This is a genomic window from Laspinema sp. D2d, assembly GCF_025370755.1.
Lineage (GTDB): Bacteria > Cyanobacteriota > Cyanobacteriia > Cyanobacteriales > Laspinemataceae > Laspinema.
In genome coordinates this window covers 57,672-115,342 of sequence record NZ_JAMXFC010000010.1, presented here as the reverse complement: position 1 = coordinate 115,342, position 57,671 = coordinate 57,672, and the positions used below count along the sequence as shown (strand labels likewise).

Annotated in this window: 36 protein-coding genes (2 of these 36 cut by a window edge); 18 read left to right on the top strand and 18 right to left on the bottom strand. The window is 48.0% G+C overall.

Translation table 11 applies throughout. From position 1 onward, the window contains the following. Window positions 1-438: the 5' portion of a hypothetical protein gene (locus tag NG796_RS09495; protein ID WP_261206199.1), read on the bottom strand. The gene continues 273 nt to the left of window position 1, outside the view; only the first 438 of its 711 coding nucleotides appear in the window; it begins with the start codon at window positions 436-438; its stop codon lies beyond the left edge, outside the window. Between the two features lie 370 nt (window positions 439-808). Between NG796_RS09495 and NG796_RS09490 the strand changes: the two genes are divergently transcribed. Further along, window positions 809-1,468, top strand: a complete 660-nt coding sequence (locus NG796_RS09490) for a MotA/TolQ/ExbB proton channel family protein (RefSeq protein WP_261206197.1) — start codon at window positions 809-811, stop codon at window positions 1,466-1,468. After that, the gene (locus tag NG796_RS09485; RefSeq protein ID WP_261206193.1) at window positions 1,452-1,856 is read left to right on the top strand and encodes an ExbD/TolR family protein; all 405 of its coding nucleotides are present in this window, start codon (window positions 1,452-1,454) and stop codon (window positions 1,854-1,856) included. Before NG796_RS09490 ends, NG796_RS09485 begins: the two co-directional genes overlap by 17 nt. Window positions 1,857-2,106: 250 nt before the next feature. On the opposite strand, the gene NG796_RS09480 is transcribed toward NG796_RS09485, so the two are convergent. Continuing rightward, on the bottom strand, window positions 2,107-2,421 hold the full coding sequence (locus tag NG796_RS09480; RefSeq protein ID WP_261206191.1) for an RNA recognition motif domain-containing protein: 315 nt from the start codon (window positions 2,419-2,421) through the stop codon (window positions 2,107-2,109). Between the two features lie 870 nt (window positions 2,422-3,291). On the opposite strand from NG796_RS09480, the gene NG796_RS09475 reads away from it, so the two are divergent. The 3 genes from NG796_RS09475 (at window position 3,292) to NG796_RS09465 (ending at window position 7,154) form a co-directional block, all read left to right on the top strand. After that, on the top strand, window positions 3,292-3,753 hold the full coding sequence (locus NG796_RS09475; protein WP_261206190.1) for an ABA4-like family protein: 462 nt from the start codon (window positions 3,292-3,294) through the stop codon (window positions 3,751-3,753). A gap of 185 nt (window positions 3,754-3,938) precedes the next feature. Beyond that, window positions 3,939-5,957 carry an amylo-alpha-1,6-glucosidase gene (locus NG796_RS09470; protein WP_261206189.1) on the top strand — a complete coding sequence of 673 codons (2,019 nt, stop codon included), beginning with the start codon at window positions 3,939-3,941 and terminating at the stop codon, window positions 5,955-5,957. 264 nt (window positions 5,958-6,221) lie between these two features. After that, window positions 6,222-7,154 (top strand): hypothetical protein, encoded by a 933-nt coding sequence (locus NG796_RS09465; RefSeq protein ID WP_261206188.1) that lies wholly within the window; start codon window positions 6,222-6,224, stop codon window positions 7,152-7,154. Window positions 7,155-7,286: 132 nt separating this feature from the next. On the opposite strand, the gene NG796_RS09460 is transcribed toward NG796_RS09465, so the two are convergent. Beyond that, entirely contained in the window at window positions 7,287-7,796 is a 510-nt protein-coding gene (locus tag NG796_RS09460; protein ID WP_261206187.1) for a rhodanese-like domain-containing protein, read from the bottom strand. A 260-nt stretch (window positions 7,797-8,056) separates the two neighbouring features. Here NG796_RS09460 and rsmA point away from each other — a divergent pair, with 260 nt between their 5' ends. The 3 genes from rsmA to NG796_RS09445 all read left to right on the top strand — a co-directional run bounded on the left by rsmA (window position 8,057) and on the right by NG796_RS09445 (window position 10,260). Then, window positions 8,057-8,896 (top strand): 16S rRNA (adenine(1518)-N(6)/adenine(1519)-N(6))-dimethyltransferase RsmA, encoded by an 840-nt coding sequence (gene rsmA, locus NG796_RS09455; RefSeq protein ID WP_261206185.1) that lies wholly within the window; start codon window positions 8,057-8,059, stop codon window positions 8,894-8,896. A 10-nt stretch (window positions 8,897-8,906) separates the two neighbouring features. Next, on the top strand, window positions 8,907-9,860 hold the full coding sequence (gene ispE, locus NG796_RS09450; protein WP_261206183.1) for a 4-(cytidine 5'-diphospho)-2-C-methyl-D-erythritol kinase: 954 nt from the start codon (window positions 8,907-8,909) through the stop codon (window positions 9,858-9,860). A 70-nt stretch (window positions 9,861-9,930) separates the two neighbouring features. Then, window positions 9,931-10,260 (top strand): DUF3082 domain-containing protein, encoded by a 330-nt coding sequence (locus NG796_RS09445; protein WP_261206181.1) that lies wholly within the window; start codon window positions 9,931-9,933, stop codon window positions 10,258-10,260. A 144-nt stretch (window positions 10,261-10,404) separates the two neighbouring features. On the opposite strand, the gene NG796_RS09440 is transcribed toward NG796_RS09445, so the two are convergent. After that, a complete protein-coding gene (locus tag NG796_RS09440; RefSeq protein WP_261206179.1) occupies window positions 10,405-11,205 on the bottom strand; it encodes a TIGR03943 family putative permease subunit in 801 nt (266 codons plus the stop codon). A gap of 474 nt (window positions 11,206-11,679) precedes the next feature. Next, the gene (locus NG796_RS09435) at window positions 11,680-12,765 is read right to left on the bottom strand and encodes a permease (protein WP_261206276.1); all 1,086 of its coding nucleotides are present in this window, start codon (window positions 12,763-12,765) and stop codon (window positions 11,680-11,682) included. 675 nt (window positions 12,766-13,440) lie between these two features. On the opposite strand from NG796_RS09435, the gene NG796_RS09430 reads away from it, so the two are divergent. Further along, window positions 13,441-14,541, top strand: a complete 1,101-nt coding sequence (locus NG796_RS09430; RefSeq protein ID WP_261206177.1) for a GGDEF domain-containing protein — start codon at window positions 13,441-13,443, stop codon at window positions 14,539-14,541. Window positions 14,542-14,946: 405 nt separating this feature from the next. Next, window positions 14,947-16,329: an ATP-binding protein gene (locus NG796_RS09425; RefSeq protein ID WP_261206175.1), complete on the top strand. Its 1,383-nt coding sequence runs from the start codon at window positions 14,947-14,949 to the stop codon at window positions 16,327-16,329. 23 nt (window positions 16,330-16,352) lie between these two features. Here the strand turns inward: NG796_RS09425 and NG796_RS09420 are convergent, their stop codons facing one another. Both NG796_RS09420 and NG796_RS09415 read right to left on the bottom strand, forming a co-directional pair. After that, window positions 16,353-18,221 (bottom strand): protein kinase domain-containing protein, encoded by a 1,869-nt coding sequence (locus NG796_RS09420; RefSeq protein ID WP_261206174.1) that lies wholly within the window; start codon window positions 18,219-18,221, stop codon window positions 16,353-16,355. A 163-nt stretch (window positions 18,222-18,384) separates the two neighbouring features. Next, entirely contained in the window at window positions 18,385-18,516 is a 132-nt protein-coding gene (locus tag NG796_RS09415; protein WP_261206173.1) for a hypothetical protein, read from the bottom strand. Between the two features lie 362 nt (window positions 18,517-18,878). On the opposite strand from NG796_RS09415, the gene NG796_RS09410 reads away from it, so the two are divergent. From NG796_RS09410 to NG796_RS09400, 3 genes are all read left to right on the top strand, one after another. After that, window positions 18,879-23,111, top strand: coding sequence for an NACHT domain-containing protein (locus NG796_RS09410; RefSeq protein WP_261206172.1), 4,233 nt, complete (start codon window positions 18,879-18,881; stop codon window positions 23,109-23,111). A gap of 394 nt (window positions 23,112-23,505) precedes the next feature. Beyond that, the gene (locus NG796_RS09405; protein WP_261206171.1) at window positions 23,506-24,969 is read left to right on the top strand and encodes a serine/threonine-protein kinase; all 1,464 of its coding nucleotides are present in this window, start codon (window positions 23,506-23,508) and stop codon (window positions 24,967-24,969) included. Window positions 24,970-25,158: 189 nt separating this feature from the next. After that, the gene (locus NG796_RS09400; protein ID WP_261206169.1) at window positions 25,159-26,448 is read left to right on the top strand and encodes an FAD-dependent oxidoreductase; all 1,290 of its coding nucleotides are present in this window, start codon (window positions 25,159-25,161) and stop codon (window positions 26,446-26,448) included. Window positions 26,449-26,582: 134 nt separating this feature from the next. Here the strand turns inward: NG796_RS09400 and NG796_RS09395 are convergent, their stop codons facing one another. From NG796_RS09395 to NG796_RS09355, 9 genes are all read right to left on the bottom strand, one after another. Then, complete coding sequence (locus NG796_RS09395; protein WP_261206167.1) at window positions 26,583-27,932, bottom strand: GTPase family protein; 1,350 nt, start codon at window positions 27,930-27,932, stop codon at window positions 26,583-26,585. 198 nt (window positions 27,933-28,130) lie between these two features. Then, entirely contained in the window at window positions 28,131-29,651 is a 1,521-nt protein-coding gene (locus NG796_RS09390; RefSeq protein WP_261206165.1) for a diguanylate cyclase domain-containing protein, read from the bottom strand. A 1,027-nt stretch (window positions 29,652-30,678) separates the two neighbouring features. Beyond that, window positions 30,679-35,868, bottom strand: coding sequence for a PAS domain S-box protein (locus tag NG796_RS09385; protein ID WP_261206163.1), 5,190 nt, complete (start codon window positions 35,866-35,868; stop codon window positions 30,679-30,681). Window positions 35,869-36,079: 211 nt separating this feature from the next. After that, a complete protein-coding gene (locus NG796_RS09380; protein WP_261206161.1) occupies window positions 36,080-37,321 on the bottom strand; it encodes an energy transducer TonB in 1,242 nt (413 codons plus the stop codon). A 134-nt stretch (window positions 37,322-37,455) separates the two neighbouring features. Further along, the gene (locus tag NG796_RS09375) at window positions 37,456-37,869 is read right to left on the bottom strand and encodes a type II toxin-antitoxin system VapC family toxin (RefSeq protein WP_261206159.1); all 414 of its coding nucleotides are present in this window, start codon (window positions 37,867-37,869) and stop codon (window positions 37,456-37,458) included. A gap of 4 nt (window positions 37,870-37,873) precedes the next feature. Next, window positions 37,874-38,143, bottom strand: a complete 270-nt coding sequence (locus tag NG796_RS09370; RefSeq protein WP_261206151.1) for a hypothetical protein — start codon at window positions 38,141-38,143, stop codon at window positions 37,874-37,876. A gap of 222 nt (window positions 38,144-38,365) precedes the next feature. After that, a complete protein-coding gene (locus NG796_RS09365) occupies window positions 38,366-40,129 on the bottom strand; it encodes a bifunctional serine/threonine-protein kinase/formylglycine-generating enzyme family protein (RefSeq protein ID WP_261206149.1) in 1,764 nt (587 codons plus the stop codon). Between the two features lie 51 nt (window positions 40,130-40,180). Further along, a complete protein-coding gene (locus tag NG796_RS09360; protein WP_261206137.1) occupies window positions 40,181-40,777 on the bottom strand; it encodes a Uma2 family endonuclease in 597 nt (198 codons plus the stop codon). A gap of 104 nt (window positions 40,778-40,881) precedes the next feature. After that, window positions 40,882-43,092 carry a phosphoketolase gene (locus NG796_RS09355; protein ID WP_261206135.1) on the bottom strand — a complete coding sequence of 737 codons (2,211 nt, stop codon included), beginning with the start codon at window positions 43,090-43,092 and terminating at the stop codon, window positions 40,882-40,884. 95 nt (window positions 43,093-43,187) lie between these two features. Here NG796_RS09355 and NG796_RS09350 point away from each other — a divergent pair, with 95 nt between their 5' ends. The 5 genes from NG796_RS09350 to NG796_RS09330 all read left to right on the top strand — a co-directional run bounded on the left by NG796_RS09350 (window position 43,188) and on the right by NG796_RS09330 (window position 54,359). Further along, window positions 43,188-43,427 carry a cytochrome P450 gene (locus NG796_RS09350; RefSeq protein WP_261206133.1) on the top strand — a complete coding sequence of 80 codons (240 nt, stop codon included), beginning with the start codon at window positions 43,188-43,190 and terminating at the stop codon, window positions 43,425-43,427. A gap of 230 nt (window positions 43,428-43,657) precedes the next feature. Next, window positions 43,658-47,365 carry a DVUA0089 family protein gene (locus NG796_RS09345; protein WP_261206117.1) on the top strand — a complete coding sequence of 1,236 codons (3,708 nt, stop codon included), beginning with the start codon at window positions 43,658-43,660 and terminating at the stop codon, window positions 47,363-47,365. A gap of 5 nt (window positions 47,366-47,370) precedes the next feature. After that, entirely contained in the window at window positions 47,371-50,007 is a 2,637-nt protein-coding gene (locus tag NG796_RS09340; RefSeq protein ID WP_261206107.1) for a CHAT domain-containing protein, read from the top strand. Window positions 50,008-50,056: 49 nt separating this feature from the next. Next, window positions 50,057-50,938, top strand: a complete 882-nt coding sequence (locus NG796_RS09335) for a DUF928 domain-containing protein (RefSeq protein ID WP_261206100.1) — start codon at window positions 50,057-50,059, stop codon at window positions 50,936-50,938. Window positions 50,939-51,032: 94 nt separating this feature from the next. Further along, the gene (locus NG796_RS09330) at window positions 51,033-54,359 is read left to right on the top strand and encodes a CHASE2 domain-containing protein (protein WP_261206098.1); all 3,327 of its coding nucleotides are present in this window, start codon (window positions 51,033-51,035) and stop codon (window positions 54,357-54,359) included. 44 nt (window positions 54,360-54,403) lie between these two features. On the opposite strand, the gene NG796_RS09325 is transcribed toward NG796_RS09330, so the two are convergent. Both NG796_RS09325 and leuS read right to left on the bottom strand, forming a co-directional pair. Then, window positions 54,404-55,453, bottom strand: a complete 1,050-nt coding sequence (locus tag NG796_RS09325; RefSeq protein ID WP_261206085.1) for a M23 family metallopeptidase — start codon at window positions 55,451-55,453, stop codon at window positions 54,404-54,406. Between the two features lie 192 nt (window positions 55,454-55,645). Then, a protein-coding gene (gene leuS / locus NG796_RS09320; RefSeq protein WP_261206084.1) for a leucine--tRNA ligase crosses the window boundary here: on the bottom strand, window positions 55,646-57,671 show its 3' portion. Its footprint extends 539 nt past the window's final position; the window shows 2,026 of its 2,565 coding nt (coding positions 540-2,565); its start codon lies beyond the right edge, outside the window; it ends in the stop codon at window positions 55,646-55,648.

Below are 57,671 nucleotides of genomic sequence, written 5' to 3'. Positions count from 1 at the left end.
CACTTGTTCGCGATCGCGTAAATGAACGTCAGGATTTCCCACTTCTTCAAGGCGATCGTTGATATCAATGACGCGAATGATATCATTAAATCGTTCTACTTCATGCAACAATCCCGGGAGAGATTGGCCCACGTGTTTTTTTACCCAGAAAAACTGCACCAACTTTGTGAGAAATAATCCCAAAACCAGTTGGGTACTCAGGAACAACCACTCGAAAGGAAAGGTGAGATTTAAAAGGGCGATCGCCACGGGGTAGGTTAAGCCAACTGCAAAGGCGAACAGAAAGGGTAAATAGCGGATTAACCCCGGTGAATCGGGTCCAGGATCTAAACTGAGGAGGGTTGGGATAGAAAAGTGGTTAACCGCTTCAATATCCAGACCACTCAAGCGCTTAAGTTCAGTTTTGGGGATGGGTAACTCTTTGAGGTCCGGGCGCACGGTAGAATCTCCCTATCTTGTTGATAGTTTAGGATGATGGATCTGCCATGAGGCGATCGCCTGTTTTATTCTGGCATAGACCCAAGGGTTTGAGCAGGCTTCGGGAGAAGCACTTTTGAGGGTCTATCGCAATAACTGGGGTAAAGTTGCAATAATTTTAAACGGGGAAATAAGCAGGAGAGACCTTGCAATACCTTCAAACTCGGGTCCCTGAGATCATAGGAATCCGGGTCAATTTCTTTTTCTTCAATTTTACAAACCCTCTTGACAAACTCTCCTCATTTGATCTAGGCTTTTTGAGAAAATTTATCAAATAAGAGCAGCAGGACCCGCCCGGGTCTCTGTTGTGGGTTCGAGGAACGTAAACTACATGGGTAATTTCGGTAAGATAATGGCTGCGGGCGGGATAGTCTCAGTACCGCTCCTGATTGCTTCAATCCTTGCATTAGCGCTGATTGCAGAACGCCTATTTTTCTGGTTTCGGCTAAATCGCCGCCAGGGGAGAATGGTCCGCGAAGTCTTGCAACTCTATCGCCAAGACCCGGATCTCGCGATGAAAAAGCTCCAACTCAATGCAGATTTACCAGTCGCCCGAATCTTTTTAGAGGCATTGGCGCTAGATGACCCCAATCCGGAAGAGTTTCGACTGGCCCTAGAAAGTGCTGCCCAGGCGGAAATTCCCCTGCTCAAGCGCTTCAATACCGTGTTTGAAACCATTATTAATGTCGCCCCTTTATTGGGGTTATTAGGGACAATTTTAGGCTTGATGCAATCATTTGGAGCCCTCAGACTCGGGGATGTGGGGGGTAGCAATACCACTGGGGTAACGGGGGGGATTAGTGAGGCCCTTGTTTCTACAGTCATGGGATTAGTGGTGGCAATTTTTACCCTGCTGTTTGCTAATACATTTCGCAGTTTTTATGTCCGACAGATTGCGTTAATTCAAGAAGTCGGGGGTCAGCTTGAGTTACTCTATCGTCATCGCTATGAAAGAGACAGAGGAGAACAAAAGTATGCGTCTACCCGATGAACCGGAAACTCAAGCTCAGATTAATATTGTCCCGATGATTGACGTCATTTTTAGTATTTTGGCGTTTTTTATCATTTCTTCAATGTTTTTATCGAAATCTGAAGGATTGCCAGTGAATTTGCCCCAAGCCTCTACGGCAGCGGTGCAAACGGAAACGGTGAAACTGACGGTTTCTATTGATGCTGAAGGAATGTTGATGCTGGATGAAAAGACGATCGCCTTGGAGGATTTAGAGCAAGCGGTACGCGATCGCATGAAGGCTGAACCTGTTTCCGTGGTGGTGTTAAAAGCCGATAAAGCCGTTGAACATGGACAGGTGGTGGAAGTCATGGATCGGGTGCGTCGCATTGAAGGGGCAAAATTGGCGATCGCTGCTGAAAAGCCCTAATTCATCCCACTTTTTTCGGGGCTGATTTCTGATTTTTACCGATAGGGGACTGGGTTACTCCCCAGAAATCAGCCGCGACAATTTTTTAATCTCAAATTATTGAGAATTATTAGCAATTTTCAAGAGATGACTTAGAAGCTTGGTTATATATCTCACAAATATAAGAAATGCTGAGGCACTTCATCAAGTGCCTCAGCGCTTTCATAGAGAATTCAAAGGGTTGAATTGTTGTATTCTGCGATCGCCAAGATTAGTAACGATTAGAGGAGAAATTGCTGTTTCGACGACCACCACCGCCTCCACCACCGAAGGAACTCCGGTTTTCCCGGGGTTTGGCTTTGTTAACCTTCATATCGCGACCCATCCATTCGGCACCATCCAGTGCTTCAATTGCCGCAGCTTCTTCACTCTCACTCTTCATTTCCACAAAAGCAAAGCCGCGAGGACGGCCTGTTTCCCGGTCTGTGGGAAGGTGAACTCGCTGAACCGAACCATATTCGGCAAAAACAGAAGTTAAATCTTCTGGGGTTACTTCGTAAGAAAGGTTGCCTACATAAATAGACATGGGATGTCTCCAAAATTCACGAGTTGTAGAGTTTGAGATTTCGGAGAGAAGCTGCCAATACGAAAAGGGAAATACCTACTCAATACCAGAAACAAATGCTACTACCGAATTCACTCTCGACAGACATATTAGCACGCTTTGGTCAAAATGGGAACCCCTAAAACGGCTTTTTACAAAAATTAACATTCTCCCCGAACCTATCAGTGGCGATGATGAGAGTTTACGGTCACAAGCCTTCTTCCACAAGGGGTACAGCCGGATCAATGTTTGGTTTATCCTCAACTTTAAGACTGGGCTGCACCCAGAAAAAACGGTGTTCTTCGCTGTTGGCCTGGGCGTGATTCAAAAGTTGTAACTAAGAATACAAAATGTCTGGTAGGTAATCCTATCCTCGGCGATCGCCCCGGGATCAAAGGAGTGACCTATTCTCCAGAGGCTTAGGTCAAAGGGTGGCTTGTGAGAACGAGGAAACTGGAGGATTCTCTGTTGAACCCAGAACGGTTTTTATCCCGAGAAAATTCCCTGAAAAAAAAATAGAGACGCAATCTCAATCGCGTCTCTAGGCCATTCACCGAAGTTCAACCCCCCGCCGCAAAAGCGACCATGACCAAAGCAGAAAGGGCTAAACCGGGGGAAAGTAACAGCACCAGCATTAATAAATCATGAACAGTCATTAGAGTTCTCCTGGGATTGGATAGGAACCGTTAAGCGGTGGTTTTCGCTAATCTTAGCACGGGTTGCTAGAATGTACCGGACTCTGGGCCCGAGGCCACCCCATAGGGATTACTTCTGCAAAATTCTCGCACTGGATTTTGTGCGGGAGTGGTTTTATTGTAACCTTTTGTTAAATTGACAGCAAAACAGCAACCCATGAACCTCGAACTCTTGTTTAATGCCGGTAACCTCTTTGTCTTGCCCTTCTGGTTCTTGATGATTGTCTTACCCAATTGGGGAGTCAGCCGCAAGGTGATGGAATCCTATCTGCCCTTTGTTCCCCTAGCCCTTTTGTATATTTATCTGTTTTTCGGACAAGTGGACGCAGAAACAGCCCAATCCATGTCTAATCCCACCCTGGCAGATATTGCCCGGTTTTTTGGCAATGAAGGGGCTGCTGCTACGGGGTGGGTTCATTATTTAGTCATGGATTTGTTTGTAGGTCGCTGGATCTATTGGCAAGGACAGCAGACCGGGGTTTGGACGACTCACTCTCTGCTGTTATGCTTGTTTGCAGGTCCAATGGGATTGTTATCTCATTTGGTCACTGCAGGAGTCACAGAAAAGTTTTTCCCCAAACCTGACTCTGTATCTAGCCCCGTTTCTGCGGAAGGATGAAAAGAGGGGACTCTTGCAGAATAATTTTCTCACATTTGTGTAGAAAACAGAGGATTAAATAACAAAAATTGGGGGAAATAATCCGGGGTTTTGGGGCAGGAGCTTAAGACTGCCCCTAAGACATCCGGGGTCATAGTTCAGTCTTGAAATCAACATCATTTAATCTAAATAAATGGAAGAAAATTATGCGTAAAATTGAACTGGGTCGAGAACTTTGTGGCGATTTGGTAACATCTGAATCTCGCGAATGGCTGGTCACGAATGGGACAGGCAGCTATGCCTCGGGTACGGTGGCTGGACTGTTAACACGCCGCTATCATGGGTTACTAATGGCTGCACTTGCTCCGCCGTTGGGTCATACCCTGTTGTTTTCTAAGTTAGATGAAGTCGCGAGTTATGGTGGCGATCGCTATCCGCTATTTACTAACCGATGGGCCGATGGAACCGTAGAACCCGAAGGATATCGGGTACTCGAACGGTTTCATTTAGAGGGTTCTATTCCGGTGTGGAGTTATGGGTTTGGAGATGCGTTGTTAGAAAAACGGATTTGGATGCAGCAAGGGGAAAATACCACTTACATTTATTATACCCTGCGTCGGTCTAGTTTGCCCATTACTTTAACAATAAAAGGGTTTGCAACCTATCGCGATCGCCATCATACGACCCAGGGAAATAGCCGGTTGATGCAGGTGGAGTCAGTGAGTTCGGGTCTGTGTATTACAGCATTTCCCGGGGCAGTTCCGCTCTATTTGTATGCCGTTGGAGGCGCAGTCAGTCCGGCGCATCAGTGGCATTATGGGTTTGATTTGGCGGTAGAAAAGAGTCGGGGTGGGGACTGCGTGGAAGATTTACTGCAAGTAGCAACCGTTCAGGGCGAGTTACAACCGGGACAATCGTTGGCGATCTCAGTGAGTACCGACTCCCATGCCAGTTTAGGGGTAGAACGTGCTTTACAGTCTCGTCGGCAGTGGGATCAACAGTTAATTAAACGGGCCCTGAAAGGGAAAGGATTGAAAGGGAAACCGGGGAAAGTATATCAATTGTCCCGAAAATCCCCAGAGTGGGTGCGTGAGCTTGTGTTAGCTGCCGATCGCTTTATTGTCGATCGCCCTTACCCAAACCATCCCGATGGCAAAACAATTATTGCCGGATATCCTTGGTTTGGGGATTGGGGACGGGACATGGCGATCGCCCTGCCCGGTTTAACCCTCTGTACTGGACGTCCGCACATTGGAAAATTGATTCTCCAAACCTTTGCCCAGTATGTGAATCAAGGAATGTTACCCAATCGGTTTCCCGATCAGGGAGAAACCCCGGATTATAATACGGTGGATGCGACTCTGTGGTATTTTCAGGCGATCCGGGCTTACTATCAGGCGACAAAAGATAAAAAGCTGTTAAAACAATTATGGCCAGTGTTGCGAGAGATTATAAACTGGCATCAACAAGGTACAAGATATCACATTCAGATGGATCAAGCCGATGGATTGCTTTATGCCGGGGAACCGGGAGTGCAACTGACTTGGATGGATGCGAAAGTAGGGGACTGGGTGGTGACTCCGCGCCAAGGTAAGCCGGTGGAGGTGAATGCATTGTGGTATAATGCCTTGCGAACTATGACGGTGTTTGCGCGGAAGTTAGGAAAGCCCGAGGGGGAATATCAGAAGTTAGGCGATCGCACCCGGGCTGGATTTGAGCGGTTTTGGAATGAAGCGTTAGGCTATTGTTACGATGTGATTGATACGCCGGATGGAGATGATCCTTCCTTGCGCCCGAATCAGATTTTTGCTGTATCTTTACCGGATAGTCCGTTACCGGGGAACCAACAACGAGCGGTAGTTGAGGTTTGTGGGCGATCGCTTCTCACTTCCTACGGCTTGAGGAGTCTGGCGGCGACAGATCCCAACTATATCGGACATTACGGGGGAACCCTCCTAGAACGGGATGGGGCTTACCATCAGGGAACGGTTTGGGGATGGCTGATTGGACCTTATATTTCAGCTTATCTGCGGGTTACAAAGGATCGTAAAACTGCGGCTACATTTCTTGACTCTCTTGCCAATCATTTGTTAGAGGCTTGTCTGGGTAATCTCAGTGAGATTTTTGATGGGGATGCGCCGATGAAGCCGACGGGGGCTTTTGCTCAAGCTTGGACGGTGGCGGAAGTGCTGCGAGTGGTTGCAGAATTAAAGATTGAACAGTAAGCGATAGTGCGATCGCCATTCCCTGCGGCTGAAGTAGCAAGGGGAAAAAGAACGGGACGGGTTCGAGCGATCGGCGTCATTGTTGTGAGACTTTATACGGTGTTGAAAGCTCAACCCTGCTGAAATGACGAGATTTCCTGAGCGTTTTGTGCGGTTCCAACCTGTTCTCGATTCTAAATATCAGCCAAAAGGAGGCAGCCTAGCAGGGCGATCGCATTTATCATAGGGACAAGTTTACCAATTTTTTCTAAAAGGGTTAGCATCATGTCAGTTCAAAAAATAGCCGTTGCCGTCATTCATGGCATGGGGTCGGGAGATCCGGATGTGGATGAAGGGAAGTTAGAACAACCGGAATATTTTAGTCAGTTATCCCGCCAAATTATCGAAACATTTGCCCAGAAGTTGGGGATTTCCCCAGAAGAAGCGGAACAGCGATTAGTCTTTGAATATATTTATTGGGCACCGCTGCTGCAACCGGAACAACAAGAGTTATGGGAAAAAGTGAAGGGAGACAATTTGCGGTTTGAATGGTTGCGGTTTTTTTTCATCAATGTGTTAGGAGATACAATCGCCTATCAAGTCACCTCGGAACGCGATCGGCGTCTGTATGATCTGATTCACGCTAGGGTTGCAGAAAGTCTGCGAAATTTAGCGGAAAAAGCCGGTCCCACCGCCCCTCTCTGCACCATTGCTCATAGTCTAGGCACTGTGATTGCCAGCAATTACTTTTATGATCTTCAGGAATTTACTCGGACTCGGGGGAGTAAAGTGCTGATGCCTGAATCAGTCACCAATGAGATGGGAAATACCCCGTTAGAACGGGGGGAAACTCTGACTTTATTTTATAGTCTCGGCAGTCCGATCGCCCTGTGGAGTTTGCATCAAAAGTTTGATCGTCCCATCCAGGTTCCGGCGAAGCAGTTATCAGCTTATCATCCGGATTTAGTCGGGGAATGGGTTAATTTTTATGACCCGAATGATATTATTTCTTATCCGCTCAAGTCCCTCAGTCCAGAATATGATCAGGTGGTCACGACCGATTGGCCGGTGAATGTGGGGAATTTATTAACCAGTTGGAATCCCCTCTCTCATGTTGCCTATTGGAGTGATGACTTTATTACAGGGGCAATTAGTGAAGCGTTAGCAAGTACCTGGAAAGTCGTTAATTTGGACTCTTTAACGGCGATCGCTCAATAGGCTGAAAAGTACCATAAAAATGCCTGAGTAGAGACGCGATTGATCGCGCCTCTACTATCTGGAAGCAGGGCCAGCCTAGAATCGAAATTTAGGCTTAATTCCCCAATTTATCCTAGACTTGAGAAGTGAACTCTAGCGATGTTGCTGAGATTTTTTAGCTTCCAAATCGCCTTGCTTGGCGACACGAGCTGCCACATTACTTTCACTTTTCTTCACAGAACTAGGACCGGAAGGACCTTCCACGGAAATAATCCCTTCGGTGGGACCGCCGATCGCTTTCCAAGCCGGTAAACCGCCTTTAATTTCAGCAACATTGATGAAACCACCGCTACGCAGTTCAGTAGCAGCTTGTTTGGTTTGCTCGTCGCTGTCTCCATACAGGTAGATATCCCGCTTGTATTCTAAGCTGGAACTGACGGTCTCGGCGAGGTTCTCCATAGGCATGGTGATTGCGCCGGTGATGCGTTCGTAGTTGAAAGATTCGCGATCGCGCACATCAATAATGGTTAAACCGGGTTCTCCCCATTCCAGACGCGACTTAAGTTCTCCGGGGGTAACCTGGGGTTTTAAATCCGGTGGCGTCGGGGTAATATTCGGTAGACTTTCTTTGACTTGTTTGATGTTGTCTGCTAAATTTGCCATGATAATTGTATATCCTTATGGTGTTTTACACGATAGGTAAACTTTAGTAATTTTTACTCTAGCTTTCCTCTCCCTTAAGGTAGAACGTTTTTAATTTCTTTCTTTGTGGGGGGATGAAAGTCGGTCTCCCCAGCAAATCCGCAAAAATTCCTCCTGAAGAAATAAGCTCAAATCTTCCTTGAGAAAGAGGGCAATTTTCCGCTCCAAAACCCGGTAAAATAAAAAAGCTCAACTTTCCACCGAACCCACCCCTGATAAAAATGCCATCGCCTTATCCTCGTAAACAATTTGCTCAACACTGGCTGCAAAGCGATAAAGCCCTCAATGAAATTGTCAAAGCGGCGGCATTATCTCCCGGCGATCGCATCCTAGAGATTGGCCCAGGGACCGGCATCCTCACCCGGCAGTTACTGCCCCTAGCTGAATCTCTAGTGGCTGTAGAAATTGACCGAAATTTGTCCCAAAAACTTGCCAAAAAATTGGGAGATATCCCCAATTTCTTACTCTTATGTTCCGACTTTTTGGACCTGGATTTAGAGTCCGTCTTAACCCAAACTCCGGAACTGTTTCACCATCCCAATAAAGTCGTTGCCAATATTCCCTATAATATCACCGGACCCATTCTGGAAAAACTCCTGGGCACGATTTCCCAACCGCCGCGAATGTCGTATGAGTCCATTGTCCTACTCATTCAAAAAGAAGTAGCTGAACGGATCAATGCTGAACCGGGATCCCGCACTTATGGGGCATTATCCGTGCGGGTGCAGTATGTCGCGGAGTGCGAATATATCTGTACCGTTCCCGCGAAAGCCTTCTACCCCGCACCTAAAGTCGATTCCGCCGTGATCCGGTTGTCGCCGCGACCCTTAGCGATTCCTGCCGATCGCCCCCGATGGTTAGAGACATTAGTAAAAGTTGGGTTTTCCAGCAAGCGCAAAATGTTACGAAATAATTTAAAAGGACTGATTGATCGCGATCAACTGACCCAGTTTCTGGAACAATTAAACATTAACCCCCAAGTGCGTGCCGAAGACCTCAGCGTATCGCAGTGGGTAGCTTTAAGTAACCTTTTAACCCTAGAACCTTCCGTCACCCCTTAAAATATCCCTCATGCGCTCTTATTCCTTGTTTGCACCGGCTAAAATCAATCTATATCTGGAAATTATCGGCGATCGCCCGGATGGGTATCACGAATTATCAATGGTCCTGCAAAGCATTGACTTAGGCGATCGCCTGGAGATTCGCGCCAATGGCACCGAGGAATTTCGGATCCACTGCCAACATCCCGAGGTCCCCTGCGATCGCACCAACCTCGCCTACCGCGCCGCTGAACTGCTCAAAACCAACTATCCAGAAGCTTTTGAGCAATATGGTGGTGCTGATATTTTTATCGATAAACAGATACCCGTCGCTGCCGGATTAGCCGGGGGGTCCAGCAATGCTGCCGCCGTGTTGGTGGGGCTAGAAATGCTCTGGGACCTGGGCTTAACCCAACCGGAATTACAAGATTTAGCCAGTCAACTGGGTTCAGATATTCCCTTTTGTATCACCGGGGGGACCGCCTTGGCAACGGGACGGGGAAACGAACTCGAACCCCTGCCGGATTTAGAAGGATTGTATGTGATTCTGGCAAAATATCGCAGTCTAGGGGTTTCTACCGCTTGGGCGTATCAAACCTATCGCCAGCAATTTGGCAGTACCTACGTTCGAGAATCCACCGATTTAGCAGCGAGACAACAGCGCGTCCATTCGGGACCCATTGTGAAGGCGATCGCTCTTCGGGATGAGATGAAAGTGGTAGAATGTCTGCACAATGACTTAGAAAAAGTTGTGTTGCCGGAATATCCTCAAGTGTTAAAACTGCGGCAAACCTTTGAACAATTTGATGTTTTAGGAACCCTGATGTCTGGTTCCGGACCCACTGTATTTGCCCTCACCGACTCCCGGGAAAAAGCGGAACAAATCCGCGCACAAGTTCAAAACACCCTAGGAAATCCGGACCTAGATTTTTGGATTGCTCAATTCATTAATACCGGGATTCAGTTAGCCCCAGGGGTCCATTAGGGGGATTTGGTTCTCTCGATATCCAAATCCAAACGTTAAAATTTAAACAGTCAATTTACAAGAGAAACTCATGACTAATCCTACACCGACTCAACCCAACCCGCTTTCAGTGACCCATGAAGAACCCGTTCAACCCACCTTGATGCGCTGCTTTATGGGTTCCTTGATTTCTGGAGGGTTTGCTTATGCCTGTATGATGCTCACCAGTGCGATCGCCTCCACCTTTGCCAACAAACCCATTCACTCCGATAATCCGATCGCTGTTAATATTTCCGCAGCAGTTCGGACCTTAGTCACGGGAGTGAGTACCCTGGCAACCTTTGTTTTTGGCTTTGCTGCGTTGGGTTTATTTTGTCTGGGACTGCAACTTTTGTTTCAAAAATTCACAAAAAAATCCTAAATTCTACATTGTGGGAAAGAAATTGGCGGATGCACTCCTGTGACTCCCTGTACTTCATTATTCCAGCAGCCGCTATATATAATAAAATGGAGGCTAAAAACCGGGTTTAACTGACCCGGTTTTTAATTCAAGGAAACCCATCCCTTAATATTCATAAGGATTTCGGGGTTCGGGAATTTCTTCAATAGAATTCGCCACTATCGTCAATTGACGGCGATTTTCCAAAGTTTCCGTTGTCATTTTCCCTTTGATTTCTAACCAAGTATCAGGCGGATAAGCAGTGCGACTTTGGGATAATTTCACCGGCAGCCCCACGGGATAGGCATCTGCCGCACAACAGGTAATCACAAAGCGAGAGATTAAAAAGTATTCCTCGGGCAAGTCCGGGAGATGAATGACAAACCCTTGCACATTGACCTGTTGTCCGGTGTAAGCATCGGGTTCAGGATATACCGTTAACGTGCGCACCCAGTCAATCAGCGATCGCTCCTCGGGTTTTCTGGCGGTGCGAAACGCTTGGGGTTGGGATTGGGTGACGGGTAAAAAATCATTGACATTCCGCATCATTGCCTTATCGCTGGCAAAGACACGGGGACTGATTAGGAACCCGAGGAGTGCCGTGAGTAAGAGCAACATCGCACTCCATCCCGGAGGAAACAGGGTAATATGCTGCGTCGCGGGGGTTCCAGTGCTCGTCCCTCGATTCCGGACCCGTCGCGATCGCCATTGTTGATAGACCAATTGTGCTGCTTTATAGCAGGCCAGCAGAATCAAGAATACCCCAGTCCCGTTGGTGAGGGCAAAGAAATTGGGGTGAATGAGGATATTCAATTCCCCACTCACCCAATATTTGAGGAGTAAGACACCCCAAGCTAAGACGGCGAGGACTTCGATCCAGGGTCCCAAGCTTGAAAATCGGAAAATTTTGGGGAGTTGAACAGCCATATTAGAGATGAAGGTTTCCAGTTGCAAGAGGAACAGGATAGGCGAGGGAAGGATAGGAGCTTACAAGAGTAGGTTTTTCACACATAACTGCACTTCCGGTCCCCTCCCCTTGGCAAGGGGAGGGTTAGGGTGGGGTTCTTCTTCTTGGGCGATTGCCACATAACGCACTCTTTGAGATTATCGCGCCTGTATGGAACACAGGGTGCCAACCTCTTTGTTCGTAACGAGCGATCGCCAATCCCACCGCCGACACCCCTCCAGCCAGTCATTCTTCCTGACGTGGCTTTGCCACGTCAGGAGGACCCCACCCTAACCCTCCCCTTGCCAAGGGGAGGGGACCGGAGATGCAGTGAATAGTAAGGCAAATCACCATAAACATCAAAAACCTACCGTTGTAAGGGGAGAGGAGAGGGAATGGAGGCGGAGATTTCCACCTCTTTTTAAGCCTGTTTCCCCCTTTATTCTAAATTTCTCCTAGCTAAATTTCAAGTTATAAGCCAGGGTGAGTAAAAAGGTTAACTGCCCGGAAATTAAGAACAAGTAAACCAGGGGTTTTGCTTTAAAAATCGACATCATCAGTCCGATACTTTTGATGTCAATCATCGGTCCAAAGACTAAAAAGGCTAATAGGGAGCCGGTGGTAAACGTGGAGGCAAAGGAGAGGGCAAAAAAGGCATCCACGGTGGAACAAATTGAGACGACAGCGCCGAGGACCAGCATGGCAATAATGGAAGTGATGGGGCCTTGTCCTAAGCTGAGAATTAGGTCCCGAGGGGCGGCAACTTGAATGATAGCGGCGATCGCACTGCCGAAGACAAGGACCCCGCCAAGTTCCCGCAGTTCAGCCATGACATTCTCGACAAACAAGCGTAGGCGCTGGGAAAACAGGCGATCGCCGGGTAGGACCGCCCCTGCACCCCCCAAATTTCCGGCTTTCGATGCCAATAACACCGTTTCCATTGTGGTGGCATCGAGGCGCTGGGGACTGCCTGGAGTGCCTAATAAAAACGTTCCTGACTGCAACAGGGGAGAGATATTTTCCGAATCCGAGGACAAATCCGGGGATGTGCGGGTCCCGGAGAATTTTGCGCCGGAGGATTGAGCGATCGCCCGGGCTACCATTGGTTGGACGAAGGGGGTTAAATCTTTTTGAAAACTAAAAATTGACCCAATAATCGTGGCGATCGCCAGGGAAAAAACCACCCGCAACACCACCAGTTCAGGTTGGTCCCGAAATGCCGTCCAAGTGGACCAAATCACAATCGGATTCACCGTGGGAGCCGCCAGTAAAAACCCAATTGCCACCGAGGGAGAGGCCCCCTGCATCAGTAATCTTCGCGCTACGGGGACATTTCCACACTCGCAGACAGGAAACAGAAACCCGATGGAACTCCCGATTAACGCCCCGAGGACCGGGTTGCGCGGGATGGAAGAAATGAGTTTTGTTTCATCGACGAACAACAACAGTGCACTAGAAAACAACACCCCGAGGAGCAAAAAGGGTAGAGCCTCTACAAGCAGACTCATAAACAGGGTAAAGGCGTTGTGTACTTGATTCATCATGCGGTTCGGCTTATTTTTCGCAGTGAGGAGCTTCGATATCAATTAACCCGGGGGGGAAGTCCCCTGATCAGTCCAAATTGTTTACAGGGTGGGGTCGCCATTTGCTGTCAATCCTCCCAGGCAAGGAACGGCAATGAATCCAGAAGAAACTTTGGATGCCTTTGAGATTGAAGCCAAGTGCAAACCATCCTCACTATATTACAGGGTGCGAGGGAAAACCTGGGGCTGATCCTCAGTCCCTGTTTTCTAGGGTACAGTCCCCCCGGGCGATCGACTTTTCCGGGACCACCCCGGGCGATCGCCGGGGTAATGGATGATTGAAACCGGGGTTAAACTATTTAATTTTTAACAAAACATTAAATAAAATTTAATTTAATTTTATCCAATTCATGAATGATTCAAAAAAATTTACTTCCCAATCAGTATCAGCCTCAGTAATTGTATCAAAACATTAAAAAATCTGTGGGATTGCCCAGAAATCTCCTAAATCGGTTTACGATATGCTTATTCAAAATTTTCCCCTTTTGTACCCGATCGCCGGGTATTATTGACCGGAAATCCACGGGCAGACCCTAGTCAATCCCGGTGAACCCTGGCGACTCAACAATCCCCAGGGCTAACTCACCCCTGAAATAGGCCATAATGCTAAACCTTCTAAAGGATGGAGAAGATATGAAAGTTTATACATCAAGTTCAATGGATCTGGGGAATGCTTCTATCTTGAATCAGTCTCCCCCCGATTCATCTTTCTTACTTTCCGATCGGGTCTGTATGAAAACCTTGCATTTAGAGTCAACGCTATCCGCACTCTCCCTTTATGATTATCAGGTGAATGTAGGGGTGATGGGGCGGGAGGTAGCAGAAACTTTTAATGCAAATCCGGTGTTGCCTGGGGTGATTTTGCTGGCAGAAGGTGAACTGTTAGGGATGATTTCTCGGGGGAGATTTTTTGAGCAGCTTTCTCGACCTTACGGGTTAGAATTATTTTTTAAACGGCCAATTCAGGTTTTATATCGGTTCACTCAAATCGAATATTTACGGTTTAAAAGTTCCGTGACCATTGTTGCAGCAGTCCAGGGGGTTTTATCGCGATCGCCGGATTTACTTTATGAACCGATTGTGGTAGAAATCAACCCGGGAACTTATCGCTTGTTGGACGTACATCAATTATTACTCGCCCATGCCCACATTCATGAATTAGCCACAGAATTACTTCAAAACCTGTATCAACAACTAGAAGTCGCCAATCAAGAGTTACACCGACAGGCAACTTTAGATGGATTAACCCAAGTCGCAAACCGGCGAATGTTTGATCGCTATTTATCTCAACAATGGGATCGGCTAACTGAGGAGAACAAACCCCTATCTTTGCTGTTATGTGATATTGATTTTTTTAAGGGGTATAATGACGCTTACGGACACCAAGCAGGCGATCACTGTTTGCAAGAAGTGGCACGAGTTTTAAAGGACTGTGGCAGTCGTCGGGAGGATTTAGTAGCGCGATATGGCGGGGAGGAATTTGCGGTAATTTTGCCCAATACCTTCGCCGATGGGGCGATCGCCGTTGCTGATCGCATTCGTAAGGCCCTCGCCACCCTCCATCTCCCCCATCGGAACTCTCCAGTCTGCGATTGGATTACCCTCAGTATAGGTATTGCTACAGTCATCCCTACAAAACATGACTCCTTAGAACATCTCATTGCCTCCTCAGATCAGGCCCTCTATCGGGCCAAGCAAAGGGGTCGTGACTGCTCAATTTGTCACGAAAATTAACAGATTCGCCAGCTTAAACCCCACCTCGTCGGTCTGGGGACGAGTCGGAATCCGGGGATTTACCAGTCTCTCCGGTTTAAATAGGTATTCCTCAATTCATCCCCTTCCTTTGTTTCATCGGGCTATCACACCGACCCCGAGAAATTGGGTATAATAGAGTGAGGGCTAACCCCGTATTTTAAAAACTTTTGGCGTCAGTATAACCCCTTAGACCCAGGAGGTTTTGGTTTTTAATTCTTGACCGCTCTTGTTGATACCCTAGGTTAATCCCAGGTTAATTTTAATTTAAACTTTTTTAAGGAATTAACCTATAGGAGAGATTTATTGTAAAATAATGAAAGTCTGTAAAATAAATAACTTTTAAATTCTCCATGCTCCCCATTGCCCATCCCGAGGAACCCCGTAATGCTTGCAACATCTGTGGAAAATTTAGAACAATTCCTTCCAGTTACCCCAGACCGACTAGCTGGTAAACTTACATTAGACTCCACCCTTGCGGATCTAACCCTGTTTGATTTTGAAATAGAAGTGACCTGTCCCGGATCCGACCTAGCCAAAGCTTTAGCCGAAAACCCACTACTTCCCGGGGCTATTTTAACCGACTCGGGTAAGTTTGTTGGCACGATTTCTCGGCGTAAATTTTTGGAGCATTTGAGCCGTCCTTATGGGTTAGAATTATTCTCCAGAAGACCCTTAAAAGCCTTACATAACTTTACAAAAATAGAACCTCTCACCTTTCCTAGCTATCTACCCATTGGCATGGCGGCAAGGCAATCTTTAAGCCGATCGCCCGAGTTTCTCTATGAACCGATTGTGATTGAGATGGAACCGGATGTCTATCGTCTCTTAGACGTTCATCAGTTACTCATCGCCCAATCCCAAATCTATGAACTCACCACCCAGATGCTGCAAGAGCAAACCCGTTCTCATACCATTCAAACGGAAAAAATGGCATCGTTAGGGCGGATGGTGGCGGGAATTGCCCATGAAATTAAAAATCCCGTGAATTGTATTTCTGGAAATATGGGATTTTTAGCCAACTACTGTCAAGATTTGCTAGAACTGGTGTCAGTGTATGAGGAAGAAGTAGAGACACCTTCGGCAAAAGTTGTCGAAACCATCGAGAATATTGATTTAGAGTTTTTACGGAAAGATTTACCCAAGCTGGTGCAATCTTTGGTAGTCAGTTCAGACCGACTTACAAAAATTGTTGGGGGGTTACAAAACTTTTCCCATTTGGATGAAACGTCACGTAAACCAGCGGATTTACATGAATGTTTGGATAGTACCCTGTTGATTTTAAACAATCAAATTAAGTATGATATTGAACTGGTCAAAAATTATGGAGACTTGCCCTTAGTGGACTGCTATTCGGGGCAGTTGAGTCAAGTCTTTATGAATTTGCTGGGAAATGCCATTGATGCCATATTAGAACGGAAAGAGCAAGAATCCCGAAATTTGAATAAAAATCCAACTTGGAAACCCCAGTTGGCGATCGCCACGGAACTAATCAACCGCGAAGACCAATCAGCGGTAATTATCCGAATTGCCGATAATGGGATTGGAATTCCCGCTCAAATTCAACAGCGAATTTTTGAGACTTTTTTCACTACAAAACCTGTGGGGAAAGGGACGGGATTAGGATTAGCGATTAGTCATGAAATTGTCCGAGATAAGCATAAGGGTCAACTCAATCTCAACTCCCAAGAGGGAATAGGCACTGAATTTGAAATCATCTTGCCCTTAGACCGAAAAACTGATAGGGAGTTAACTAGCAATGAGGAATAAAAACCGTTTGAATCTGCTGAAGATTATCCCCGCAACTGCCAAATTTTCACCGTGGTATCCTCAGTTCCACTGACGAGGGTATTGCCATCGGGAGTAAAAGCGACGGCATAGACGACCCCCGATCGCCCCCAGCAAGTGCGCTTTTCCTGGCCTGTTTTTACATCCCATAGCACAATGGATGTATCATCACTGCCGGAAGCGAGGGTTGCGCCATCGGGGGAAAAAGCTACGGAATTGACCCCGGTGGAATGTCCGGTAAGCGTGCCAATTTGCTGTCCCGAGGGCAGTTCCCACAACAAAATCATGCGATTCGCACAACCACTGGCGAGGAAGCGACCACAGGGAGAAATCGCGATCGCATTCACGGCCCCTGATCGTCCCCATCCCGTCTGTTTATCCTCCTGAGTCGTGGCATCCCAGAACACAATGGAAGTATCCTCACTTCCGGAGACTAATGTGCGGCGATCAGGAGAAAAAGCTACCGAGTTGACCGCAGCAGAATGACCCTCCAAAGGGCGAAATTGCCGCCAAGAAGCCGTCTCCCAGAGGGCGATCGCCCCATCAGTTCCCCCAGCAGCCAACAGTCCCCCATCCGGGGAAAAAGCCACGGATTTGACCCCCGATGGCGCTTTCAGCAGGCGCAGAATTCGCCGCAACGTCACATCCCATAAGGCGATCGCCCCCCCGCCACTACCTGCGGCCAACAGGCGGCCATCCGGGGAAAAAGCAACCGCACTGACCCCCGCAAAGGGTTCCTCGGGCCAACTGCTGCGCAGGGTGGGTAATTCTTGCCCCTCATGGAGTTGCCACCATTTAATCCCGGAACGACTGCCACTGACTAACAACTGACCATTCGCACTAATTGCCACCGCTTTGACCGGCGCACCATGTCCCCTCAAACTGCCAATTTCAGAAACCGTAACCGGAGGGGTGCTCACGCGCACCGTGGCGATCGCCCGTTGGGGAGTCGGTGCAGGCGATCGCGATTGGGGGGTGATGGTCCTACTCACTTTGGCAGGGGTGGCCTTCAACCCTTCAATGAATTCCTCAGCGGATTGATAGCGCCGTCTCACACTCCCCTCAATCGCTTTGTCTAGGACCGTGGCAAGGCGATCGCTCACTTTGTTGATGCCTAAATACTCGCGCCAAACAAAGGTACTTTCCATCGCATCATACATCTCAAACGGTTCTCGGGTCGTCAATAAGTGAATACAAGTCACCCCCAAACTGTAGATATCACTGGCAAATACGGCCTTGCCAAAGGTTTGTTCCGGGGCCGCATAACCCTTGGTGCCAATCGTTGTCCCCGTTTGATTCAGGGTGGTTCCGGTAGCATATTTCGCCGCCCCAAAATCAACTAAAACTAACTTGCGATCGTGACGACGCCGAATAATATTTTCTGGTTTGATATCCCGATGAATTACCTTACCTTTATGGACAAAATCTAAAACCGGCAATAAATCTTCCAAGAGACTAACAATTGCTGATTCAGAAAATCGCCCTTGTTCGGCAAGTTCTTCGGTTAAATTTTGTCCATCAATAAATTCCTGGACAATATATTGCCGATTTTCTTGTTCAAAATGAGCAAACAGTTCGGGAATTTGCGAATGTTTGCCCAATTGTTCCAGGCGAATTGCCTCTTGCTGAAATAATTGATTGGCCTTCTCCGCATTCTGTTGGGATTGGGGATAAAATTGCTTAACCACACATTGGGGTTTTGACGGTTTGAACTCATCCAGTGCCAATAGCGTTCTGCCGAACCCTCCCGTCCCGATGAGTTTGACCAAACGATACCGTTGTGCCAACACCAGCTTGGTACCACAGGCACGACAAAACATCGTCAGGTCAGGATTTATCGGATTCGGACAATCGGGATTCGGACAGTAACTCATCAACAAGTTTCCCAAGCGGTTATTTCTATGTTAAATCTTGGTTCGCTAATCTGAAACATCCCATATCGGCCCTAATGGGAGAGATTACCGATGGGGGTCTCAAACCACAGGTCCCCCAGACTGGCATGGTTTGCCCCTCCATTCCCACCTGTTGCGTATAAGTTTAGTCGGCTTTAGGGGAGTAAAAAGCTTTTAGGGCAAGGGTTTCATAGTTTTTAAAAGCGGCTGGGTGCGCTGAGGTTTGGGGTGATGCGATCGCCCTCTCCTGAGTCTGGACTCGGTTAGGGAATTGCACAAAGAGACTTCTCCCCTTGCCAACCCAGTCAAAACACAGGCGAGGGGACAGGAAGTCAAGTCAGGGTTTTTCAGGACAGAATAGAATAATTAAAGAAGGCTGTGCACTCATCTCCCCCACTTTCCAATCGAGTGCGGGTTACCCACCCTAGGCTAACTGGGGAAAATTGCGTTACGTTTGATGAGGGACTCCACCATAACCTCATTTACCCCCAGTCATGAGCATAGCCGCGATCGCAACCAACCACCGACCCCACTCACGACGGGTTAAGGGTTTGAAACCAGAACCCAACCCCGAACCCCTAAATAGCTATTACTGTCCCAGATAGAGGTTATTAGCCATCGCAGATCGAGGAAAAAACTATGGTAGGAATTGACGAGATCGTTCGGGCGATTCTGGCGATCGCTCGCGTTGCCACTCCCGTCATCATTAATACCGCTAGACGCAACGAATTAGTTATTAAATTACTCCAAAAATTTCAAATTGATACCGACCATCCTCCGGCAGATTTTACCGGAGTTTATCGGTATGCCTTAGTTGAATATGGCATTCAAAACCTCGATAACTTCGATTTTGACCAACTCCAACTCGTCCTCGAACTCTTCCGCCAAAACGAAATTTATCAAGGCTTTCGCAAAGCCTTCGATCGCAACGACCCTTATACCCTCCTCACCGAAGCCGAATCTTATATCGATGGCTTTGCATTGGGAGATAAAATTCGGGCAAGTCGGATTGATTATCAACGGGAGTTGGCGAAATTTAGCAGCATTTTTATGGAAATTGCCAACCGCACCCGCACTCCTGCGGAAGTCTTGGAATTTCGCAAAATTGAAGATTTGCGGTATAATACCAGCCAAATTTTAGAGCGCCTGGAAAATCTCAATGCCCTGGAAGACCTTCGCCAAGAAATTGCTAAATTAACCGCTACTGAACCTGACCCCATTCTTCCGGCTGCCGGGAAGGAACCCAAGCTTAAATCAGAATTTGCTCGGCAATTACGCAACTGGTTAGAAGCTTTATATGACTTTGAGTCTTATGATGTTCAAACCCCGACTTATTTTGAATGGATTATTAATATCCGCGCCCGTCGTGGGTTTGATCGCATTGTAGTCCGAGGCATTGAAGGAGAAGTTACGATTAGTGATGTCAATCATTTACGGCAATCTGTCGAGGTTCAAAAAGCCGATGAAGGCTGGTTAGTTGCCCCGAGACGGATTAGTCAAGCAGCGGTAGATAGTGTTGAAAATGATGATATTTTATTTTGCTACACCTTTGATGAACTCATCGACGAAGTAGCAGATTTTAGTCGATATATCGACTGGTTAGAAACCGAAGTCATGCAGCGCGACATTGAACGTTTATATGTGCCGCTTGCCTGCACCAAAGAAGAACTAGACCCGATTACTCACCAACGAATTGCCAAAAGTCGGTACGATGAACGCAACGGCTGGATCGATCGCTATATCAACCGTTGGGTGGATGATCCAGCAAAAGAACATATCTCAATTTTAGGGGAATTTGGCACGGGAAAAACCTGGTTTGCCCTTCATTATTCCTGGGAAACTGTTAAGAAATATCGCGCAGCTAAAGAAGAAGGATTACCGCGTCCTCGCCTGCCTTTAGTCATTCCCTTACGGGATTATGCCAAAGCAGTCAGCGTCGAATCCTTATTTTCAGAATTCTTCTTCCGTCAGCATGAAATTGGCTTACCCGGTTATTCTGCCTTTGAGCAATTGAATCGCATGGGGAAATTGTTATTAATTTTTGATGGCTTTGATGAAATGGCCGCCAAAGTCGATCGCCAACAAATGATTAATAACTTTTGGGAACTCGCCAAAGTGGTTGTTCCTGGTGCCAAAGTTATCCTAACTTGTAGAACAGAACATTTTCCCGAAGCTCAAGAAGGACGCGCCCTTTTAAATGCAGAATTAAAAGCTTCTACCGCCAATTTAATTGGGGCAACCCCTCAGTTTGAAGTGCTAGAAATTGAAAAGCTTAATTCCACCCAAATCCGCGATGTGATTAGCAAACGGGCCACAGCCGCCACCGTGGAAAAAGTGATGCAAAATGCCAAATTATTGGATTTGGCAAAACGTCCCGTGATGATTGAGTTGATTTTGGAAGCCCTTCCAGAAATTGAGTCAGGGAAACCCATTGATTTATCTCGAATTTACTTTTATGCCGTGCGCCGCAAGATGGAACGGGATATCAAAACCGAGCGCACTTTTACCTCAATGGCGGATAAATTATATTTCCTCTGTGAACTCTCCTGGGAAATGCTTTCCACTGACCAGATGAGTCTCAATTTCCGGGAATTTCCCAATCGTCTGCGTCGCCTGTTCAGTACCGTAGTCCAACAACAAAAAGATTTAGACCATTGGCATTATGACATGATGGCTCAAACCATGCTGATTCGTAATGCTGAAGGGGATTATACTCCCGCCCATCGCTCCCTATTAGAGTTTTTTGTTGCCTACAAATTTGCCGTAGAATTGGGCATTTTAGCCCCGGATTTTGCTGAATTTGCCGACCTCAAACACTTTCCCCCGCCGTCCGAACTCTCCCAAACCTTTGGCAAAGCACCTTTAACCCCAGCGGTGTTAAAGCTTTTATTACCCACCGTTGACCCTGGGGAAGCGACCAAAACCCGATTATTACAATTAGTTCAATCCACTCAAGGTCAATGTGAAAATGTAGCGGCATACCTGGGCGGAAATGCGGTCACCTTGCTGTTAAAACTTGACCCGAATGCTTTGGATAATAGCGACCTTCAAGATACGGTAATCCTAGGCGCTGATTTTACTTCCGCTAATTTAAGAAACGTCAATTTAGCGCAAGCTAATTTAAAACATTGTACTTTTACAACCGTATTTGGCACAGTTTTATCAGCGGCATTTAGTCCTGATGGCGAGTGGTTTGCCACGGGAGATGCCAATGGGGAAATTTATGTATGGCAAGTGGAAGGAAAACCCTTGGTTTTGTGTCAAGGACATTCTGCCGCAGTCTGGTCCGTGGCAGTCACCCCCGATGGCAAAACCCTCGTTTCGGGTAGCGATGATGGGACCGTCAAAACCTGGGATGTGCGGACGGGGAACTGTCTGAAAACCTTAGAGGGTCATAGCCATTTTGTGCGATCGCTCGCCGTCACCCCCGATGGCAAAACCCTCGTTTCTGGGAGTAACGATCGCACCGTCAAACTCTGGGATTTAGAAACCGGCCTCTGTCATACAACGTTATATGGACATGGTAGCATCATTTGGTCCGTCGCCATCACCCCCGATGGCAAAACCATCGCCTCGGGGAGTGCTGATCAAACGGTGAAACTCTGGGATGTGGAAACCGGCGTTTGTCGCAAAACCTTAGAAGGACATACGGAGTGGGTTTTATCCGTGGCAGTCACCCCCGATGGTACAACCCTCGCCTCCGGCAGTGCAGGGGGAACCATCAAACTCTGGGATTTAACTACTGGCAACTGTCAAAAAACCTTAGAGGAACAAAGTAGTTCCGTTTGGTCCTTAGTAGTCGCCCCCGATGGAAAAACCCTGATCGGAGGGAGTGCTGATGGGGCAGTCAAAGTCTGGGATATGACAAATGGGGACTGTTTACATCGATTACCCGAGCATAATAGTCGGGTAGGAACCGTTGCCATTGCTCCCGATGGCCGCACATTGGTCTCCGGCAGCGATGACGAAACGGTGAAACTGTGGGATATCGTTCGAGGAGAATCTCTCACAACATTACAAGGATATGCGAGTGCAGTTTGGTCCTTGGCGATCGCCCCCGATGGCAACACCCTCGCCTCCGGCAGTGCCGATCGCCGCGTCAAACTCTGGGATTTAACCAGCGGCGAATGTTTGAAGACTTGGCAGGGGCATCCCAGCAAAGTGCTATCGGTCGCCATTCCCCCCACCGGAGACCACCTCACAAGCCTCAGCGATGACGGCACGCTTCACCGTTGGGAAATGCAGACAGGTGAGTATCTCACAACTCAATGGAAACCCCCCAGTTCTGGGGAAGTGATGGCCTTGGCCCCAGATGGTAAAACCTTGGCCTGCGGGAGTGCGGACTGCACCGTGAAACTCTGGAATTTGCCAACGGAACAGGGGATGAAACCGTTACAAGGGCACACCAGTCGAGTCGTTTCTCTCTCTTTCTGTAGCAATAGCACAACTCTCGTATCCGGCACCGCTGATGGCACAATGAACTTGTGGGATTTCCGGACTGGCGAATGCCTGAAAAGCTTACAGGGGCAAGGCAATTACGTCTGGGCGGTGGCCGTTTCCCCGGATGGACAAACCCTCGCCTCTGGCGCAGAAGATGGCATCGTCAGTCTCTGGGATATCGAAACCGGAGACTGTCTCAAAACCTTAGACGGACATGGAAGTGCCGTGTTATCCCTGGTGTTTCATCCCGAGGGAAAAACCCTTGTTTCTGGGAGTTATGATGAAACAATTAAAGTGTGGGAGTTAGAGTCAGGAAACTGTCTACAGGCGATCGTTAATAAACCCTACGCCGGGATGAATATTACCGGGACGACGGGATTAACCGAGGCTCAAAAAGCCACTCTCAAAGCATTAGGGGCGATCGAGCAGTAGAACTCAGAAACTGGGTTTCGGTGTTTGTAAGTCTCTCAGGGAACTCAAAAAATAAAACCAGCAAAACGTTCGTAGTGACTCCTTCAGGAGTCATCTTTAAAGAAACCCCTAAAGGGGTTACTACAAACATTTGGATGATTTATTTTTTGCAATACCCTCAGCGCGAAAGTCTGGGATTTTAATAAAATATTAAGGATGTTATATCCCTGGTTCAGGTTATAGTAAAACCATGACTGCATCTACCTGGCAGATTGTTGAACTCATCCCGGCCTTGCGGAAGCGACAGAACCTCTTCCATGAGCAGGTTGCCGGTCCTCTCGGGCCGTCCTTTCAAAGGATAAACCCCTAGTGCACGATCTCTCCTTAAAAAAGCGTTAATAAATAGTGAAAAATAATGCTAATCAACAATCGCTATCGGATTATTCGTGAACTTGGGGCCGGAGGATTTGGGGACATCTTCCTCGCGGAAGATACCCGAATGCCGTCAGAACGTCCCTGCGTGGTCAAGCAACTTAAGCCTGTTACGGCCAATCCTCAAATCTTTCAACTCATCAATGAACGATTTGCACGAGAAGCAGCAATCCTAGAAGCATTAGGAGAAGGGAACCGACAAATCCCTCGGTTGTATGCCTATTTTGAAGAACAGACTAACTTTTATCTAGTCCAAGAATGGATAGAAGGGGAAACCCTGACCAATCGGGTGGCAAATCAGGGGAAAATGAGCGAAAATTTGGTCTACAAAATCCTGCTGAGTTTGCTGCCCGTATTAAAGTTTGTACATAGTCATGGGATTGTTCATCAAGATATTAACCCGGATAATATTATGTTGCGTCAGATCGATGGAATACCGATATTAATTGATTTTGGCGCGGTCAAAGAAACAATGGGAACGGTGATAAATTCCTCGGGCAAAAAGACCAGTTCGATTGTGATTGGCACTCCGGGATTTATGCCAGCAGAACAAGCAGCAGGTCGCCCGTTGTATTCTAGTGATTTGTATAGTTTGGCGTTAACGGCGATTTATTTGTTTACGGAAAAATGGCCTCAAGAATTGCCATCGGATCCACAGACGGGGGAGGTGATTTGGCGACAATATGCGCCGCGAATTAGTCCAACTTTGGCAACGGTTCTGGACAAGGCAATTCGGTATCATCCCCGCGATCGCTTTCATAGCGCTCAAGAAATGCTCGCAGCGATCGCTAACCCAGTTTCCAACGCTTCTACCTTGACTAACTTACCCTTGTCAGACAACCCCCAAGAAGCGCAATCTCCCCGTGGGAGTAACTCGCAAACGCCGCTTGTTAGTTCCCAAGATTCATCTAAAACAATCTTGATGAGTAGTGCAATTGCGGGAGGATTAATTGGTGCATCTATCCTGCTGGGGTTTGCTCTGAACAAATCTACGCCACCTCGCTCACTCTTAACAACCTTAGAAGAGCAAACTACTTCACCTTCTGCTTACCAACCTCCCGTTAGCGTACCAGAAAGCTCTCGACCCTACTGTGTAGCAGTAGATTCAAGGAAAGGCTGGCAGAAATTTAATTTGCCGCGTAGTTTTTCTCAAGTAGTCAGCACGAGCGGAGGTTGGAGTGTGGATACTCGAAACTATTCACCTGTTGGTTCTTTTGGACATAGTGGACGAGATGCTGAAGATCTCAGTCCATACAGTCAGTATAAATATGACCAGAGATTTCCTTTCGGTGCTTTATTAATGGGTAATGGGGAACATTTTTTTTGGCTCCCAGGCTCTGGATCTTTCACAGATTCGTTTAATACTGTTGAGATGCGAATCAATGATGCGGACAATTCACTGGGTGACAATGGAGGGTCTCTACAAGTGTGCTTTGGTAATCAATAAACGATGGTATCACAGCCATATAGCGATTCGGTGGACTTATCAGGTAGAGATATTTAGAGGAGTGCAAGCATCAAGCTTCGCTTTCTCTAGGACCAACTGATTGAGAACGATCTAAACACTGGCAACCTGTTAACTTAATTGGGTATAATCTGGAGGAATAAAAAGTAAGCTTTTCTCAATTTTCATCCTATGGCAGTTGCACAAAAAGCGATTATAATTGGGGCGGGTCCAGCGGGACTGTTATTGGCTCACTATTTGTTACGTCGGGGGGATCGGTATTGCGTTGAACTCTACGAACGACGTCCGGATCCGCGTCAAGGGGAGATGTCCAAAGCGCGGACTTTTCCGATTTCGCTTCAGGAACGGGGACGCAAGGCAATTCGAGCAATTCCGGGACTAGAGGAGGCGATCGCCGCTCAATCGGTCTTTTGTCAGGGAACGATGATTTATCGACCCAAGAGCAAACCGAGGCGGATTCCTCGGAAAAATAAGATTCTCTGCACCGATCGCAATGAGTTGGTGAGTATTCTATTACAAGAGTTGACCCAACGCTACAGCAGCGATCGCCTGAAAATCCAATTTGACTGTACCTGCACTCAGGTCGATGCTACGGCGAAAACGGTTTCCTTTGAGTCAAATACAGAAGAACAGTTTACCACGTCTTACGATGTGCTAATCGGAGCAGATGGTGCAAAATCCCCAGTGCGGGAATTTTTAGTGCAAAATACCGGGTTAGAGTGCGAACAGCACTATATTCCCGATGCCTATAAGTCTTTGAGTGTGAGCCGCATTAATCCCGAGAAGGGGCTAAGTGCGGAACCGGATCTCGTTCATGCCTGGACTTTGGATAATAACACCCGGTTGCTGTTAGTCCCGCAACCGGGCGATCGCTTGCAAGGAACTTTGATTTTTAATGCAGAAAATAACCCGCTAGAAGGGTTTTCAACTCCAGAAGAAGTGCTGGCGTTCTTCCAAGAAAAGTTTCCCCTTTGCGGCGAATTAATGACCCTAGAAGAAGCCGATACTGTTCTGAAACGTCAAATAGCAAGAATCCTCACAGTCCGCTGCGATCGCTTCCATGAAGGAGATAGCATTCTATTCATTGGAGATGCGGCTCATGCGGTCTCTCCTTCCATTGGTCAAGGGTGCAATTCGGCTTTAGAAGATATCTTTATTTTGGATCAGGTGTTGGACCGCTATCAAGATGATTGGAGTCAAGTTTTACCCCAATTTTCTCAGCAAAGAATTCCCGATGCTCATGCCTTGCAAGACTTATCTGATTATTCTTTTCCCCGAAATAAGCGATTAATCTTCGAGTTTTTCTTCCGCTTACAACTCGGGCGATTGTTGCATCGTTGGTTTCCCCAACAGATGAAACCTTTCGTTTTTGATTTAGTCTTAGATACAGATATAAGCTATTCAGAAGTCCTGCGTCTGAATCAAGGTTGGATTAACAAAGTTAAGCGGTCTCTGGCTTAAATTGCCTAACAAAAACACCGGGTGGAGCTTTTTGTAAAATAGGGGGGGGTTTTGGGGCCCCCGCCCCCACATCGCCGGTTAAAAAGGTCCAGAGAGTGAGAGCATTTTGCTCTTTATATAGGTCCTCCAACCCCTTAACGGTTAATACCTTTAAACCGTTCTTTAGCCAAGTTAAAAGCATCTTGCATGGCCGCTTGAATTTTATCCGGGTCGGGTTTTTTACCACCCATTAAATCACCGAAATAGACACAGGCTCCTTCACCCAGGGCCCAAGTATAGGCGGCGGCCCAGGAGGCAGCGATCGCACTGCCGAAAATGGGCACAAATTTGACTAATTCCCGCCCAATCGCCTGGGCGGCAAATCCACCGGCGATCGCACTGACGACTCCTCCGGCTTGGGACGGAGTGAGGGTCTGTCCGTAGAGTCGGCCCAATAATCCCACCAGGGAGACTTGTAACGCTGTCAAAACGGGCATGGTGGCAAAGGGCAGGGGAACCGCCGCGAGGGTGGCAGCCATGATGGAAAAGGCTAAAATATACCGTCGGGCGACATCACGATACAAAGTACCAATTTTCTCACCCGCGCCTTGGTCTAACAGTTGATAAATAGCGCTAGATTCTGCTTCTGGGAGGAGGTCGGCCAGGGCATCGCTGAGGGCCTCTAAGCCATAAAAAACCGGAGTATAACCATCTTCTTCGAGGGTAAAATCAAGGGCAACAGCGCGATCGCAAATGTCGGCAAATCCTGCTTTAATTGACTCAAACGCCCGATTCACCGAAGGATAATCCGGTGGGTAGGGGGGATGATCCTCGGTATTCGGGGGATAGACTTCATGCAAACAGGTTACCGCCAGTAAACAAGGTATGTGAGGAGAGGCGGCGCGTAACTGTTGGGCAATTTGGCGGAGGGAATCTGTGGCAAAATCGTTGATTTTTACTGTGAGAATGAGGATTTTGGCCCGACCCGTTTCTTCTTGCAAATCCTCGACCAACTCTTGGACGATCGCCGCTGTATCTTGGTTGACATCCCCGAGTCCAACGGTATCGGTAAAAATCAGTAACGGCAACTCACTAGAGGGGTAGGCATAGCGTTCGGTATGTTGGGTGTGGGGACGAAATCCTTGACCGACAATTTCCGCTGAAACCCCGGTGAGTCCCCGGACGATGGAACTTTTGCCCGCCTGGGGTTTGCCAATTAATAGGGCCTCGGTGGTGGGCAATTGGGCGCGAACTGCCGTCAAAATTTCAGCAACTCGGTCTTCGCTGACGCTGAACCAATCCTGAAAATATTGGGGTAGGCGATCGCCTAGGGCGAGTTGTTTGAGCCGGTCTGTGGCCTGATTCCAGACGTCAGAAAGGCGATCGGTCCACGATTTTGGGGCTGATTCTGCTGATTCGGGCGATTCCAAGGTGAGATTCTCCGTCGGTTCGAGGGACGGATGGGAATCGGTTCTGGGGGAATCAGTCTCGCGTTGCTCACTCATCTGTTGTATAAAAACGACGAATCGATGATGCTTGGATTAAAAACCCGCCTCCGCAGTCGGGATTTTTTCTGGGGTGAACCCGGTAACGGGTGAGACCCCAGGACTACTTTATCGCAATTTGTGCCAACTGAGAGGCATGAGTTGGAAAATGCCTGGGGAAGGCTATTCTGGGGGTTAGCGCTGACACAGATTGAGCCGTCAAGGGTCTAGGGGGAGTGCTTTGAGAATAGCCCGATCGCGCCCTTCCGATTTGGCTTCATAGAGGGCGGCATCAGCGGCAGCAATTAACAATTCGGGTCTCTCCGAGTCCGTGGGAATGGTGGTAGCGATCCCCAGACTGACGGTGACCCAAGGACTGACTTGGGAATCTAAGTGAGGGATTTGCAACTGTTTGAGGCGATCTCGAATGGTTTCAGCCACCTTAAGCGCCCCGGAACCCTGGGTATTGGGTAAAATGATAACAAACTCTTCGCCCCCATAACGAGCAAGTAAATCGGTTTTGTGGGTAACTGCACTCCCTGCGGATTGGGCCACTTGTTGCAAACAGCGATCGCCTGCTTGGTGTCCGTAGTAATCGTTATAGGATTTAAAATAGTCCAGGTCAAATAAAATTAAAGAAAGCGGATGTTTTTCCCGTTGGGCGCGATTCCATTCACAATCGAGATATTCATCAAAGCGACGGCGATTAGCGACTTGGGTTAAACTATCTAAATTAGCTAGGCGTTCTAATTCTAAATTGGCTTTTTTTAACGCAGCCTCGGTTTTTTTACGCTGAATCATTGACCCTAACTGACTGGCAACCGCTTGGAGCAATTCCAGCGATCGCCGGTCCGGTTCCATTTCATTTTTTTGAAAAAATACCAACACGGCTAACACTTCTGAGTGATCCCCCGTGGTACTATCCTGTAGCAAAATAGGAATACCAAGCATTCCTTTTAGTCCAGCGGTTGCGGCCATATCGGCCCGAGAAAACATCTCAGACTCTTCCTGAGAGGCATCAGCAATCCATTTTAAATCTTGCTCCTGCCAAATCTGGGCTGCAAATCCCCGCCCTTGAAAAATATCCTGGGTTTTGCTGTAATCATGAAATTCAGCAAGTTTGGTATCATTCCCATACCACGCCTGCCCATATACCAGTTTAGTGGCTGATTCATCAGGCATCCAAGCTTCACCAAAGTCCCAACCTAGGGTTAGACAAACTTTTTCTAAAATAATGGATAAAGCTGAGTCTATATCCACCGCTTCACTAATGGATTGGGTGGTGGTTAATAGGAGTTGTAATTGAGCATTTTTAGACTTGAGTTCTACCATCAATTCGCGCAGGCGTAATTGATGTTCAATCCGCGCCAACACTTCCACCGGCTCAAAGGGTTTTGTGATATAGTCTACTCCCCCTAAGTTAAAAGCCGTTACTTTATCAATTGCCCCATCTAAAGCACTAATAAAAATGATAGGAATTTCTTCGGTTCGGGGATCGGATTTGAGTTTTTGACACACTTCATACCCGTCCATATCTGGCATTTTAATATCTAACAAAATCAAATCTGGGGGGTTGGCTAAAACCGATTTTAATGCCATTTTTCCATTCGGAGCAACTCTAATTTTATAATTGTTTCGGCAAAGGATTTGATTCAAAAGCAAAAGGTTGACGGGGGTATCGTCAACTACTAATACATTAGCTTTGGGGTTGGGGTTGGATGCAAACCGCTGATTCATCATTGATTGAGTCACTCCTGTCTTTTGAGAATAAGGACTATTCTCCTGAATTTTTGTGAGATGTTAGGTTGAATAATTTTATTTTAATTTTCTATCCTTTCAATCTGTTTCAAAAACCGAGCCTCTCCTGCTTTCCCGGGATGGGGGGAGCAATTATTGCAAATTTGAATAATTCTAACAGGGATTCATCAAAAAATCAGGGGGTTAATTGGGGTTTTTCTTTAATGATAGCAGATTTGGGGGCTTGAAAAATCAATCAAAGTTTTTATCCCTAACTTTTCCATCCCTTTTTTTGAATCTCCGGTGCTCTACTCAAAGGTTCTACGAGTTCGCTTCAGTCATGGGAAGACAAATCGGATTTCTTCACAAGATTCGGCTAATCCGTAACCGATTAGGGTCAGAGGGTTTCTTGTCCTATTTATCTCATCCTCTCCCCCTATCCTCTATCTTAAGATAGAGGGGATATTCTCCGATTCCAGATGCCTTTCGTTAACCCGACGAAGTTTCAATGAACCCCCTCGTGAGTAGGATGAAAGGATTACACTCAGTCAGGGTTAGGGTTTGAAAGAGGCGATCGCCCCTTATTTCCCTCTTCAGCAACCGTCGCGTGATCTGAGCGCAACTGGATGATTTTCCCGGCTTTGTCAACCCTATTTTAACATTACCACTTTCCTTCCCCAAAGTCTACCCGCACTCCCTTTTGGATACCGTTTCCTTTTCTACAAGTTCACTTGAGGATTCCCCGAATATTACCCCCTTTAATCTGGGTTAAAAAGGGAGATTGAGCTAGATTGTTCTTATTCAAATGCCGCTGATTAATCAAAATCAATTGAAGCAAAGTCTAGGTTTTAAAACTCTCTACAAATTACACCATTTAGGGTGGGCTACAGGGACAAATCCTGACTTAGTCTGCGCTGGAGGAAACAGGGTTTTAACCACTAAATTGGGTATTAAAAAGGCTTGTATTATTATATCGGAACAGTTTCCTAGATAGAATAGTGGGCGAGCATCTCTTGAGATAACTTTAACTTTAAATCAGGGCCAGCAATTTTTCAAATTGATACTGATTGGCTAAAGATTGGAGGGCATCCGCTAAAGCGGCGTCTTGTAACCCCACTTGTTCGATCGCTGAAGCAATCAGTTCTAAATCCCCTTGAATCAACCCATTCCATAAATTATCAAGAAGTTCGCGGGGAATATGGGCGAGGTCCGATGGTTTCAAAGAGATGAGTTCCTCTCCGAGAACCGAAGACTCAGAGGTTCTATTGGAGTCAATTAAAGGAAGTCCTAAATGAGTGGCGATCGCTTCAAAAATATCGACTTCTCGAAAGGGTTTACGAATCAACCCATCACAACCGGCTGCCAAAATTTCTGCTTTATCAAAATGCCAACCACTCGCCGTAATAGCGACTATCGCCGGAACCGGAATTTCAGGATTATTCCGACAATAAGCTTTAATCCGACGGGTGGCTTCATACCCATCTATTTTAGGCATTCGCATATCCATCCAAATTAAATGGGGTAAAAACTGAGGCCACATTTCCAGCACTTCTTCCCCATTCAACGCTCGTTTTAGTTCAAACCCAAAAGGTTGGAGAATTTCCATCAAAAGTTGGCTATTATAATCGTGATCGTCAACTACAATCATTCGGTAGCCCGGTCGTTGGGGCGGGATAGAGCGACCCCGGGAGGAGTGATTAATTCTTAAAAGGTCACTCCCCGGTACAACCCGGACAGGAATCTCAAATTTAAAGGTTGTAATTGACCCAAACGGTGAGGGTGAGTCTAGTATCAGTTCACAAGATGACTCCCCTTCTGTATAGGATTTTCCACCGCTTTGGACGGAGATATTCCCTCCCATTAATCTAATAAATTGAGCGCTAATATTGAGTCCCAAACCGGTTCCTTCTTGGCAATACATCCCCGCTTCAGTTTGAACAAAGGGTTTAAAAAGATGTTCAAAGTACCAAGGATCAATACCGATTCCTGTATCAGAGACTTCAAAGCAAATGGTCAATTGATGTTTATCCGAACCTGAACTATTGTCGGATTCTTTTTCCAAACGGCTAACTCGTAACGATACCTCACCTTCAGCAGTAAATTTAATGGCATTTCCCAGTAAATTAATTAAGATTTGACGCAATTTTACTTCATCGGTTCTAATATATTGGGGAACATTTACCTCGGAATTCATCAGGAGAAGTAATCCTTTTTCTTTCGCTTTTAAAGAAAACATATTCTGGACATCGATTAATAACCTGTATAGGTCAAAATCATTTTCACTAAGGGTCATGGTCCCTGCCTCAATTTTGGAAAGGTCAAGGACCCGTTCAATCAGATCGAGGAGATGTTCCCCACTTTTGCGAACAATGGTGAGGTGTTCTTGCTGTTGTTGGGTGAGATTTGCACCCATACTAATCAGTTGAGAAAAGCCTAAAATAGCGGTGAGGGGCGTTCTTAATTCATGACTCATGTTGGCGAGGAAAGCACTTTTAGCCCGATTGGCTGCTTCTGCCGCATCTTTGGCCCGTTCGAGTTGCGTTTCGGCAAGTTTACGGGGGGTAATATCTTCAACGGAACCCAGGATGTGCGTAGGGATTCCTTGAGGATTGCGGGAAAAGACCACTTCTCGGGTATTCAACCACCGCCAATCGCCCTTTTTGTGCCGGAATCGGTATTCTGTAGACAGGACGTCACTATCTTGAAGTGAGAGAAAGCGAGCAGTTCCCTGGGAAAATAAAGATTGATCCTCGGGATGATACCGTTCGAGAGACCATTCAGGGGTGGCATTCCCTAGTTCAGCAGCAGAGTAGCCTAAAATATAAAGGGATTGCTGATTGAGATAAACGCTGGTGTTGGTAGAAAGGTCGCGCAAATATAAAATATGTGGAATGGCATCAGCGACTTTTTGGAGAAAATGCTGACTCGTGCTTAACGCCTCTTCGATTTGTTTGCGATCGCTGATATCCCGTCCAACTGCTTGGTATTCCAGAATCCGACCCAATTCATCAAAGATGCCGCGAGTTACCCACTGAGTCCAGCGGAGTTCTCCCCGGGCGATCGCCCGATTTTCAAAGGTTACTACTGGATTTTGAGGTGAGATTTCGTCGAGGACCTGGGCCACGGATTCCCGGTCCTCTGCTTTGATCGCCGGTTCATAGTGATGGGCGATCGCCTCGTCTTGGGTCACCCCAAAAAATCGGCAAAAGGCTTCATTGACAAAGGTGACCATGCCATCGGGCATAAATCGCACAATCAACTCAGTCTGATCCTCTAAAATCGCCCGATAGCGGGCCTCATTATGGCGCAGGACTTGTTGCACCTCAAAGCGATCGGTAATGTCAGAAAACGAAGCCACCACCGCCCTTGGACGGTCTTCTCCCCAGTGAAATAACGGTTGAGAGTTGATAGAAATCCAAGTTAAGCTACCATCGGGTTTATGCACCCCCATGACGACATTCGTACAAGGTTCCCCCGTGGCTAGGGTCACCATTGCGGGATGTTCAGGTCCCGGGAACGGAGAACCATCTTCGCGAATTGCCCGCCAGCCGATGTCTAGGGAGGTTTTTCCCATCATTTGTTCTTGAGATAACCCGAGAATCCGTTCGGCACTTGCATTACAAGTGCGAATTTCTCCGGTGGCCTCCTGTAAGACAACTCCCTCCGCCATTGCGGCAATGACCGATCGATACCGTTCTTCGCTTTCATGTAAAGCGGCTTCTGCACGCTTGCGTTCTGTGACATTCCGGACAATACAAACCACTTCGTCTACCCCGCTTTTGACAATGCGGGCTTCGTAGTGATGTATCCCATCTGATTGTTCCATTTGATGCTCATAGGTTTGCAAGGTTCCGGTTTGCACTGCCCGTTGGAACCGTTCAAACAAATTCATTTTGATGGATTCAGGGATGGGAAATTCGCGCAAATTTCTGCCAATTAGCTCTTTTGGGGGGAGATTGAAAATCTTGTCTTGACATTGGACATCCAGATAGGTTCCATCAATCCGTTGCCGGAACATCATATCAGGAATCGCATTCAAAAGGGCTTGTATCCGTTCTTCGCTTAAACGCAGGGCGGTTTCCGTTTGTTTGAGTTCCGTAATATCTGTAGAAATTCCACAGATGGCATAGAGGGTGCCATCGGGATTTTTCAGGGGAACTTTGCGGGTTAAATAGTGGTGCAATTCTTGGCTCTGTTTAATCACCCCGATATCATAAGACTGGATAATGCTGCCCGTTTCTATCACTTCTCGGTCTTTTTTTTGCACAAGGTGAGCCATTTCCGAAGAGAAAAATTTGAAATCATCAAATCCAATAATTTCTTCCTTGACTCCGCCTAGTAATTCCACCCCTAACCGATTAATATAAATATATTGACTGTTTAAATTTTTGATGTAAATGCAGGCCCCCACATTTTCCACAATGGCGGATAATGTCTGTTCGCTTTTGCGCAGAGAAACTTCAATTTCTTGGCGATCGCGGATTTCTTGCTCTAAACGTTGATTGATTTGGGCGAGTTCATCGGTGCGATCGCGCACTTGCATTTCTAAGGTGCGATTGTAATCCGCCAACAGTTGTTCGGCTTGTTTTCGTTCCGTAATATCTCGGGTAACGCCGGTAATTATCCAGCAGTTGGCGGTTTCATCCCAGCGGGAAATCAGGGTTTGTAATAACCATCGCAACTCGCCGTTTTTATGCCAAAATCGATATTCAACTTCGATCGCCTTTTCCACAAAGACCCGTTCTAAATTAACCAGAAGAGTATCTAAATCCTCCTTGGGTAACCGCGATCGCCAGAGGTCCGGTTCCGCTAACAGTTCTGACGCCGTGAATCCAACCAAAGCCGCCGCCCCAGGGGAGATATACTCATACTCCCAAGTGCGGTCTTGAGCCACCCGGATACTCGAAATCAGCACTGATACGTTCTCCAACAAGGCTTTGAGTCGTTCCTCTGATACTTGTAGTGCTGCTTGGACTTGTTTACGTTCTGTAATATCTGTAACCGTGCCGACATACCCTACGGGCCTGCCTTCTGCATCTTTTTCCACTCCCGCTTGTCCGACGACCCAAACGAGAGTACCATTGGGTCGCAGAAAGCGATACTCACAATTAAACGGAATCCCCTGCTGGACAAATTTTAACCAACTTGTTATCACGAGATCCGAGTCTTGGGGATGTAAGGTTTTCATCCACCCGAGTCCCATTGACTCTTGTTCCGATAAGCCAATCATTTCAAAACTGCGATCGTTTCCATAGAGGCAATTGCCCTGGAGATCGGTGCGAAAAATGCCGACGGGCGAAGCGTTAGCTAGTGCCGCATAGCGCTGTTTACTGTCCCGAAGGGCTTCCTCTGCCTGTTTGCGTTCGGTTATATCTAAGGCAATTCCCGTCACTCCCCAGGCATCAATCGTCGCCTCGGGTTGCACTTTAAAGGTCTGGGAAATCCAGCGCCAATTGCCATTTTTATGCTGAAATCGATACTCTAATGTGAGTTGAACTCCCCCCGTAAGTTGTGCGATCGCCGGTTGAACCACTGCGGCGCGGTCTTGGGGGTCGATGTGTGACTCCCATAAACTTGGTTGAGTTAACAATTCCATTGATGTATAACCAAAAACCGCCTCGGCACTAGGAGAACAATATTGATACTGCCAAGGATGACGATGAGAGACCTTAGCACAGTAGATCAACGTATCGGGATGTTCCAGAACCGTGGTACAAAACTTATTACAACTAAGCTGATCCGGGGCTGTAGTCTCTATCTCCTCAAAGAAGTTCGGGTTAAGACCCTCATCCCCGGCGTCGAGGCGATCGCCCCTTTCAACCACCGTCATCAGTGCGCCCGTAATTGCGCCCCGGTCATCCCAAACCGGCACCGATCGCAGTTCTAGGGCAATTTTTTCACCTTTGTGATGATGGTAGAGCGTCTCAATGGTCAGGGGTTCTCCTAAGAGCGATCGCCGCCAAGGGTGAGGACCTCCCCAGGAAGCCCTCCTCGGTTCTGGGTGGTCCTCCCCGCCCCAGTCCTCTGGCCCCAGCAACTGCTGGAAATAAGGATTGGTATAAGCGAGGTTGCCCTCGGGGTTAATCAGGGCCACCCCCACGGGCAGGGCTGCCAGAAGTTGATGAGATCGCCCTTCGCTGCCGTCCAGGGCTTCTTGATTGTGTTTCATAGCAGAATAGGGTCGAATGAGTAAGCCTGTCTCTAACTTCAATTTTGGCATTGTCTTCCCCAGTCTGGGTGGAGACTTTTGCGATTTCTTCAAACGCACCCATCAGCGATCATCGCGATGCGATCGCCTATCGTTTCCCTGCCACCCAAATGCAGCCCATAATGAACAAGGTAAAGCCCAAATAACCCCAAACGGTTACCCATTCCTGCCAATTTCCACTCTCCATCATTCCTGTTCCTCTATTTTCAGCAACATCACCGCTTTAAAGTGCAAACAGGACTGGAATCACCAGCCCCTGTTGACCCCCTTCTGAAGGGTCGAATATCCAAGTTTTAACTTGCTCTTTAGCTGCATTATCCAGGATCGGATAACTACTGGGGTGCTGAATGTCCAATGAAATCACCGTCCCATCTGGGGCAATATCGGCGATCAGAATGACCGTTCCTTCCCAGGCATTAGCTAGGGCAATTTCCGGATAGGGGGGCGGATCGCAACGACGACAGGCGATCGTCCCATCGAGTTCGGATTCATTTTCCAAATCTCTAGTCTCGCTTGGGGTGGAATCTGCTTCACCCTCCGGGAATTGACCCTCGTTTTCCTCGGGAGTCCCCCCAGTCTCCTTCGAGGGTTCCGATAGGCGATCGAGATTCGACTCCCAAGGGTCCTCGGATTCCCCCGAGACAATCACCCCAGGATTGAACGGCGACTCATATCTAACCGGCGAGGGCAGTCCCTGGGTTTCCGTGACAATCTTCACATCGGGGACCTGCGGCAATCGTTCTGGAGTAACGGATTCCGTCGGCGTTGAACCCGGTGGGATATTATTAGAATTAGTAATTCGGGAATTATGCCCAGGGTCCAAAGGGGAAGAATTCGTCAAGGGAGACATCTCCTGGGGCGGCATGGGGGCTGGGTCGGGAATCGCTTCCGGGGGCCTCTGTCCCGGTAACGGTTCTGCTTGGATATCCGATGGCGGCGTTTCTATGGGTTCTGGTACTTCGGCACTTAGGGTTTCCTGCCCTCCATCCAGGGGTTCGGGTTCCAGCGTGGGTTCCGGAGTCGCTGATTCGAGGACCTCCGGTTCAGGCATCACTTCCTCAAGGGGTTCTGGGGTGGCAGATTCTAGGGTTTCTGCTTCCGGCGTCAGTTGCTGAATGGGTTCTGGGGTGGCAGATTCTAAGGTTTCCGGTTCGGATGTCACTTCCTCAATGGGTTCTGGGGTGGCAGATTCTAGGGTTTCCGGTGGGGCGATCGCCTCGGGGGTGGCAGATGCGATCGTCTCCGATTCCGGCATCAACTCTTCCGGGGTTGGTGTAGACTCTTCCAACACGATAAATTCAATCGGATCCTCCGTTTCCTCCGATTTTAAATTAATCATAGGCACCACAAATGCCAGGGCCGCCAGATGCACCACCGCTGACCCCATCACACTAAATTTAATAAACCGGGCAATCTGCTTGTCTTGTTGTTCTCGCCCTTTTGCAGAAACCGTTGAAACACTCATTCTTTGTAGATCTCCTCAGAACAAAGGTAGGGATAGCAGGGGGTTAGATAACGCCTAAATCTGGCCTACAGACAAAATCGGTACCTCTCACCCATCGCCCATGCCCAGGTTGTCCCCAGTCAAACCGCTCACAATTAATCGCGTAATAAAGGAATAAAACCAGCTTGCTCAAAATGTTTGTCGTAAGCGAGAGCTTCTGTAATCGCATATTCTTCCATAATCTTAAAAGAAACGCAATCCGTCAGACTCCATTCTTTGTCTGGTCTTTGCTTGTACAACAATAATCCTTCTTTAAACTGCTGGCTACTTTGCTGAATCACTGTTACATTCGGATGGTTATAGAGACTTTCAATTAACGAGATCGCCACCTCGCGAAAAAATTTACCCCGTTTAGAAAAATCATTCAACACCTCAGCCAAGACCATTTCACTGGTAAAAATATAGAGCAAACCCATTGTTTGGGACAAATCTCGGGCTTTTTGATGCAATTGATCTCTGGGATTGAGTAAAGCCACCCAATAACCTGTATCTGCAAAAACTCGTCTCATTCCCCTAACCTTGATATAAATCAAAGTTTTTCGACAAATCACTCGGTACTTTTTCCCATTCAGAATCCGAGATTTTAGCCCCAATTTCTACGGCAATTTCCCAAATCGGCTTTGCCCTCTCATCATATTCGAGGTTTTGTTGATGATTGCTTTCTTCCTCATTTTCAGCAGTCCCTCGCACTTGCTCAAAAATTTTATCAAGCAACCATAACTTATCCTCTAATGACAAGTTGTGAATAGATTGTTCAAGTTCTAATAATTGATGAGAAACCATAGTTTATCCTCACGACTTTATCGGGCGGCCTTTAGCTAAAACAATTGGGTTCCTATGCTGGAGGGGTCCGGGTTGAAAATTTCTCTAAAAACTGGGTTTCTTGCATCTCTCCCTGCTCCCTCTAGTCTCTCCCAGAAACCCGGTTTCTTAACCCGCAAAGAAATCGAAAAGAGGGTAAAGGGGAAAAAAGAGCAGAGTGCAAAAGTGCTAAAGGGTAAAGGGCTATAAGAGTCCTGCGCCAACCAGACAGACCCGAAACCCCAGGTTGTCGTAGAAGTAGCCGCGCGCGTTGTCGTCGCGGAAGGCGGAACGGCAGAAAAGCGAGTTGATTAACCAAGAACCGCCCCGCAGTACGTATGTTTTATCACTTTCCGCTAACAAAACCTTCAAATTTGCCGAGGGATTTTGATAACGATTCTCATTCTCTTTTATAGTCTCATCCCATACGCTACCATCCCTAGGCGCACCCTGATAATTCTCATGAAAGGGGTCGAAACACCATTCCCAAACATTACCATGTAAATCATACAACCCAAAGCTATTAGGGGGAAAGCTCGCCACTGGGGTGGTTTCTTCTCGATATTGCCCCTTCGCTTCCTCAGCAACGGTGTAGTTGCCATTATAATTTGCCAGGTCGGTGGTGATAGCTTCCCCAAAGGCAAAGGGAGTTGTCGTTCCGGCGCGGCAAGCATATTCCCATTCCGCTTCGCTGGGGAGGCGATATTCTTTGCCCGTCAGCTTGCTCAGTCGAGCGCACCACTCCACCGCATCAGACCAAGATACCCAGTCAACCGGACGATTCCCGCCTTTGAAGTTAGAGGGATCGGGGTCAAGATCTCGGACAATTGTCCCCACTTGCGTCACCACAGTGCGCCATTGGTCTTGGGTGACGGGGGTTTTTCCCATGAAAAAGGACGAAACCTGCACAGAATGCTGAGGACTTTCTCGCCTCAACCATTCCTTAAACCATTCGTCATCATACTTTTTACACAACCGCTCGATTTCTGCTTCCTCTGTCCCCATCAAAAATGTTCCTCCGGGGATTTGCACCATGTCCAACTGCACCCCCTGACCCAAATCCTGGGGATAAAACCGCGCCTGACCCGGTATTTTCTCAATAATTTTCCCCTGACGGTTGACCCGCACTGTCTCAAAACTAAAGGACGGTAAACCCCCACCACCGTTAGGCAAAAGTCCCAACCAGGCCGCCACGGTTTGAGGGCGGTCTTCTGGTTCCACTGCCATCCCCTGCTTAATGGCATTTTGTAGTTCTGGCGACCAATGGCTAGGAATAGCGAGGCGATCCTGGCGCAGCCGCTTGGTGGCAATGGGCGGTAACGTTGCCGTCAGCAAATAGTAGAGCGTTGCTGCCAAGGCATACACATCGGTAAATTCTCCCCGGTGTTCCTCCTCCTCATACTGCTCAATCGGCGCAAAATGGTGCGTAAGGAAAGTGGTGTGGATTTGGGTCAAGTTGGGGATAAACTCCCGGGCAATGCCAAAATCAATCAGCACTGCTTCATCCTCGGGCAACCGGACCATAATGTTTTGGGGCTTAATATCCCGATGGAGCCAACCCTTATCATGCATCACGCTCAAGGCTTCCCCCACCTGCCGGATATAGCGCAATGCCACCGCCTCCGGCAACGCCCCCCCGCGCACCCGATCAGATAAATCCTGCCCCTGAATATATTCCATCACCATACAGGGCAGCCCTTCATGGGTGAATAGATTCTCCACTTGGACAATATGCCGATGACGACAGATGGCGATTCTAGCGGTTTCCCGGTCAAAGTCCCGCATAAACTTGTCCCGGTAGGGGATGTACTGTGTCTCGGTCATCAGCTCATCTTTGAGGGTTTTGAGTACAAACTGTTGACCCTGACGGTCTTTGACCAAGTAGGTGATGCCAAAACCGCCGACTTTGAGCGGCTTTTCGATGGTGTAGCGATCGCCAAATATTTTCGTACCCGGTTGCCAAACCATAGAACACAACGAAAGACTGCCCCCAGTTTATCAGAATCAACCGCTTAATCATTATTGTCGGTGAATCCCTTGCATAAATTCAGTTCTAGCCTGAATCCGGGAAGGCATTTGCACACAACGGACCAGCAATTCGATATCTAAATCTGGGAACAATTCGCTGGTAGAAATTTGCTCATAGTCTTCCCCGCGAAAGCGGTAGAGAGCAAGCTGATTATTTTCCCAAAACCAGACTTCCGTAATTTCAAATCGCTTATATTTTTCCAGTTTTTTAGGATTGCCACTGGTGATGACTACTTCAATGGCTAAATCAGGATGAGATTTGCGATCGCCAATATAATAGGATTCATCCGGTTCAAAGGACACCCCTTTAGTTTCCGACTCCCGCGTGGCATTTCCCACGGGGATATATTCAATCCCTATTTCGCAAAAATAAAGCTCTAGTAAAAAGCCGATAATTGTTTTGATAGTCTCATGTTGCTCCCCCGTTGTCATCAGTTCCACACACCCATCTAAATAAGAAATTCGCACCCCCGCCACCGACTCCATCAAGGCTTGAATCGCCTTGAATTCTTGCCAACTCTGATACCCAGGCAGAATCAACCGCTGTTCGGGCAAGGGGATAATTTTTTCTGCGAGTTGTGTTGTCATCGCCATTACCTCTGGTTTCAGTCTATTTTATCCATTGGTTCTCGTTATTGGCACTGAATAGCTAAAAATAACCCCCAGCCTTCAGGCTGGGGGCCAAATCACCCTTAACCCACCAACTCAGCCCCCCGCTTAGCTAATGCCTCCGGAGTTAACCCGTTGAACTCCATGATTTGCGTTGCACTGGCTGTTGTTTCCCCTCGCTTCCAGGCAAACACATCTCGCTTGGCGGTACTGCGTAACATAATGGGTTCTAGCATTCCCGATGCACCCCCGGTTACCCCGATTAAGGCATCCCCACCAAAGAACTTCTCAAACCGAGCATCATCTAAGAATGCCCCATCAGCTTGGGAACAGGTTTCCCATGCCACATCATGGGGACGATACAACCGGCGCGGGCTCACAACTGATACAATTTTTGAGCCAATCCCTTGGGCTTGTAATTGCTCTGCGGCGTTATACACGGGAATCAAGGTCATATCCCCAATCACTGCAAACACAACAGTTTTATTGCCGGGAATCTCTTGGAGAACGACTGCCCCATCTTGTAGGGCTTGTTGGGTTTGCTCAAAAGTTGTGCGAATGGGTAAGGGGGTTTTACTCGCCGTAATCACAATCCCTTTATTTTGGGTCTTGAGTGCCCAATCGTAACAGACTTGGATGCTGTTGGAATCCGGGGGGAACAAGGGGAAAACATTGCCGTTGCGCATCATGGCGGCAAAGTAGTTTTCAATTTCTGGACGTTGGTGAGTCCATCCGTTGCGTCCTTGTTCTAAGGCTCCTGCGGTATATAATGTGATGGTGCTGGGAGTGGGACGGCGTAATTCGGCCATTGCTTGGGTGACGGTTTGCCAGACGGGGACTCCGTTAATGGCAAAGGATTCGTAGGAACACCAGAGGGTGCGTGCCCCAAATAAGGCTAAAGCTGCGGCTAATCCGGCGCAGGCATCTTCACTTAAGGGTTCATAAACTTGTCCCTTGGGGCCTTGAAAATAGGTGTCGTCAGCGGTGGGGTGAATAATTTTGAGGGCAACGTTGATATTGTTGATACCCGAGGCGGCGTTACCATCGGCGTTGGTGATCACAAATTTGGGGTCTTTTTTACCGACGTAGGCGACGAGTTCCCCCATTGCGGTGGTGGCGATTTGGTTGTCTGCGATCGCATATTCCACGAGGGGAAGTTGACCCAACTCGGGTAAGGCTAACTCAAATTCAGTTTTGACCATACTGGCGGCAGGTCCCCCAGCAGCCCGTTCAAAGTTGGTCCGAACCAGTTCCCACGCTTCGGGACTCAGGGCACGGGTTTCCAGGGCGCTGATGATTTCTTCGTTATCCAGGGTGTGATGTCCATACAGGTTATGGGATTTGGCCCCCAGGGCATGGACGCCAGCCCCTTTGAGTTGTTTGATAATCAGGACGGTGAGTTTGCCTCCCAAGGCGGATTTAGCGGCTTTGTCTGTCGCTTCAATCACGGCTTGGGCAAATTCTAGCCGTTTCTCGAAGGAAAAGGCGGTGCTATCGACATATTCCCCGGGTTGGTTGGCGTCGTCATAGTCTTTGGCGTTGACGAGGATGATTTCCTGGAAACCATTGCCTTCCCAGTATTCAATCATCTCTTGGTTAGGTTTGGTGGACACCATGCTGTGATGTTCCTGGGAATAGCCGTTCCAAACCAGGATGGGGAGGAAATTAGTCACTTCGGGATAGGCGGTATGGAAATGCGCCATGCTACTCATGACGTAGGGTTCGCCGATGCCGCCATCGCCGATGGTGACGGGGAAGAGGATATCGGGATGGAGGAGTGCCCCTGCCATTGCGAAATGCTGCCCTTGTCCTAGGGGTCCAGCAGGGTTGAGGAGTCCGGGAATTTGTCCGGAGAGGTGTCCGAGGAGTCCTTTGTGCTCTCGGAAGCGATCGCGCATTTGTTGGACGGTATGAATGCCCATTTCCTCTAAGGAGCGATCGAGGAACATATTACTGTAAAAGCCTGGGGCATGGTGTCCCACTTCGGTGATAATGTGTTTGTGACCCAACATCACAAGGGCGGCGATTCCTTCGGCAACGCTGGCAAATCCGCCTGGGTGTCCGGAGGCTTTAGAGGCGGTGACTTGGAGGATCAGGTAGCGCAGGGCGTCCGCAGCGAGGAGGGTCTGGTAAGCAGCGGCGTGATCCGGAGGTGAGGCGATCGCCGTTTTCCCCGAGGCGATCGCGGGTTCTTTGCCGTAACGGTCAAAATCCGGCCACTGTTCGCCAAAATATTGAATCCCCTCACAAAACGCAGGCGTCTTTGCTGGTGCAGATGGAATCTTTGTAGTCATGCCGATGTTTTAACCTCTATGAAACGGTAATCCTTGCCTTTTTACAATTATTTCACAAATTTACCCCCGGGTTTACAGGTTTCGCAACCTTTTGGTTGTTCAAGTCCATCAGTTCTACTTTGGGCGACTATAAACTGAGGCGATCGCCGCAAGCGCAGTATGAAATGAAGTTAGTGTTAGCGACGATTCTATCTCGCACGGAGTTGGCTTTAGCTGAAACCGAACCCGTAAAACCGAAGCGGCGGGGCTTGTTATTAGCAACAGAGAGTGGCGTCCGGATGGTGGCAATCGGTCGGCGTCAAAAAGCTGTTTTGGGCGCTGTTGCTGTATCATAGTTGAGGAAGTGGAAAGGTTGAAGGTCTTTGAGTTCGGCAGAGGGTCTCACTTCAACTTTTTTGAGTGCCATAAGGGTCCAAAAATCTCTGAGAATAGGGTGTAAAATTCCAGCTAACCGATAGTGTTTATCAAAACAATGTTAAAGGCAAAACGAGCCGGAGTAATCCTAAAATCTCGGTGGTACAGGACCGGGGTCACCGCGCTATTCTTGGCCTTTTCTGGAGGCGGTGTGATCAATCCCGTCCAGGGGCAAATTGTCCCCGATCGCACCTTACCTAATCCCTCTCAAGTTATCAATCAAGGGTCGGGTTTGGTGATTGAAGGGGGAACCCCTGCCGGGGGTAATCTATTTCATAGTTTTACTGAATTTTCTGTTCCCACCGGGGGGCAAGCTTATTTTAATAATGCTCCGAATATTATTAATATTATTAGTCGAATTACCGGAAGTAATCTTTCTACGATTGATGGATTAATTCGGGCGAATGGAAATAGCAATTTTTTCTTACTCAATCCTAATGGAATTGTTTTGGGTCCGAATGCTACCTTGAATATTGGCGGCTCGGTGGTACTCTCTACAGCAGAGGCAATACAGTTTAGCGATCGCTATCTTTTTAGTGCTACAAATCCCCCCGAATCCCCCCTACTCACCTTGGCCGTTCCCATTGGATTGCAATATGGTCTAACAGGTGGAAATATCACCCTAGAAGGGTCTCGCTTAGAAGTGGCACAAGGGCGCAATTTAGCTATTTTAGGCGGGAATGTTGTCATCAATGGGGGACAGCTACTTGCCCCGTTCGGTAACATTACATTAGCGGGAATGGGTTCAGGAGACATCACTTTAGAAAATACTATTCCCCAGTTTTCTCAACTTATCCGTGGGGCGGATGTTACCCTTACCAATGGGGCGAGGGTGGATGTTACAGGCAGCAATGGAAGTATTCAAGTCCAGGGGAATCAGATCACCCTAATCGGGGGTTCCCAATTACAGGCCGGAATGCCGCTGAATGGGGGTGAAATTGGGTCCAGGGCCGGGGATATTCGGGTTCATGCAGGGGGAGATCTCCGCCTGAGTGACCGCAGTTTTATCAGCAATTTAGTCCCATTGGGAGCATTAGCAAGGGGGGGAAATATTCAGGTTACTGGGAATTCGGTGAGTTTGACGAATGGCGGGAGAATTACTACTGCTACCTCGGGGATAGGAACGGCGGGAGAGATTCAAATTAATACTCCTGTTTTAGAGATTTCCGGATTTAGCCCCGATGGGTTGTTTAGTGGAATTCTTTCTCAATCTGAAGGGATGGAGAGTGGGGGAAGTGGACCGATTAAAATTAATGAGGCCAATCATCCATTAGGGGCGGTTCGGTTGAGCGATCGCGGATTTATTGCTACCGTGACAGAGAGTGATCAAGCCGGGGGTAATATTGAAGTGAATGTTAATACTTTATTCCTAAAAACTGGAGGGCAAATCATTACCATTGCTACTCATACCGGAACTGGAGGAAGCATCACCGTAACCGCAACGGAAAGCGTAACGATTGAGGGGAACAGTCGGCGTTTTTTGGACTCTCCTTTTGACCAAAAAGCGCCAACTGTTTTTAATTTGCATGACTTAGAATTCACCCAAAATTTTAATCCAGAAATCGAGGCATCAGGACTGGGAGGGATTCCGGCTGTTACTGTAGAACGGACTCCCGAGCAAATCAGGAGTGCCAATACTGAATTAGGTCCAGCAACCGAAAGTTTTGACTATTTTTCATTTACAGTTACTGCACCAGGACGGGGAATTTTTGATATTGATGGCGGGGATGGATATCAAGATATTCCCGGCAGTTTAGATACGGAAATGGTCCTATTTGACCGCGCTACTGGAGCAATTATTGCCCTGAATGATGACTCTAGCATTAACGATGGGGCGATCGGGAGTACGGTAGAGCAAGATTCTTATCTTTCCCTTGATAGGTTAGATCCCGGGACTTATGTAATTGGGATTGGGGAATTTGATACAATTCCTCATCCCGTCGAACTGCTGGAAGGGGATAAAATTGATAGGGGAGATACCTATCGATTGCAAATTTCCTTAGAATATCCGGGAATAAATACGGCGTTGCTTCAAGAAACTGTCGCTGTGGGCAATTTTAATCCCAATTATGGCGGCAGTAGTGGGATTGTTTCCCTAACGCGGACTGGGGGAAACAGTGGGGATATCCGAATGAATACCGGGAGTTTATGGGGAGGTTCCCCGGGACAAATTCTATCTACAACCTTCGGAAGCGGACAGGCGGGAGATATTAGGTTAGTGGCTAATTCCGTAGACCTAAATCGGGCGAATGTTGCCAATATTACCCGAGGCAGTGGCAGTGCCGGGAGCATTTTTGCGGTGGCTGAATCTTTTACCCTGAATAATAACGGAATTCTCAATCTCAGTAATTTTGGCTCAGGGCATACGGGAGATATTCAAATTGAGGCAGAAAGGGTTAATTTACTGAATGGGAGCATTATTAATAATAGCACTTATTTGAGGGGAAATGCGGGCAAGGTGACTATTAATGCGCGCGATCGCCTGGTCATTACGGGAAATTTAGACAATATTGAAAGTCGGATTTTAAATTTAGTCGGTGGCCCTTCCTCCGTCGGCAATGGGGCTGGAATTGAGTTAAATACAGGAGAATTGATTGTAGGAGATGGGGGAGGAATTAATTCGACCAGCTATGGCGAAGGCGATGCGGGACCGATTACAATTCAGGCCAGAGAAGGAGTGACTTTAACCCGATTAGGACCGAATGAACGGGGTTCGTTCATCTGGAGTCGCATCCGAGGAACTGGGCGAGGAAATGCCGGAAATATCACCCTCATTACTCCTCGAATTTTGATGGATGATGGGGCAGCAATTTCCAGTTTTACCCAAGGCATTGGCAATGCTGGGAGCGTGAATATTCAGGCCGGAGAGATAGTAGTATCTGAGGGTTCAATTGATAGTAGTGTAGAATCAACCGCTGTGGGGGATGGGGGGGAGGTTAATATTAATGCCAGCGTCCTTTCGTTACTGAACGCTTCTCAAATCAGTGCTAAAACTGAGGGAGAAGGGGATGGAGGGCAAGTAAGGATTCAAGTTCAGGATAGAATTAGCCTAGATAATAGTATAATTACTACCAGTAGCGCCACCGAGGGCATTGGAGGAAATGTACAACTTCAAGCGGGGAGTTTACTGTTAGAGAATCAGTCCTTTATTACGGGAGAAACCACCTCCTCCCAAGGGGGAAATTTGCAATTAGAATTAAGCGGTGGACTGCTGATGCGGCGAGGCAGTCAAATTACCGCTACAGCGGGAACCGCTGGGGCCGGGGGCGATGGGGGAAATATCAAGATTTCCGCCCCAGTTATTCTCGCCTTTCCCACAGAAAATAGTGATATTACAGCCAATGCTTTTGAAGGGGATGGCGGCAATATTCAACTTACCGCTGAAGGGATTCTCGGATTAGAATTTAGAGCCCAACCCACCTCCCGAAGTGATATCACGGCGAGTTCTCAATTGGGAGTCTCGGGCAATGTTACCCTCTCCACCCCCGAAGTCACCCCGGGTTCAGGATTGGTGGATTTGCCTCAGCAGCTTTCGGACATTGCCAACCAAGTCACCGTCGGTTGTGTCGCCGATCAGGGAAATTCGTTTACCATTGTTGGACGGGGGGGATTACCAGAAGACCCCAAGGAGACCATCCGGGGTCAAACCCTCTGGGAGGATTTGCGCCAATTTCCTCACAATCTCACAACCCAGACCGAGATTGTAGCCCAGGGGCGATCGCAAACCTTGATAGAAGCCACCGGCTGGACCCTGAATCCGGAGGGGAACATCGCCTTAGTTGCAACAATACCCGCCACCCTAGGCGATCGCCTCCCGCCCTGTTCTTCCTCACCCACTGAACCCATAAGGCAGCCATAATAATCATGGTCAAACCCATCACCCCCTATCTAAAGTCCCGTCCAATCCGACAATTCCTACTACTCCCTATCCTCACCCTTCTCACAATCATCCTCATCCTCATCCTCCACCCCCATCCCTCCACCCCCATCCCCCCCATCCCCCCCATCTCCCCCATCCCCCCCATCTCCCCCATCCCCCCTATCTCCCCCATCTCCCCCATCTCCCCCATCTCCCAAAACCCCGATCCAACCGAATTAGTCCAACGCGGCACTACTCACTATCAAGAGGGACAATTCCTAGAGGCAACCAAGCTATGGGAAGAGGCAGCGGACCTTTATGCCGATCGCCTCGCCCCGTTAAACCAAGCCCAAACTCTCACTTATCTGGCCTTGGCCTATCATAAGTTAGGCCGCCGCCCCCAAGCATCTACCGCCATCGCCCAGAGTTTGGAACTCTTGCAACAGCTTAATCCCCTGCCCTCACCAGGGTTGGCGATTTTCGCCCAAGCCCTGAATACCCGAGGCATTCTGGAACTTGCTGCGGGACAAAATCAAGCGGCCTTAGATACCTGGAGACAAGCCGCAGCCACTTATACTCGGGCTGGAGATGACCTGGGTAAGTTAGGGAGTTTGATTAACCAAGCCCAAGCCCTGCAAGCCTTGGGTCAATATCGCCGCGCTCGCACTTTGTTAGAAGAATGGATTGTTGAATTAGATCAGAAACCAGATACCCTCTTGAAAGCCGATGGATTGCGGAGTTTGGGAGTTGCCCTCCAAACCATCGGAGATTTAGAACAATCCCAGGCGGTTTTAGAACAAAGTTGGCGAGTTAGCGATCGCCTCAAATCCCCTGGGGATAGTAGCGCCACCTTACTCAATATCGGGAATATTGCCCGGTATTTAGACCGCAATGATATCGCCATCGCCTACTATCAACAAGCAGAACAATTAGCCACGGACCCCCTGACGCGATCGCAAGCCCAACTCAACCAGTTTAGCCTATTCGTCGCCCTTGGGGACTGGGAAGCCGCCCATAGATTACGCCCCCAACTCGAATCTCACCTGGCTACCCTTCCCCCCAGTCAAGGTGCTATCTATGCCCGGGTCAATTTTGCCGCCAGTTGGAGTAAAATGGGGGAAGATTTGCCCGAAATTGCCCAAGGGTTAGCCGAAACCCTTGCGATCGCCAAGGACCTGCAAGATGGGCGATCGCAAGCCTACGCCCTCACACAACTGGGCCAGCTTTACCGCCAAGCCGAACAGTGGCAAGAGGCCAAAACCCTGACGGAAGAAGCGCTTCAAATCGCCCAATCCATTCAAGCCGATGAAATTATTGCCCCTGCGGCTTGGCAACTGGGTCAGATTCTCACCCACCAGCAGCAACTCCAACCGGCTCTCACGGCGTATCATATCGCCTTTGAAACCTTGAAAAACTTGCGCCGGGACTTAGTAGCTATTTCTCCGGACCTGCAATTTGATTTCAAAGAAAGTGTAGAACCCGTCTATCGCGAATTGGTGAGTTTACTCCTCCAACCCGATGCCACCCCGGAAGAGATTGAACAGGCCAGACAAGTCATGGAAGCCTTACAAATTGCGGAATTAGACAACTTTTTCCGGGAGGCTTGTTTAGATGTGCAGCCGGTGCAATTAGAGGAAATTGATACCCACGCTGCCGCCATTTATCCGATTGTCTTACCCGATCGCCTGGAAGTGATTCTCTCCCTGCCCGGTCAACCCTTGCGCCACTATACGACTCCCCTAAGTGGCAGTCGCATCGAAGCCACCCTCGAAGACCTGCGATCGGCCATGCACCCCGGCTATTCCTCCCCAGAACGCTTGCGCCTATCCGCCCAAGTCTATGACTGGCTGATTCGCCCCGCCGCCGCCGATTTAGCTAAAAGTGAGATTACTACCCTCGTTTTTATCCCCGATGGTGGCTTCGCATCCATTCCCCTCGCCGCCCTGTATGACGGCAGCCGCTATTTGATGGAAACCTATAGTACCGCCCTCAGTCCCGGGTTACAACTGTTTCCCCAAGGTCTCACCCAAGAAAAACTCACCGCCCTCACCGCTGGGTTAACCGAAGGGCGACAAGGATTTTCCCCCCTCCCGGGAGTCGCCCAAGAATTCCAACAAATTACCCAGGAAGTGCCCGGGGATACATTGCTGGATCGCCAATTTACCCGGGACCAATTTGCAGTCCAACTCAATCGCAAATCTTACCCGATTATTCACCTCGCCACCCACGGACAATTTAGTTCTAATCCCGAGGAAACCTTTCTGCTAACCTGGGAGGGTCGAATTTCCATTAAAGATTTCGATCAGTTTTTCAATAAGCAGCGCTTAGGGATTCTCAAACCCATTGAATTATTAGTGATGAGTGCTTGTCAAACAGCAACTGGAGATAAACGTGCTACACTCGGTCTAGCCGGATTTGCACTCCGTTCCGGAGCCCGCAGCACCCTGGCTAGTCTCTGGTCCGTTCACGACCAATCCACCGCTGATTTAATGAGCGAGTTTTATCGCCAATTAACCCGATCCGAGGCCGGAATGACAAAAAGCGAGGCGTTGCGCCAAGCACAATTGGCCCTATTAAACGACCCTTTGCACAAACATCCCTATTATTGGTCGGCGTTTATTTTAGTGGGAAATTGGTTATGAACTGGGTTTCTACTGTTCTATGTTTTCCCCAAACTGATGAGGTCTCCCTATGAACCACAGGCCAAGCATTGTTATTCCTAGCTTCATGTTTGTTACCTTAGCCGGGACAGTGGCCCTATCCGCTTTAATCCAGCCTGTCCAAGCGGAAGGGGTCAAAGTCCCGGCCTTGATTAGCCTGCAATTTAAGCCCCCTGGTGACCCTGTACCCACAACCAGCGTGGGGGGAGGCACTCGGGGTAACGTGAGATTTGCTCCTCCGGGGGAAACTGCCCCCACAACCAGCGTGGGAGGAGGTACTCGGGGTAACGTGAGATTTGCCCCGCCTGGGGAAGCGGCCCCGGTGACCAGTGTCAGTGGGGGCAGCCGGGGGGATGAGGGGTCTCTCACTCAGGAGGATCCGGGGCTAGAAGCGATCGCCTTGCTACCCCCCACGGAACATGGGCGCACCATGTCGGCCCGTCCGACTTTCTTTGTGTATGTGCCACCCACTGCCACCGAACAAGTATTTTTTAGCATCCAAGATCAAGACGGGAATCATCACTACCAAACCACGTTGGAAATCAAGGGGGGTGGGTCAATTGTCAGTTTCACCCTACCCGAAACGGCCCCCGAACTGGAACTGGACCGGGACTATCTCTGGTTCTTCGTCCCCTTAGATGCCAGTGGCAGGCTACAGCCCGATAGTTACAGCGTCACGGGATGGGTGAAGCGCGTTGCAGCTATCCCCACAGAACCCAACCTAGAAGCCCTCTCCTTAGCGACGGCTTATGCAGAAGCGGGGGTCTGGTATGATACTCTCACAACTTTAGCGATCGCCCGAGTCAATCAGCCGGAGAATCTCACTTTAGCTGAAGAGTGGCGCAATCTCCTCGGACAAGTTGGACTAGAAGCGATCGCGGCGACTCCTCTGATGATGCCACCTTCACCCTAAGTCTCTCTTTCCTTGTGCGAATAAGATATTGAGGGGCAATTTCCAACGGGTGCATCTATCTTTCTCTGAAAACAGGACAGGGTTCGAGCAAACTATGTGGCAACAGTTACAACAGAGAATCGGCTTGTGGCGTGGCCCACTCTTCATCACTCCGGCAGTCACCGGGGTGATTGTTGCTTTGAGTAGTGCCGGTTTTCTGCACCTATTTGAATGGGCTGTTTTAGATACTTGGTTTCGCCTGCGTCCCCAAGAACCTGTAGACTCGCGCATTGCGATCGTTACCATTAATGAATCGGACATTAAATATGTCCAACAATGGCCGATGAGCGATCGCATTATGACCCAATTAATCCAAAATATCACGGCTCAAAATCCGCGAATCATTGGATTAGATATTTATCGGGATTTGCCCGTAGAACCGGGTCATGACCAATTAAATGCCCTCTTTCAAATCACCCCTAATCTAATTGGGGTGGAAAAAGTGGCCGGAAATCCGATTGCGCCTCCCCCCCGATTAGCCGAACTCGGGCAAGTAGCCTCTAACGATATGTTACTTGATCGCGATGGCAAAATCCGCCGGGGCATGGTGTTAGTCGGTAAACCGGATGGAACATTAATTGAAGGAATTGCCACCCTTTTAGCGTTAAAATATTTAGAAACCGATGGCATTGAATTGACCGTTGCTGATGAATCCCAGTCTATTTATCAATTGGGTCAAGCTAAATTTATTCCCCTCACCGGCAAGGAGGGAGAATATAGTAAACGAGACGGGGGTGGCTATCAAATATTAGTCAACTATCGCGGGGGACTCGACCGCTTTCCTCACATTTCCCTCACCGAAGTGCTGGAAAATCGCATTCCCCCGGATTTTTTCCGCGATCGCATCATCTTCATCGGTGCCCAAGCCCCCAGTCTGAATGATTCCTTTCAAACCCCCTATACCAATACCCTTTTGGGCAATCCCGAATTAATGCCGGGAGTGGTCATTCATGCCAATTTAACCAGCCAAATTTTAAGTAGTGCCCTCGATAATCGTCCGATGCTTTATGCCACCCCCAAACCCTTCAAATGGGGGTTAATTTTTCTGAGTTCTGGATATAGCGCCCTCCTCGGTTCCCTCTGGCTGAAAACCCGCTGGTCTGGACCCGGAATTCTCCTCGGGGCTGGAGTCATCATTGGGAGTTCTTATAGTGCCTTTCTATTCGGTTGGTTAATTCCCGTTTTCACCCCTGTCTTAGCCCTCATCAGTGCGGGAGTATTGAGTATCGGTTACACGCTTTGGAGTAATCTTAAATTATCCTATCAGCAATTAGCAGACTATGCCAAAACTTTAGAAGAAAAAAATCAAGAACTCAAACGGCTGGATGGACTCAAAGATGAATTTCTAGCCAATACCTCCCATGAACTGCGAACCCCCCTCAATGGCATTATTGGCATTGCCGATTCCTTAATTGATGGCGTAACCGGACCTTTATCAGAACCGACTATTTTTAACTTAGAAACCATCACCAGCAGCGGTCGCCGGTTATCTCATTTAGTTAATGATATCCTAGATTTTTCTCAACTCAAACATAAAAATATTGAACTGCAACTCAAACCCTTGGATTTGCGGGCGATCGCCCAAGTCGTCCTTAACCTGAGTAAACCCCTAATTGGGGATAAAACCCTAGAATTAATCAATGCCATTCCCCCGGATTTTTCCGGGGTCAATGCCGATGAAAATCGCGTTCAGCAAATCCTACATAACTTAGTGGGAAATGGCATCAAATTTACTGAATCCGGCTTCGTCGAAGTTTCAGCTAAAATTGTAGAAGATTTTGTTGCCATTACCGTCACGGATACTGGAATTGGCATTCCCCACGACAAAATCAGTCGCATTTTTGAATCCTTTGAACAAGCGGATGGTTCCACCGCCCGAGAATATGGCGGAACTGGATTGGGATTGGCGATCGCCAAGCAACTGATTGAATTACATCAGGGAACGATTGAGGTTGAATCCGAAGTCGGCAAAGGGTCACGCTTTACCTTTACCTTACCCCGAACAACCGCCCCCCTCACCCCTGCAAAACCCCCCGTTGTTCATCGCGAAACCCTCATCCGTACCTCGACCCCCGCGAGTCAACTGCAATCGACAAATCCCCCTGTTCTTGCCACCGAAATTCACATTGCTGAAGGTGCAGAATTCAAAATTTTAATTGTCGATGATGAACCGATTAATCTGCAAGTTCTCGCCAATACTCTCTCCCTGCAAAATTACGCCATTACCCGCGCCGCAAATGGTCCAAAAGCCTTAGAAATTATTGAAAATGGATTTAAGCCCGACTTAATCCTGCTGGATGTCATGATGCCTCGCATGACGGGATATGAAGTCTGCGAAAAAATTCGCCAACAATTTCCGGCGATCGACCTCCCCATCGTCATGCTTACGGCTAAAAATCAAGTCTCGGACCTTGTAGAAGGGTTTAATGCCGGGGCGAATGATTATCTAATGAAACCCTTTAATAAAAATGAACTACTGACCCGGATTAAAACCCATATTCGCCTCGCTAAAATCAATGCCGCTTATGGTAGATTTGTTCCTCATGACTTTTTAGAATTCTTAGGTCAAGAAAGCATCGTCGATGTGAAATTGGGCAACCACATCAAAAAAGAAATGACCATTTTATTTTCTGATATTCGACAATTTACCAGCCTTTCGGAAACCATGTCTCCGGAAGAAACCTTTAATTTTATTAATAGCTATTTAAGTCGCGTCAGTCCTGTGATTCCTGAACATAATGGATTTATCGATAAATATATAGGCGATGCGATTATGGCCTTATTTCCTGACTCTGCTGATGATGCAGTGGCCGGGGCGATCGCCATGCAACAACAAGTCCAATTATTCAACGAACAGCGACAACAACTGGGCAAAGTCCCCATTCAAATCGGCATTGGTTTACATACCGGAAGTTTAATGTTAGGAACGATTGGCGAACAAGACCGGATGGAAAGTACCGTCATTTCCGATGCCGTAAACTTAGCCTCTCGCTTGGAAGGATTAACCAAACTTTATGGGGCAGAAATTCTAATTAGTGAAGATACCCTCAATCAACTGACCAACCGAAATCATCATCACTATCGATTTTTAGACCGAGTGCAAGTCAAAGGAAAAAAAGCCAGCATCTCAGTCTTTGAAATTTACGATTCTGAATCCCCCGATCGCATCGAACTCAAAAACAAAACCCTCGCTAACTTTGAAATGGCGATCGCCGCTTACAAAGAAGGCAATTTTGAGACCTCTCAAACCCTCTTTCAGCAAATTGTCACCCTTAACCCCAGCGATCGGGCAGCGCTTCTGTATTTACAGCGTTGTGAGAAGTATATTCAACAAGGGGTTCCGCAAGACTGGGCCGGAATAGAAGCTATGACCGAAAAATAGTGGCAACATCCGGCAGGAGATAAATCCCCCACCGGAATTGTCGTTTATCTCACCTCAATTTCCCGGACAAGATCCACCAGGACCTCACCCCCTCGGGTCAGTTGATATTCCCCGCGCCATACCCCCGGTAATATCGGGCGATCGGGATTGTTGCGTTTACCCACATAACCCATCCAAGTTTTACTCGGGGACGTAATTTCCTTCCTGTCTTCCGCGATCGCCTGTCCATTCGGTGCAATCAACTTAAACTGATAACTATCCCCCGGTAACACCCCATAAGTGTGTACCCAGAACAACAGGGCCGGAATATCTTTAGATAGCTCATTTTGAGGAAAACCCCCTTCCCACAAATCCTTTATTTCCGGAGGTGTATCCGCAAAACCTGCATCGATCGCCCCCGTGGGTGTATAATCTAGGGGAACTGTCCAAAGTGGACTCCGCGATACCTGACAACCGGGACCCGCTTCCGGTCCCACAAACGGATCAACCACCTGCCCTTGATACAACGCCGTAATATGAACGTGAGGGAACGATGCGGCCCCAGAAGCGCCAACCATGCCTAAAACCGTCCCCGTCTCCACCTCCATTCCGGGACGGACTGCAACACTCCCATTGCGCAGATGACAGTATTGAGTTTCCCACCCATTGCCATGTTCAATAAACACCCCATTGCCACATTCTCGCCCGTCTAATGCCTCTACTTGCTGCGGGTCCGTAATCAGGCGATCGTTGACCCCATCCCGGACCCGCAACACCTTACCGGGGGCCGACGCAATCACCGCCACCCCAGCATTCATTTTATCGGTGTTGGCAATGCCAAAATCGGTCCCTTTGTGACCATCATAGGTTTGCCTCCCACACCCAAAATCCACTTCTCCCGGTCCAGGGTCGCGATCGGGATATAACAAAATAAAACAATCCTCGTCTAAAGTACAGTCAATCGGAGGGGCTAATTGCAGGGAATTAGCAGCAAGGGTCGTTTCTGGCATCGGAGATTGGGCAAAGTTCGGGCGATCGAACCCAATCCAATGGACCGCCACTGCGATCGCGAATGCCAGGACAATCATTGCAATTATTTTAGGTTTTCTAAACATGATTAATTTGAGAGGTTCTAAACAGTTGGTGCAACTAGACGCACTAGAGGCGATCGCAGTTTCACCGGCGATCGGTGCTCTCTCATTCTAACCAACGCCTCCACTACCGACTTCTGTTCTTACTACAAACGGGAAGATAGAAGTCATTTATAAATTGCCCCTATCTTCCCCTATTGCTAACTCCTCTCCATATTAAGATTTCCCGAGTACAAAATTCACCAACTTACCCGGAACCACGATCGCCTTTTTAATCTCCTGTCCGGTAATATACTTCTGGGCCACTTCTGACTCCCGCGCATATTGTTCTAACTCCTCGCGAGTTGCTTGTGCAGGAACCTGAATTGTTCCCCGGGTTTTGCCACTAATTTGAATCACTAAGGTGATTTCATCCACCACCAACGCATCCAAATCTACCCCAGGCCAAGATTGCTCATGAACTGAGGTTGGATTGCCAATTCCCTGCCACAATTCTTCAGCAATATGGGGTGCAAAGGGGGCCAACAAAATCAACAGGGTTTTGATGCCTTCGGTATAAATTGCTGAGTTTTTACAGTCGGCATCGTTTAAGGCATTACTGAGTTTCATCAACTCCGAAACTGCGGTATTAAACTGATACTCCCCGTCTAAATCCTCGGTAATTTCTTTAATTGCTGTATGAATCGCCCGTCGCAATTCTTTTTCAGATTTACTCAAATCCCCTTTGACCTCTTTGGCGGGAGTTGTTTCGGCATATTCCGTCACCAACCGCCAGACGCGATTTAAAAAGCGGAATTGTCCCTCTACGTCCGCATCTTCCCATTCTAAATCTTTCTCCGGTGGCGCTTTAAATAGAATAAACATCCGCGCCGTATCTGCCCCATATTTTGCCAATACTTCTAAGGGGTCAACGCCGTTATATTTGGATTTGGACATCTTCTCATAGAAGACTTGTAAGGGTTCTCCCGTTTCCGGATCTTTCGGGTCACTGGCATTCACTTGGGCGGAAGGAATGTATTTCCCAGTTTGCGGATTTTTGTAAGTTAATCCCTGGACCATCCCCTGAGTCAGCAGGCGTTGGAAGGGTTCATCAAACTTGAATAATCCCCGATCGCGCAATACTTTGGTAAAGAATCGAGAATATAGTAAATGCAAAATTGCGTGTTCAATTCCGCCCACATATTGATCCACGGGCAACCAATCATTCACCTGTTGACTATCAAAGGCTTTGTCCGCATTTTGAGCATCAGGATAGCGCAAGAAATACCATGATGAATCGATAAAGGTATCCATCGTATCGGTTTCCCGTTTTGCCGGTTCTCCACAACTGGGACAAGGCACATTCACCCAACTTTCTAATTGAGATAAGGGAGATAATCCTCGTCCAGAAAAGGCGACATCTTCTGGTAATTGGACAGGCAAATCTTCATCGGGAACGGGGACGGCCCCGCAACTGGGACAGTGAATCACGGGAATGGGAGCACCCCAATAGCGTTGACGAGAAATCAGCCAATCTCTGAGGCGATATTGGACTCGCGCCTTCCCCCATTTTTGCCTTTCGGCATGGGCAATAATTTCCCCTTTGGCTGTGGTCGATTCCATACCATTGAACAGGTCGGAATTAATTACTATTCCGGGTTCGGTATATGCCTCTTTTAACTCGGCTTTTTCATCCGCTGCATCGGCGCGAACAATCACCTGTTTAATGGGTAAGTTCTGTTCTCGGGCAAATTTAAAATCCCGGACATCATGGGCAGGAACTCCCATAACTGCCCCAGTTCCATATTCATAGAGGACATAATCTGCAATCCAAATCGGAATTTCTTCCCCGTTAAAAGGATTAATTGCTGTTCCTCCCGTAGGAATTCCCCGCTTGGGTTTATCGTCCGCAGTGCGTTCTAATTCACTTTGATTGCTAACTTCTTGGATGAAAGATTCAACCGCTGCTAATTGGTCTGGCGTGGTAACTTGTCGAGTTAAAGGATGTTCTGGGGCTAAGACAACATAAGTTACCCCATAAACCGTATCGGGACGAGTGGTAAAGACGGCAACTTTTTCCGTACTGTTAACAATGGGGAATTCTAAATAAGCGCCGATGGATTTACCAATCCAGTTGGCTTGCATTAGTTTAACCCGTTCCGGCCATCCCGTTAATTGGTCTAAATCATTGAGTAATTGTTCAGCATAATCGGTAATTTTAAAAAACCATTGTTTCAGCAATTTCCGCTCAACTTTAGCCCCC

What these genes read in the sequence shown, in the direction of transcription:
- NG796_RS09490 (WP_261206197.1), top strand. Translation starts at nt 809, where the DNA reads ATGGGTAATTTCGGTAAGATAATGGCTGCGGGCGGGATAGTCTCAGTA.
- NG796_RS09485 (WP_261206193.1), top strand. Translation starts at nt 1,452, where the DNA reads ATGCGTCTACCCGATGAACCGGAAACTCAAGCTCAGATTAATATTGTC.
- NG796_RS09480 (WP_261206191.1), bottom strand. Translation starts at nt 2,421, where the DNA reads ATGTCTATTTATGTAGGCAACCTTTCTTACGAAGTAACCCCAGAAGAT.
- NG796_RS09475 (WP_261206190.1), top strand. Translation starts at nt 3,292, where the DNA reads ATGAACCTCGAACTCTTGTTTAATGCCGGTAACCTCTTTGTCTTGCCC.
- NG796_RS09470 (WP_261206189.1), top strand. Translation starts at nt 3,939, where the DNA reads ATGCGTAAAATTGAACTGGGTCGAGAACTTTGTGGCGATTTGGTAACA.
- NG796_RS09465 (WP_261206188.1), top strand. Translation starts at nt 6,222, where the DNA reads ATGTCAGTTCAAAAAATAGCCGTTGCCGTCATTCATGGCATGGGGTCG.
- NG796_RS09460 (WP_261206187.1), bottom strand. Translation starts at nt 7,796, where the DNA reads ATGGCAAATTTAGCAGACAACATCAAACAAGTCAAAGAAAGTCTACCG.
- rsmA (WP_261206185.1), top strand. Translation starts at nt 8,057, where the DNA reads ATGCCATCGCCTTATCCTCGTAAACAATTTGCTCAACACTGGCTGCAA.
- ispE (WP_261206183.1), top strand. Translation starts at nt 8,907, where the DNA reads ATGCGCTCTTATTCCTTGTTTGCACCGGCTAAAATCAATCTATATCTG.
- NG796_RS09445 (WP_261206181.1), top strand. Translation starts at nt 9,931, where the DNA reads ATGACTAATCCTACACCGACTCAACCCAACCCGCTTTCAGTGACCCAT.
- NG796_RS09440 (WP_261206179.1), bottom strand. Translation starts at nt 11,205, where the DNA reads ATGGCTGTTCAACTCCCCAAAATTTTCCGATTTTCAAGCTTGGGACCC.
- NG796_RS09435 (WP_261206276.1), bottom strand. Translation starts at nt 12,765, where the DNA reads ATGAATCAAGTACACAACGCCTTTACCCTGTTTATGAGTCTGCTTGTA.
- NG796_RS09430 (WP_261206177.1), top strand. Translation starts at nt 13,441, where the DNA reads ATGAAAGTTTATACATCAAGTTCAATGGATCTGGGGAATGCTTCTATC.
- NG796_RS09425 (WP_261206175.1), top strand. Translation starts at nt 14,947, where the DNA reads ATGCTTGCAACATCTGTGGAAAATTTAGAACAATTCCTTCCAGTTACC.
- NG796_RS09420 (WP_261206174.1), bottom strand. Translation starts at nt 18,221, where the DNA reads ATGAGTTACTGTCCGAATCCCGATTGTCCGAATCCGATAAATCCTGAC.
- NG796_RS09410 (WP_261206172.1), top strand. Translation starts at nt 18,879, where the DNA reads ATGGTAGGAATTGACGAGATCGTTCGGGCGATTCTGGCGATCGCTCGC.
- NG796_RS09405 (WP_261206171.1), top strand. Translation starts at nt 23,506, where the DNA reads ATGCTAATCAACAATCGCTATCGGATTATTCGTGAACTTGGGGCCGGA.
- NG796_RS09400 (WP_261206169.1), top strand. Translation starts at nt 25,159, where the DNA reads ATGGCAGTTGCACAAAAAGCGATTATAATTGGGGCGGGTCCAGCGGGA.
- NG796_RS09395 (WP_261206167.1), bottom strand. Translation starts at nt 27,932, where the DNA reads ATGAGTGAGCAACGCGAGACTGATTCCCCCAGAACCGATTCCCATCCG.
- NG796_RS09390 (WP_261206165.1), bottom strand. Translation starts at nt 29,651, where the DNA reads ATGATGAATCAGCGGTTTGCATCCAACCCCAACCCCAAAGCTAATGTA.
- NG796_RS09385 (WP_261206163.1), bottom strand. Translation starts at nt 35,868, where the DNA reads ATGCCAAAATTGAAGTTAGAGACAGGCTTACTCATTCGACCCTATTCT.
- NG796_RS09380 (WP_261206161.1), bottom strand. Translation starts at nt 37,321, where the DNA reads ATGAGTGTTTCAACGGTTTCTGCAAAAGGGCGAGAACAACAAGACAAG.
- NG796_RS09375 (WP_261206159.1), bottom strand. Translation starts at nt 37,869, where the DNA reads ATGAGACGAGTTTTTGCAGATACAGGTTATTGGGTGGCTTTACTCAAT.
- NG796_RS09370 (WP_261206151.1), bottom strand. Translation starts at nt 38,143, where the DNA reads ATGGTTTCTCATCAATTATTAGAACTTGAACAATCTATTCACAACTTG.
- NG796_RS09365 (WP_261206149.1), bottom strand. Translation starts at nt 40,129, where the DNA reads ATGGTTTGGCAACCGGGTACGAAAATATTTGGCGATCGCTACACCATC.
- NG796_RS09360 (WP_261206137.1), bottom strand. Translation starts at nt 40,777, where the DNA reads ATGACAACACAACTCGCAGAAAAAATTATCCCCTTGCCCGAACAGCGG.
- NG796_RS09355 (WP_261206135.1), bottom strand. Translation starts at nt 43,092, where the DNA reads ATGACTACAAAGATTCCATCTGCACCAGCAAAGACGCCTGCGTTTTGT.
- NG796_RS09340 (WP_261206107.1), top strand. Translation starts at nt 47,371, where the DNA reads ATGGTCAAACCCATCACCCCCTATCTAAAGTCCCGTCCAATCCGACAA.
- NG796_RS09335 (WP_261206100.1), top strand. Translation starts at nt 50,057, where the DNA reads ATGAACCACAGGCCAAGCATTGTTATTCCTAGCTTCATGTTTGTTACC.
- NG796_RS09330 (WP_261206098.1), top strand. Translation starts at nt 51,033, where the DNA reads ATGTGGCAACAGTTACAACAGAGAATCGGCTTGTGGCGTGGCCCACTC.
- NG796_RS09325 (WP_261206085.1), bottom strand. Translation starts at nt 55,453, where the DNA reads ATGTTTAGAAAACCTAAAATAATTGCAATGATTGTCCTGGCATTCGCG.